The organism is Lysinibacillus sp. NPDC056232, from assembly GCF_042267565.1.
Classification (GTDB): Bacteria; Bacillota; Bacilli; order Bacillales_A; family Planococcaceae; genus Lysinibacillus.
The window spans coordinates 48,474-106,144 of sequence record NZ_JBHJTF010000008.1 but is presented as its reverse complement, the minus strand read 5'-3'; the positions used below and the strand labels follow the sequence as shown (position 1 = coordinate 106,144).

53 protein-coding genes, 1 other RNA gene and 2 pseudogenes (1 of these 56 only partly in view) are annotated in these 57,671 nt (G+C 38.2%); 40 read left to right on the top strand and 16 right to left on the bottom strand.

The features are described from left to right. The 6 genes from ACFCYJ_RS08820 to ACFCYJ_RS08795 form a co-directional block, all read left to right on the top strand. On the top strand, positions 1–296 hold the 3' portion of the coding sequence (locus tag ACFCYJ_RS08820) for a histidine phosphatase family protein (protein WP_376073411.1). 259 nt of this gene lie to the left of the window's left edge; 296 of the gene's 555 nt are visible here — the last part of the coding sequence; its start codon lies off the left edge, out of view; its stop codon occupies positions 294–296. 20 nt (positions 297–316) lie between these two features. Continuing rightward, a complete protein-coding gene (locus ACFCYJ_RS08815) occupies positions 317–1,180 on the top strand; it encodes a GNAT family N-acetyltransferase (RefSeq protein WP_376073409.1) in 864 nt (287 codons plus the stop codon). Positions 1,181–1,424: 244 nt separating this feature from the next. Further along, positions 1,425–1,661 (top strand): hypothetical protein, encoded by a 237-nt coding sequence (locus ACFCYJ_RS08810; RefSeq protein WP_376073408.1) that lies wholly within the window; start codon positions 1,425–1,427, stop codon positions 1,659–1,661. Positions 1,662–1,727: 66 nt separating this feature from the next. Then, positions 1,728–1,949 carry a DUF2829 domain-containing protein gene (locus ACFCYJ_RS08805; RefSeq protein ID WP_376073407.1) on the top strand — a complete coding sequence of 74 codons (222 nt, stop codon included), beginning with the start codon at positions 1,728–1,730 and terminating at the stop codon, positions 1,947–1,949. 55 nt (positions 1,950–2,004) lie between these two features. Then, positions 2,005–2,760 (top strand): 3-oxoacyl-ACP reductase, encoded by a 756-nt coding sequence (locus ACFCYJ_RS08800; protein WP_376073405.1) that lies wholly within the window; start codon positions 2,005–2,007, stop codon positions 2,758–2,760. 152 nt (positions 2,761–2,912) lie between these two features. Beyond that, positions 2,913–3,422: a QueT transporter family protein gene (locus ACFCYJ_RS08795; RefSeq protein WP_376073403.1), complete on the top strand. Its 510-nt coding sequence runs from the start codon at positions 2,913–2,915 to the stop codon at positions 3,420–3,422. A 114-nt stretch (positions 3,423–3,536) separates the two neighbouring features. On the opposite strand, the gene ACFCYJ_RS08790 is transcribed toward ACFCYJ_RS08795, so the two are convergent. The 4 genes from ACFCYJ_RS08790 to ACFCYJ_RS08775 all read right to left on the bottom strand — a co-directional run bounded on the left by ACFCYJ_RS08790 (position 3,537) and on the right by ACFCYJ_RS08775 (position 10,229). Further along, a complete protein-coding gene (locus ACFCYJ_RS08790; protein WP_376073401.1) occupies positions 3,537–3,707 on the bottom strand; it encodes a hypothetical protein in 171 nt (56 codons plus the stop codon). Positions 3,708–3,934: 227 nt separating this feature from the next. After that, positions 3,935–7,069 (bottom strand): stalk domain-containing protein, encoded by a 3,135-nt coding sequence (locus ACFCYJ_RS08785; protein WP_376073399.1) that lies wholly within the window; start codon positions 7,067–7,069, stop codon positions 3,935–3,937. A gap of 424 nt (positions 7,070–7,493) precedes the next feature. Further along, a complete protein-coding gene (locus ACFCYJ_RS08780; protein WP_376073397.1) occupies positions 7,494–8,837 on the bottom strand; it encodes a TldD/PmbA family protein in 1,344 nt (447 codons plus the stop codon). Between the two features lie 3 nt (positions 8,838–8,840). Further along, the gene (locus tag ACFCYJ_RS08775; protein ID WP_376073396.1) at positions 8,841–10,229 is read right to left on the bottom strand and encodes a TldD/PmbA family protein; all 1,389 of its coding nucleotides are present in this window, start codon (positions 10,227–10,229) and stop codon (positions 8,841–8,843) included. A 273-nt stretch (positions 10,230–10,502) separates the two neighbouring features. Here ACFCYJ_RS08775 and ACFCYJ_RS08770 point away from each other — a divergent pair, with 273 nt between their 5' ends. The 3 genes from ACFCYJ_RS08770 to ACFCYJ_RS08760 all read left to right on the top strand — a co-directional run bounded on the left by ACFCYJ_RS08770 (position 10,503) and on the right by ACFCYJ_RS08760 (position 13,324). Continuing rightward, complete coding sequence (locus tag ACFCYJ_RS08770; protein ID WP_376073394.1) at positions 10,503–10,730, top strand: transcriptional regulator SplA domain-containing protein; 228 nt, start codon at positions 10,503–10,505, stop codon at positions 10,728–10,730. A 283-nt stretch (positions 10,731–11,013) separates the two neighbouring features. Beyond that, positions 11,014–11,943, top strand: a complete 930-nt coding sequence (locus tag ACFCYJ_RS08765) for an arginine deiminase family protein (protein ID WP_376073392.1) — start codon at positions 11,014–11,016, stop codon at positions 11,941–11,943. Between the two features lie 25 nt (positions 11,944–11,968). Further along, positions 11,969–13,324, top strand: a complete 1,356-nt coding sequence (locus tag ACFCYJ_RS08760; protein WP_376073390.1) for an amino acid permease — start codon at positions 11,969–11,971, stop codon at positions 13,322–13,324. A gap of 132 nt (positions 13,325–13,456) precedes the next feature. Here ACFCYJ_RS08760 and ACFCYJ_RS08755 read toward each other — a convergent pair whose 3' ends face one another. The 3 genes from ACFCYJ_RS08755 to ACFCYJ_RS08745 form a co-directional block, all read right to left on the bottom strand. Next, complete coding sequence (locus ACFCYJ_RS08755; protein ID WP_376073388.1) at positions 13,457–14,230, bottom strand: YqcI/YcgG family protein; 774 nt, start codon at positions 14,228–14,230, stop codon at positions 13,457–13,459. 118 nt (positions 14,231–14,348) lie between these two features. Beyond that, complete coding sequence (locus ACFCYJ_RS08750; RefSeq protein WP_376073386.1) at positions 14,349–14,576, bottom strand: hypothetical protein; 228 nt, start codon at positions 14,574–14,576, stop codon at positions 14,349–14,351. A 131-nt stretch (positions 14,577–14,707) separates the two neighbouring features. Next, positions 14,708–15,145 (bottom strand): MarR family winged helix-turn-helix transcriptional regulator, encoded by a 438-nt coding sequence (locus ACFCYJ_RS08745; RefSeq protein WP_376073385.1) that lies wholly within the window; start codon positions 15,143–15,145, stop codon positions 14,708–14,710. Between the two features lie 121 nt (positions 15,146–15,266). Here ACFCYJ_RS08745 and ACFCYJ_RS08740 point away from each other — a divergent pair, with 121 nt between their 5' ends. After that, positions 15,267–15,854, top strand: a complete 588-nt coding sequence (locus tag ACFCYJ_RS08740) for an NAD(P)H-dependent oxidoreductase (protein ID WP_376073384.1) — start codon at positions 15,267–15,269, stop codon at positions 15,852–15,854. A gap of 264 nt (positions 15,855–16,118) precedes the next feature. Here ACFCYJ_RS08740 and ACFCYJ_RS08735 read toward each other — a convergent pair whose 3' ends face one another. Genes ACFCYJ_RS08735 through ACFCYJ_RS08725 form a run of 3 tightly spaced genes read right to left on the bottom strand, consistent with a single transcriptional unit; the run spans position 16,119 to position 19,632 of the window. Next, the gene (locus ACFCYJ_RS08735; protein WP_376073383.1) at positions 16,119–17,186 is read right to left on the bottom strand and encodes a HAMP domain-containing sensor histidine kinase; all 1,068 of its coding nucleotides are present in this window, start codon (positions 17,184–17,186) and stop codon (positions 16,119–16,121) included. Beyond that, entirely contained in the window at positions 17,183–17,860 is a 678-nt protein-coding gene (locus ACFCYJ_RS08730; RefSeq protein WP_376073382.1) for a response regulator transcription factor, read from the bottom strand. The genes ACFCYJ_RS08735 and ACFCYJ_RS08730 overlap by 4 nt, the downstream gene beginning before the upstream one ends. A 17-nt stretch (positions 17,861–17,877) precedes the next feature. Next, entirely contained in the window at positions 17,878–19,632 is a 1,755-nt protein-coding gene (locus ACFCYJ_RS08725; RefSeq protein ID WP_376073380.1) for an ABC transporter ATP-binding protein, read from the bottom strand. A 344-nt stretch (positions 19,633–19,976) separates the two neighbouring features. On the opposite strand from ACFCYJ_RS08725, the pseudogene ACFCYJ_RS08720 reads away from it, so the two are divergent. Continuing rightward, a pseudogene (locus tag ACFCYJ_RS08720) lies at positions 19,977–20,323 on the top strand (MarR family winged helix-turn-helix transcriptional regulator); the annotation flags it as partial. A gap of 241 nt (positions 20,324–20,564) precedes the next feature. Beyond that, positions 20,565–21,828 (top strand): annotated as a pseudogene (locus tag ACFCYJ_RS08715) (MFS transporter). Between the two features lie 179 nt (positions 21,829–22,007). Here ACFCYJ_RS08715 and ACFCYJ_RS08710 read toward each other — a convergent pair. Continuing rightward, complete coding sequence (locus ACFCYJ_RS08710; protein WP_376073379.1) at positions 22,008–24,209, bottom strand: multicopper oxidase family protein; 2,202 nt, start codon at positions 24,207–24,209, stop codon at positions 22,008–22,010. A 574-nt stretch (positions 24,210–24,783) separates the two neighbouring features. On the opposite strand from ACFCYJ_RS08710, the gene ACFCYJ_RS08705 reads away from it, so the two are divergent. The 6 genes from ACFCYJ_RS08705 to ACFCYJ_RS08680 all read left to right on the top strand — a co-directional run bounded on the left by ACFCYJ_RS08705 (position 24,784) and on the right by ACFCYJ_RS08680 (position 29,611). After that, a complete protein-coding gene (locus tag ACFCYJ_RS08705; RefSeq protein WP_376073377.1) occupies positions 24,784–25,266 on the top strand; it encodes a cell wall elongation regulator TseB-like domain-containing protein in 483 nt (160 codons plus the stop codon). Positions 25,267–25,282: 16 nt separating this feature from the next. Beyond that, entirely contained in the window at positions 25,283–26,476 is a 1,194-nt protein-coding gene (locus ACFCYJ_RS08700; protein ID WP_376073375.1) for a pyridoxal phosphate-dependent aminotransferase, read from the top strand. Between the two features lie 28 nt (positions 26,477–26,504). After that, on the top strand, positions 26,505–27,800 hold the full coding sequence (gene asnS, locus ACFCYJ_RS08695) for an asparagine--tRNA ligase (RefSeq protein WP_376073374.1): 1,296 nt from the start codon (positions 26,505–26,507) through the stop codon (positions 27,798–27,800). Positions 27,801–27,896: 96 nt separating this feature from the next. Beyond that, entirely contained in the window at positions 27,897–28,625 is a 729-nt protein-coding gene (locus ACFCYJ_RS08690) for a DnaD domain-containing protein (RefSeq protein WP_376073372.1), read from the top strand. 12 nt (positions 28,626–28,637) lie between these two features. Next, positions 28,638–29,300, top strand: a complete 663-nt coding sequence (gene nth / locus ACFCYJ_RS08685; protein ID WP_376073370.1) for an endonuclease III — start codon at positions 28,638–28,640, stop codon at positions 29,298–29,300. Continuing rightward, a complete protein-coding gene (locus tag ACFCYJ_RS08680; protein ID WP_376073368.1) occupies positions 29,297–29,611 on the top strand; it encodes a YpoC family protein in 315 nt (104 codons plus the stop codon). The genes nth and ACFCYJ_RS08680 overlap by 4 nt, the downstream gene beginning before the upstream one ends. A 372-nt stretch (positions 29,612–29,983) precedes the next feature. On the opposite strand, the gene ACFCYJ_RS08675 is transcribed toward ACFCYJ_RS08680, so the two are convergent. Together ACFCYJ_RS08675 and recU are read right to left on the bottom strand one after the other, a co-directional pair. Further along, positions 29,984–32,707, bottom strand: coding sequence for a PBP1A family penicillin-binding protein (locus ACFCYJ_RS08675; RefSeq protein ID WP_376073366.1), 2,724 nt, complete (start codon positions 32,705–32,707; stop codon positions 29,984–29,986). Next, positions 32,704–33,354: a Holliday junction resolvase RecU gene (gene recU, locus ACFCYJ_RS08670; protein WP_376073364.1), complete on the bottom strand. Its 651-nt coding sequence runs from the start codon at positions 33,352–33,354 to the stop codon at positions 32,704–32,706. Before recU ends, ACFCYJ_RS08675 begins: the two co-directional genes overlap by 4 nt. 426 nt (positions 33,355–33,780) lie before the next feature. Here recU and ACFCYJ_RS08665 point away from each other — a divergent pair, with 426 nt between their 5' ends. The 3 genes from ACFCYJ_RS08665 to ACFCYJ_RS08655 all read left to right on the top strand — a co-directional run bounded on the left by ACFCYJ_RS08665 (position 33,781) and on the right by ACFCYJ_RS08655 (position 37,252). Continuing rightward, a complete protein-coding gene (locus tag ACFCYJ_RS08665) occupies positions 33,781–33,975 on the top strand; it encodes an endonuclease (RefSeq protein ID WP_376073362.1) in 195 nt (64 codons plus the stop codon). Positions 33,976–34,629: 654 nt separating this feature from the next. After that, positions 34,630–35,016, top strand: a complete 387-nt coding sequence (locus tag ACFCYJ_RS08660) for a YppE family protein (protein WP_376073360.1) — start codon at positions 34,630–34,632, stop codon at positions 35,014–35,016. Next, positions 34,988–37,252 (top strand): DEAD/DEAH box helicase, encoded by a 2,265-nt coding sequence (locus tag ACFCYJ_RS08655; protein WP_376073358.1) that lies wholly within the window; start codon positions 34,988–34,990, stop codon positions 37,250–37,252. Before ACFCYJ_RS08660 ends, ACFCYJ_RS08655 begins: the two co-directional genes overlap by 29 nt. 174 nt (positions 37,253–37,426) lie before the next feature. On the opposite strand, the gene ACFCYJ_RS08650 is transcribed toward ACFCYJ_RS08655, so the two are convergent. The 3 genes from ACFCYJ_RS08650 to ACFCYJ_RS08640 all read right to left on the bottom strand — a co-directional run bounded on the left by ACFCYJ_RS08650 (position 37,427) and on the right by ACFCYJ_RS08640 (position 38,779). After that, a complete protein-coding gene (locus ACFCYJ_RS08650) occupies positions 37,427–38,017 on the bottom strand; it encodes a copper amine oxidase N-terminal domain-containing protein (protein ID WP_376073357.1) in 591 nt (196 codons plus the stop codon). A gap of 303 nt (positions 38,018–38,320) precedes the next feature. Then, positions 38,321–38,485 carry a hypothetical protein gene (locus ACFCYJ_RS08645; RefSeq protein ID WP_376073355.1) on the bottom strand — a complete coding sequence of 55 codons (165 nt, stop codon included), beginning with the start codon at positions 38,483–38,485 and terminating at the stop codon, positions 38,321–38,323. 87 nt (positions 38,486–38,572) lie between these two features. Further along, complete coding sequence (locus tag ACFCYJ_RS08640; RefSeq protein ID WP_376073353.1) at positions 38,573–38,779, bottom strand: hypothetical protein; 207 nt, start codon at positions 38,777–38,779, stop codon at positions 38,573–38,575. A 403-nt stretch (positions 38,780–39,182) separates the two neighbouring features. Here ACFCYJ_RS08640 and ACFCYJ_RS08635 point away from each other — a divergent pair, with 403 nt between their 5' ends. The 19 genes from ACFCYJ_RS08635 (at position 39,183) to ACFCYJ_RS08545 (ending at position 57,669) form a co-directional block, all read left to right on the top strand. After that, on the top strand, positions 39,183–40,439 hold the full coding sequence (locus ACFCYJ_RS08635; RefSeq protein WP_376073351.1) for a ribonuclease H-like domain-containing protein: 1,257 nt from the start codon (positions 39,183–39,185) through the stop codon (positions 40,437–40,439). Positions 40,440–40,556: 117 nt separating this feature from the next. Continuing rightward, positions 40,557–40,850, top strand: coding sequence for a cell division regulator GpsB (gpsB, locus tag ACFCYJ_RS08630; protein WP_376073349.1), 294 nt, complete (start codon positions 40,557–40,559; stop codon positions 40,848–40,850). Positions 40,851–40,910: 60 nt separating this feature from the next. Next, an RNA gene (gene rnpB, locus ACFCYJ_RS08625) (RNase P RNA component class B) lies at positions 40,911–41,291 on the top strand. Between the two features lie 291 nt (positions 41,292–41,582). Next, on the top strand, positions 41,583–43,322 hold the full coding sequence (locus ACFCYJ_RS08620) for an EAL domain-containing protein (RefSeq protein ID WP_376073347.1): 1,740 nt from the start codon (positions 41,583–41,585) through the stop codon (positions 43,320–43,322). A 3-nt stretch (positions 43,323–43,325) separates the two neighbouring features. Continuing rightward, entirely contained in the window at positions 43,326–44,462 is a 1,137-nt protein-coding gene (locus ACFCYJ_RS08615) for a THUMP domain-containing class I SAM-dependent RNA methyltransferase (RefSeq protein WP_376073345.1), read from the top strand. An 85-nt stretch (positions 44,463–44,547) separates the two neighbouring features. After that, the gene (locus ACFCYJ_RS08610; RefSeq protein ID WP_376073344.1) at positions 44,548–46,455 is read left to right on the top strand and encodes an ATP-dependent DNA helicase; all 1,908 of its coding nucleotides are present in this window, start codon (positions 44,548–44,550) and stop codon (positions 46,453–46,455) included. A gap of 261 nt (positions 46,456–46,716) precedes the next feature. Next, positions 46,717–48,147: a sensor histidine kinase gene (locus ACFCYJ_RS08605; RefSeq protein ID WP_376073342.1), complete on the top strand. Its 1,431-nt coding sequence runs from the start codon at positions 46,717–46,719 to the stop codon at positions 48,145–48,147. Then, positions 48,140–48,718, top strand: a complete 579-nt coding sequence (locus ACFCYJ_RS08600; protein ID WP_376073341.1) for an ANTAR domain-containing response regulator — start codon at positions 48,140–48,142, stop codon at positions 48,716–48,718. The genes ACFCYJ_RS08605 and ACFCYJ_RS08600 overlap by 8 nt, the downstream gene beginning before the upstream one ends. A 77-nt stretch (positions 48,719–48,795) precedes the next feature. Then, the gene (gene eutH, locus ACFCYJ_RS08595) at positions 48,796–50,040 is read left to right on the top strand and encodes an ethanolamine utilization protein EutH (protein ID WP_376073339.1); all 1,245 of its coding nucleotides are present in this window, start codon (positions 48,796–48,798) and stop codon (positions 50,038–50,040) included. A gap of 36 nt (positions 50,041–50,076) precedes the next feature. Continuing rightward, positions 50,077–50,418, top strand: coding sequence for an ethanolamine utilization microcompartment protein EutS (gene eutS / locus ACFCYJ_RS08590; protein ID WP_283871719.1), 342 nt, complete (start codon positions 50,077–50,079; stop codon positions 50,416–50,418). A gap of 10 nt (positions 50,419–50,428) precedes the next feature. Continuing rightward, complete coding sequence (locus tag ACFCYJ_RS08585) at positions 50,429–50,926, top strand: EutP/PduV family microcompartment system protein (RefSeq protein WP_376073336.1); 498 nt, start codon at positions 50,429–50,431, stop codon at positions 50,924–50,926. Positions 50,927–50,948: 22 nt separating this feature from the next. Then, positions 50,949–52,373, top strand: coding sequence for an ethanolamine ammonia-lyase reactivating factor EutA (locus ACFCYJ_RS08580; RefSeq protein ID WP_376073334.1), 1,425 nt, complete (start codon positions 50,949–50,951; stop codon positions 52,371–52,373). Between the two features lie 5 nt (positions 52,374–52,378). Beyond that, a complete protein-coding gene (locus ACFCYJ_RS08575) occupies positions 52,379–53,749 on the top strand; it encodes an ethanolamine ammonia-lyase subunit EutB (RefSeq protein WP_376073333.1) in 1,371 nt (456 codons plus the stop codon). Between the two features lie 9 nt (positions 53,750–53,758). Next, on the top strand, positions 53,759–54,790 hold the full coding sequence (gene eutC / locus ACFCYJ_RS08570) for an ethanolamine ammonia-lyase subunit EutC (protein WP_376073331.1): 1,032 nt from the start codon (positions 53,759–53,761) through the stop codon (positions 54,788–54,790). Positions 54,791–54,801: 11 nt separating this feature from the next. Beyond that, positions 54,802–55,452 carry an ethanolamine utilization microcompartment protein EutL gene (gene eutL / locus ACFCYJ_RS08565; RefSeq protein WP_376073491.1) on the top strand — a complete coding sequence of 217 codons (651 nt, stop codon included), beginning with the start codon at positions 54,802–54,804 and terminating at the stop codon, positions 55,450–55,452. 15 nt (positions 55,453–55,467) lie between these two features. Further along, a complete protein-coding gene (locus ACFCYJ_RS08560) occupies positions 55,468–56,958 on the top strand; it encodes an aldehyde dehydrogenase family protein (protein WP_376073329.1) in 1,491 nt (496 codons plus the stop codon). 16 nt (positions 56,959–56,974) lie between these two features. Continuing rightward, positions 56,975–57,253: a BMC domain-containing protein gene (locus ACFCYJ_RS08555; RefSeq protein WP_053482447.1), complete on the top strand. Its 279-nt coding sequence runs from the start codon at positions 56,975–56,977 to the stop codon at positions 57,251–57,253. 44 nt (positions 57,254–57,297) lie between these two features. Further along, positions 57,298–57,423, top strand: a complete 126-nt coding sequence (locus ACFCYJ_RS08550; protein WP_376073327.1) for a hypothetical protein — start codon at positions 57,298–57,300, stop codon at positions 57,421–57,423. A 3-nt stretch (positions 57,424–57,426) separates the two neighbouring features. Beyond that, a complete protein-coding gene (locus tag ACFCYJ_RS08545; protein WP_376073325.1) occupies positions 57,427–57,669 on the top strand; it encodes a hypothetical protein in 243 nt (80 codons plus the stop codon). Positions 57,670–57,671: the final 2 nt, after the last annotated feature.

Below are 57,671 nucleotides of genomic sequence, written 5' to 3'. Positions count from 1 at the left end.
ATTCTTATATCCAAATTGACTCAATTGGATATGAAATTTATAAATTGGGTGGAAATATTCCTTTAGTTGAAAAAACAAATATATTATCAAATCTGCAATCGATGTTAGAAAGAAAGCCACCACAGGGTACAAACCAAGTGATCGTTGCCCATAGCTTTCCCGAAGGTGTTGGATTAGGGAATATTTCTAATATGGGAATGGTTATTGTGAAACCAAATGGTCCTGGAAATGGGTATGAAATAATAAAAAAACTAACTTTAGAAGATCTACCACTTTTAGGTAGTATCTCTAATTAAGCTAGGGATGGGAGAAAAGCATGGAAATAAAAACAGTCTCACAGTGCACTTTAGCGGAAATTTTAAAAGCTTGGAATAAAGGCTTTGAGGGGTATTTTGTACAAATAGAAATGAATGAAGAGGTGTTTTTAAACCGACTTGTTGGTGAAGGTCTATCACCAGAGCTATCAATCGTCGCATTTGAACATAATAATCCTGTTGGTATTGTATTAAATGGATTTAGATTAATGGATGGTAAGAAAACATCTTGGAATGGAGGAACAGGTATCTCTCCAGACTATCGCGGTAAAGGTGTTTCTCGTATTTTAATGGAAGAAACCATCGCCATCTATGAAAGAGAGAATGTGGAAGTTGCAACGCTTGAAGCGATAAAAGAGAATAAAGTAGCAATTGCGTTATACGAGAAGTATGGCTATACCATTACAAATCAATTGTTATTTTTAAGTGGTGAATATGAAGCAAAAGTAGAGAAGCCAATCGAAATTCATGTGGAAACTATTCGGCCAGAGCAGCTATCGCGTTTATCTTTTTATCAGGACAATGTTCCGTGGCAATGTAGCTGGCACAGTAATAAACAAGGAGAAGCTAAAGTTTTTTATAACGAGAATAATGAAGCGATTGGTTATATGTTATATAGAACTGTATGGGATCAGGAGGGAGCCATCGACAGCATAGTTCTTTATCAATTAGAGCTATTGGGGGATGGCAATGTTGAACATATTCCACATTTTATCGCAAGCATTACAAGACACAAAGTAAAACTGAAAACAGTTAATTTTTTAGCAAGTAATCCAGCCACGAGCTATTTGACGGAGAATGGGCTTGAAGTGAAGACGGAGCAAGTGCAAATGAAAAAGAAAATTAATAGTTTGCGTGGTGAGTAGAGAAAATTACGGAAGGTTTGAAATGTCAACGTAAGAGAATGGCGATGTTGATGAAATTGAATTAAGCTCTAGTTGTTCCAAGTAGTTTTAAAAAGAAGGTGTTTGTTAAGTTATGAGGAAAATACTCATATGTAATTTACTACTATTAGTATTGGTAGGGTGTACACCGGCTATAATTACTAATCCCACTGCGAAATCTATTCTTACAGAACATTATCAAGCGGATATTCTTCAGTATAATAATTTGATTTATATTAACGCTACAAGCTTGGGATCGATGAAACAATTAGAATATACGAAGTGTGAGAAGATAGGGGAAATTATTAAAACTACAAATTCCTCTAAAAATTTCAAAGATTTTTATGCTACTAAACTGGTAAGTGGAACAAAGATTTTCTCTACAAATGATGATAATACTGATACAATCATTGCGGAATTAAATGGGCAACATATACTTTATACGGTTTTACTTGAGGGCTAGGTTGTAAACAATTGTGAAATCCAGTATACTAATCCGATAAAGAATGTAAATAAAGGATGAATTTAAATGACGTTTGAAGAGATTTTACCACGCTTAAAGGCGGGAGAAAAAGTAATTCGTAAAGGTTGGGGCGGTGCTGAATTATATGTGAAGCTTGTTGGACAAAGCGAACATGATGGCGAGGCTTTGAATCCTTACTTTTTAATTAATGTACGTGGTGAGGGCTATACAATGTTTACACCGACAGTCTGTGATATATTAGCGGAAGATTGGATAATTGTTAATTAATCGGAAGAGCCATCTCAAATGAGGTGGTTTCTTTGTTTTTAGAGGAGAGAGATCAATGACGTTTGAAGAATATAAGGGTAAAACGGTATTTGTGACGGGGGCTGCTTCAGGTATTGGTCAAGCCCAAGCTATTGCATTTTTAGAAAATGGAGCAAACGTATTCGGGTTTGATCTAGATGAGCTAGGGTTAGGAGATCTATATCACCAATACCCTGAACAATTTGCCTATAAAGTAGGTAGTGTATGTAATAAGGACGATGTAGAGCAAGCATTTGAAGCTGCAATTTCAAAATTTAAGCAGGTAGATATTTTATTAAATACCGCAGGCGTTTTAGATGGTTTTGCAAAAACACTCGATACAGATGAGGCGCTTTGGGATAAAATTATGAATACCAATGTTAAGGGTACTTATTTTGTGACGAATACGGTATTACCCCATATGGTAAAACGAAAATCAGGCGTCATTGTTAATATGGCATCTATTGCAGGGCTTGTTGCTGGCGGTGGTGGTGCAGCGTATACAGCATCTAAACATGCGATTGTCGGCTATACGAAACAGTTAGACTTAGATTATTGTCGTGAAGGAATTCGCGCCAATGCCATTGCACCTGGGGCCATTCAAACACCGATGAATAAGGCAGATTTTGAAGGTGATGGGGAAATGGCCAAATGGGTCGCTAATGAAACGCCTGCTGGACGCTGGGCACAACCACATGAAGTAGCGAATTTAACACTTTACTTAGCAAGTTCGGCTGCTGATTATATTCATGGAGCTATTATGCCAATCGATGGTGGCTGGCTAACGAAATAAGATTGTTCAATCGTAAATTCTTCTGATATAATACGCAGGTAAGCAAAAATCTGCTTGCACTACGGCACTTCAGATAGGGCGAAAAGCTCTCTTCCTTTGGCCGTAGTTATTACTAAAATAGCGGATGTGCTATTTTACAAAGGAGAATAAAATTGAATACATCTATAGTAAAAGATTCAAGCCGTACTTCTGTAACCGAGCTTACAAAGACGGCACTCGTTGCAGCTTTATATGTGGCTGTAACTGTTTTATTGTCAGTCATCAGTTTTGGGGCAGTCCAACTACGTTTATCGGAGATGTTTAACTACCTGGCCCTCTACAACAAACGCTACGTATTAGCCGTGACTCTAGGAGTAGTACTCGCTAATTTCATGTCACCAACGTGGATATTAGATGTACCCATTGGTGGAATTGCGACATTCCTCGTTTTAGTTCTTTGCCGAAGAGTAACGAAAAATATAACAAATGATCTTGTGAAAATGGTTATAACTGCATTGATTTTTGCTATATCAATGTTCACCGTTGCAGGACAATTAACAATTCTCTATGATCTTCCGTTTTGGGCAACATGGTTTACGGTTGGAATCGGAGAGCTATTGTCAATGACTGTTGGTGGTATGACTATTTATTTATTAAATAAAAAAATTGATTTATCGAAATAGTTTTATGCATAAAAAAGCGAGTCTCTTTTATGAAGTAAGGGTGCTCAGTTTTGACCACAATCTTACCTAGTACACCTTGGGCCAAGTTCATCAGCTCAAATACTTCAGCCTGAATCAGACAATATAAACCTCATCGCCCGGATTCTTACTGGTATATTCCAGCATAAGATCCGGGCGATGATTCTTTTCGAAGAGGATCAAGACTCCCAGTTCTTTAGCAATATTCCGCAGCCGTTCGGTAAACACTTTTGGACCCTGCGCCTCAACAAATTGTATTTTACTCATCACTAAACCACCTTTTTCATAAATCTATGTCCACATTTCCCTAGATTTTGGTACTAAAGTTGTTCTTATTATTGTCCATCAACTGATTATCTATGTCAGTATAGACCAGACATTCATAGAAACAGTCGGAGGGCAAATGAGCTGTGCACAACAAGAAGGGACTCCTCTGATGGTCCATGAAGCACCACCTGAGGAGTCCCTTTTTGTGAAAAAGTATTGCTTATCTCTTAAGATTGAGTGTCAGATGGGGCAGGCTTTACCTCTTCTGGCGGAGTATTGTCTTTTTTAGCCTGAAGTTTGAACTGAGGAGACGGTTCAGATAATATATTATAACTATCTCCCATTTTGGCTAAGGTCATTACTACGGCATGATAATAAGTAGACGTATTGATTTCTTTACCGTATACATCATTCATTAAATCTAATGAATATTCACTGATTGTATTTATGTCCAACGAGATTGAAGTGTAATTCTCTAAAGAGACTTTATTCGCAAAAGAAACCTTGAAGTCTTCTACTTTATCTGTAGGAACCAAGAATACTCGATATCCTGTTACGTTATTTTCATTGCTTCCTTTATTAAAGCTAATCCGGATATCTTTATATGTGCCAGTATTCCCCACGTTAGAGAGACTTACTTTAGTTACTGCTTCTACTGCGGCGGAATTGGTTAACGTAATTTCATTCGAAGCATCAGACAATTTAAATGTGTAGGTTGAACTGCCTTTTCCAACTGATAATACGTAGACGTTATACGGCGTACCATTAGTGATAGATTTCCCGTCTATATCCGTTGCCTTAACGTTAAGAACCTGGCTAGTACTGCTACCAGAAGTACTTACGGCTGTATAATTTGGAGTCTGAATGTTGCTTGCTATTGAAGCATTGAATGGTTTATTTTTAGGTACAACCATAATTCGATATTCACTTATATTCGATGCATCATATGCATGATTGAACGATACCCGTAAATCACGGCCATCACCAAAATCACTTACATCACTTGCATTTACATTACTGACCGCTTGAACGGCTTTGTTCTTAGTAAGCGTAATCACCGACGAATCAGAAGATAAAGCATTGACGCTTGAAGAATTTCCATTCGCTACAGTCAATACATAAACACGGTAGCTTGTGTCCTCCGTAATGTAATTACCGCGAACATCCCGAGCCCCATCTAACGTTCTAGTTACCGATTTATTTCCGCCTTTGCTTTCTGTGATGTAATTAGAGTTACTATTAGCTTGTGATAGGTTGAAACTGCTGTAATAAGCTGTCGGTACGACAAAAATCCGATAATGATTGACATTTGTTTCATCGGAAGGCTTCGTGAACGTTACCTCTATATCACGGCCATTTCCATAATCACTTACATCAGCAACATTTAGATTGGTTACAGCTTGCACATTGATGTTCTTACCGAGCGTAATCGTAGACGTTGGCGAGGACAGCACATTGCTGCCGGAATAATTGCCATAGCCTACCGAGAGAACATAGACACGGTAGCTAGTGTCGTTCTTGATAGAATTGCCGCGCACATCTCGAGCATTTCCCGAGAGCGCCAGCCCGTAATTGTTATTTCCTGACTTATTCACAGTCGAATAATTACTGCTGGATACATTATTAGCATCCGACAGACTGAAGTTACTGTAATAGGATGTTGGTACAACCATAATGCGATAATGACTAATATTAGACTCATCCGCCGCTTTAGTGAAAGAGACATAGAGATCACGACCGTCACCATAATCATTCACATCGCTGGCAAGGAGATTTGATACTGCACCTACATAGTTGCTATATAACGTGATCGCGTTAGAGGCAGACGATAACCCGTTATTCCCTGAGTTTTTAGCTACGGCCATAACGAATACACGATAGCTGACCCCATTCTGAATGGCATAACCGTCTGTATCTCGAGTCCCTGAAGAGAGAACCTGAGTAATATTGTAGCCCGTCTTGTTCACTTGCGTGTAATAAGAGCTGGACAGACTGTTCGCCTTCGTCAATGTGAAGTTCGAATAGTTGCTAGCTCTTACAACAAAGATCCGGTAAGCGCTAATGTTGGACTCATCGGACACTTTGTTGAAGCTAACCCGCAGATCGCGTCCATCTCCATAGTCATTGACATCATCAACTTGAGTAATAACAGGAGTAGCCACTGTATTTGGACTAAGTGTTACTGACGAAGAAGCAGCTGACAGCTTATTAACAGCTGAATTTGTGTTGCTTACAGACAGAACAAACGCTGTATAAGGTACGCCGTTCTTAATATATTCACCGGAAGAGTCGCGCGAAGAAGAAGTCAGAGTTCCTGACAACGTACCGCCATTGCTTCCTGATTTACTGACTGTCGTATAGTAACTGCTAGATAAATTATTCGCACTAGTAAGGCTGAAATTGTTAGCATCCTTGGTCTTTACGATAAACACACGGTAATTCGAGATATTGTTGTCATTCTGCGGACGAGTGAAGCTAACCGAGATATCGCGTCCATCGCCGAAATCGCTAATATCGCTAATTTTCACATTTGTTACCTCTGTAACCGAAGACATGTTCGTTAGGGTAATCTTCTGAGAAGATTTAGATAATACGCTGGAATAAGAACCTTTTCCAACTGCAAGTACATACGCTACATAAGGCTGGTCATTTCTAATATAGTCTCCGTCCACATCCCGCGAACTTTGAGTTAATATTATAGAACGATCCGAGCCGGCAGGTGATACTTTCGTATAATTTGAAGCGGAGACCTTCAGGGCCGACGCCTGATTAAAGCTTTTTGAAGCCTTCACAACGAGAACCCGGTAATGATCCACAAGTGATTCAGTAGACGATTTGGAGTAGGTAACTTCCAGGTCACGCCCATCTCCTTGATTACCAATATCTCTAACCGACACATAGGTCGCTGGAGAAATACTGATATTGCTCGGAGTGTCAGAGTTAATAGATACTATTTGATTATACGAGTTCCAGTCAACATCCTGACCAAGCGCTTCACTAACAAAGCGTACTGGCACCATTGTTCTGCCATTTATTATCTGTGCTGGCACATCAAGCGTAACTCTCTCGCCATTAATAGTAGCTACCTTCGATTTAATCTTGAGAACTACCGTTGTGCCTCCTTTAATCCCAGTAACGGTTTGATTCTTTCGATCCCAATCTACGTATGCATCCAATGCCTCAAAGATTGCTCTAAGCGGCAGCATGACGCGCCCTTGAACCTTCACTGGCGGCTGGTCGGTCTTTAATTGAACACCGTCCACATAAATCGTGATGGCCTTTGCCGCTTGAGCGGTCGTTGGCTGCAGCAATATCGGTACAATAAGTATCGCTGCAAGAAACAAAGTCCAAATTTTCTTCATAAATTTCACCCCTCCTATATTAGTCTGGCATGATAGATATCATTGCATAATTAGTACGTACCAATAGGCAAAAAAGTTTCATATATTTACCTCTATAAGAAAATTTAACCGAGAAGGTGATGCCATCAGCTTTATTGGGCGATTTCCTATATGAAATAATAAATGTAACCTCGCTTAAGTGACGTATTATTCATAGTACGAATGAAGAGGTTTACATTTCAAAGATTATAAAACGAATCGTAATGTAGGGACGATGATTTTCTTCATTAGAACAGCTGGATCAGAAGTTGGCCGATGGACATATCTCCATCAAAGCCGATCAAATGCAATCAAAAAGCTTGTCGCAATGATTAGCGAAAAGCTTTGCCGAGAAGTACCATATATTCTAGCTTAATCTGTAATATGTGACTCATCTTTTTCCGTTTTATTCCACCGTCACTGATAGCTCCTTCACAAGGAGGGAAGGGGAGCCGTACCCATCTGGTAGGAAGTAAAGCTCTGAGCTAATTTCTTCGATATTATTTAAGAACTCAAAGAAGTTTCCGGCTATTGTCATTTGCTTCACAGGTGATGCAATTTTGCCATCTTGAATATGGAAGCCTTTCGCTGCGACTGAAAAATCACCAGAAACCGTATTCGTACCGGAATGAAGCCCTGATAAATCTGTAAGAAGTACTCCGTCGGTAACCGAGTTAATTAACTCGTCTTGTGATTTCTTACCAGTCGAAATATATAAATTTTGGGGCGCAATAGATAAAGTACCTTTGTAGGAGTCTTTATGTGCATGCCCAGTTGTCTTACAGCCGTCCTTTTTCGCCGTTTTTCTATTATGCAATAATGTTTGAAGCTTGCCATTTAAAATAATTGCCTGCTCTTTTGTTGCAACGCCCTCTCCATCAAAACTTGCTCCAGACAAAGTGGCGGGATGGAATGGAGCATTCAGCAATGTAATAGCCGCTGACGCCACTTTTTGTCCAACCTTTCCTTTTAATAAGGATTGGTCTTTTTGAGCATTTTCAGCTGACAGTATCGGCATAAAGGTACTTAATAATGATGCTGCCGCGTCTGCGCGTAGGATGATTGGATATTTTCCAGATGGAATTGACTTTTCACCAAGATTCGCAAGTGCTTCCTCGGCTGCTTCTTTAGCAATTTCATCAGCATTGAGAGAATGAAAATCACGAGTCATTTTCAAATAGCCACCCGTTTTTAGTTCCTCACCATCTTTAACTACTGTGGAAAGGAAGATGACTAGGCCGTTCTCCTTATGTGATAGGGAAAGGTTTTTACTATTCGTTAAAGAACGTTCAGTAGTATATTCTTCAAGAATACAGTAATCAAGCGTTACAATGCGCGAATCGTAGGCACGAATTTTTTGCTCAATTAAACGTAGCAGCTCAATTTTTTCAGGAATTTCGATCGTCTCTAATTCTTCATTGTAAAATTCATGCGGCATGTATTCATTACTTCCTTCAAAAATATCTATGCCCTCATTTTCATCTAGAACGTCTGCATTTGCCTTTACACTGTCGATTAAAAAGGACATCGAATCATCGTCTAATTTTTCTGTATAGGCGTAACCCATTTTTCCGTTATGCAGCCCACGTAGACTTAGACCTCCATCCTCAGACGTTTCATAGCTATCAATCTGTCCTTCGTAAAGCATACATTGAAAAGAGCTTTTTCGTTCAAAATAAACTTCAGCTTCTTTAAAACCGGCTTCTATCGCTTGATCTAGTAGTTTTTCTTGATATTCAGCAATGTTCATCAATTATTCCCCCTTTGTTCCACCAACTGTCATTTCGCTAACACGGATCATTGGCTGGCCAACATTGACAGGAAGACTACCACTAATTGATCCACACATGCCAGCACCGTGCGCAAGGTTATTACCTACATGATCAACTAGCTGCAATGTTTTTGCTCCGTTGCCTATAAGTGTTGCACCACGTACAGGACGATCGATTTTTCCGCCCTTTACGATATAAGCCTCCATAACCGCGAAGTTATAATCACCAGTTGATGGATTTACTTGCCCGCCACCCATATATTTTGCATAAATACCATATTCGGTAGATGCAATAATTTCTTCAGGTGTAGAAGTGCCTGGAGCGATATATGTGTTCGTCATTCGGGATGTTGGATTGAAGCGATAAGATTGGCGACGTGAAGATCCAGTTGGTTCAGCATTCATACGGCGCGCATTAAATTTATCAATCATGTAGCCTTTTAAAATTCCATTTTCAATTAAGATGTTTTTTCGCGTTTTTTCCCCTTCATCATCAATGTTAAGGGAACCCCATTCGTTTGGAAGTGTGCCATCATCAATATATGTAACAATATCAGGGGCAACTTTTTCACCAAGACGATTTGCAAAAACGGAATTGTTTTTCGCGACGGCAGTAGCCTCAAGTCCATGACCACAAGCTTCGTGAAATATAACACCGCCAAATTCATTATCAATGATGACAGGGAATTTTCCGCTAGGACATTCATCGGCATGAAGCATAGTGACCGCAATACGTGCTGCTTCACCAGCAAAGTGCTCTAAATCTAGATTTTCGATAAATTCAAAGCCTGCATGTGCGCCAGGACCATAGAAGCCAGTTTGCATTTCTTTGCCCTCGGAGGCAGTTGCCTGGATGGCAAGTCGACTATGAATACGCGTATCTTCTACAAATTTTCCTTCTGAGTTGGCGATTAAAACATGCTGCTCTTCGTCAAGATACCGAACTTTAACTTGACTAATACGTTCATCATAATTTCTAGCAATGTCATTAGCCTGCCGCATGATTGTTGCTTTTCTAGCATGTTCCACACTGTTTGGTAGAATGATAACGTTATGAATAGGCGTAATAATGTCTTTTATTAGTGGTTGAATTGTTCCGGTAGCACCACCTTTAATAGCAAGTGCTGCTCGTTTTGCTGCTGCCAGTAAGCCTTCCTCTGAAAAATCGTTTGTGTAAGTGTAGATGCTCTGAAGACCAGAAAAAATACGTATACCAATGCCAAAGTCACGTCCAGAAATACTTTGTTCAATTTTTCCACTTTGTAATGTACATTCATTGACAAACTTATCCTCGATGAAAACTTCGGAAAAATCGCCACCTGTTGAAAGGGCAGCTTCAAGTACATTTTCAATAACCGATTGTTTAATCATATTTTTCCCTCCTTTTCTTAAGTATACCAAATAATCGGAATGTTCAGTATTGTCTTATTTGGATCAAATCTAGTGAAATTTATCACATAAATTAATATATATTCTAATTGAGACGTTTTATGATACGAGCGTTGGTAGGTGGGGAATATTTCTAATGCCATCATGGATTATTAACTTCTTTCAGCGGATTAAATATCTACACGAAAATCAAAAATTAATTATAATTTACTTCTTCTAACACCAAACTAATGAAAATCAGAGGAAGGTGATGGAATGAAACAGCAGCAATATAGTGCAGGGGATATTGTTTATATTTTTTATCGTCATCCATATGTTCAGGAAGTAGTGAACATACAGGAAGCGGCAGTAGTGAACAATCCGGATTATCCAAAGGAGCTAGCGCTATTTCTATTTGAGACGTATTATCCGTTAACAAACGATATGTTAATATTTACAAGCGAAATGGATGCTGAGCAAGCTTATCATCAGTATTTTCATTGATAAAAGTTATGAAATGGAATTATTTTGTCGCGAGAGAAGACTAGTTATGATTAATAAGTTTTCTCTCTAAATCTTAATACGTCTCTTTTTTCAGTATTTACTGCGCTTTTTCCTAATTCCATCAAAGTCCTCCTCAACTTCCATCGTATCTCTTTTGCAACAATACCTCATTCTTATCATTTGAAATGGATACCATTAGTTCTGCTACCTATTTTGTCTGTATAATCCCAGTTTTGATGGTAACGCTAAGCTGAGATAGTCATGAAGAAGGGGAGATTACATTATGGACTCATTCCAAGCAAGTTGTTGGTCAGAGCATGAAGAGCTTAAGGTTGTTATGCTTTGTGCACCTACAATATTAGATGTAACAGATTCAACAATAGCTGAAAATGTAGGGTGGAGTGCTACTGTCAATCACGTAAAAGCAATGGAGAATTTCATGGAATTAAAGACAACGCTAGAAAATGCGGGTGTCAAGGTTATTGACTATTCGAAAGAGCTAACAAATGATGAGAAAACAGTAAGTGAACAGCTTATAAATAGGTACTTTGTACGCGATCTAGCCTGTGTTTTAGGAAATAGTATGTTCCTTGGAGAAGCGGGCAGCTCGCTAAGGCGTCCGGAGTATCCACATGCGCACTCATTATTAGAAAAGTGGTTTCCAGAAAAATTAAATAAGCAACCTTCTACTGCTTTAGAATGTGGAGATGTGATGATCCTAAATAAGGATGCTGTGCTTATTAATATTGGCATGAGAACAACATTAGAGGCTGTGGAAAGTATCAAGGGTCGTATTTTCCAAGAAGGATTTTCGGAAATTGCGATTATTGATTTGCCGAGACGCTCCGATACACTTCATTTAGATATGAATTGTAATGTGGCGAACGCTAATCTAGTAATAGCTAAAAACTTTATGCGTTATTTTCCTGTACACGTGTTCACAGCTCAAACAAATCGTTTTGCAATGACCGAGCAATTTTTAAATCGCCATGGCTTTGACGTTTATTGGCTTGAAAAATATAATACAATCCCTGATATCAATTTTATTAATCTTAATCCCGAAACACTGTTAATTAGTAAGCAAGCCTCGAAGGAACAATGGACGAAGCATCCGCTATTGCAAAAAAAGAATTTGATAGAAATTGAAGTCTCAGAGCTTGAAAAAGGCGGTGGTGGCATTCGTTGCATGACATTGCCGTTGTTAAGAAAGTAGCAAAAAGGCAGGAGGGTTGATCAAAATGACATCTAAAACAAGTAAAGGGAGGTTGTCTTGGTGGCAGCTTTCGCTTCTAGGTATAGGTTGTACACTAGGAACAGGATTTTTTCTTGGGACAAGTATGGCTATTCATAAAAGTGGTCCTGCTGTTTTAATTCCTTTTTTGTTAGCTGCGATTGCTACGTATATTGTCTATGATGCTCTTGTTAAGATGTCAGTTGACAATCCAGATAAGGGTTCATTCCGTACTTATGCAAAGCAAGCTTTTGGAAATTGGGCAGGATTTAGTAATGGCTGGATTTATTTGATTTCTGAGATGCTCATTATGGGCAGCCAATTGACGGCGCTTGGTATTTTTACAAAGCTTTGGTTTCCTACACTTCCATTATGGGTTGCTGCATCTATTTATGCTGCACTTGGATTAGCCGTTATTCTTATGGGTATGAAGGGCTTTGAAAACTTTCAAAATATTTTTGGTGCGTTAAAGGCAGCAGCGGTTGTCATGTTTATTATAGTAGCGGTTGTATTAATAATAAAAGGATTCAATACGGAAACAACTACACTCGATGCACTGCACGCAAACTATGAAGAATTTTTCTCACAAGGTGTGAAAGGAATTTGGCTTGGACTGTTATATGCCTTTTATGCATTTGGTGGAATTGAGGTTATGGGTTTAATGGTCATTGATTTAAAAAATCCTCAAGAAGCACCGAAAGCCGGAAAAGTGATGCTTATTGCTATAACTGTCATTTTTCTAATGGCTATTATGCTTGCCTTGGCACTTGTTTCTTGGAAGGATTTTACTATTGAGGAAAGCCCATTTATAACAGCGCTTAACGGTTATCACATACCTTTTTTTGCAGACATTTTTAATGGCGTTTTAATTATTGCAGACATTTTTAATGGCGTTTTAATTATTGCAGGCTTTTCAACAATGGTAGCCTCCTTATATGCGGTCATAACGATTCTCATTACATTGGCAGAGGATCATGATGCTCCAACGGCTTTAGCTAAAAAAGGGAAGATGAAGGTCCCATTTCCTGCATTTCTCTTTTTAGCTAGTGGTTTAATCATCACTATTGTTATAGGCTTCCTCATGCCAGAAAAGATTTTTGAATATTTGGTTACAGCTGCAGGCTTAATGCTGATATATAACTGGCTCTTTATATTAGTGACCTATATGAAGCTAATGAAGTTGTCAAAGTGGGAGTATGTGAAGAATGGAATAGGGATGTTGCTCATTGTGGTGACGGTGTCTGGAACGTTAGGGGAAAAAACAAGCAGACTCGGTTTTTTCGTGAGCCTGCTTTTTATCATCATTATTGGAATAGCGACTTGGATTGTAATGAAAAGGCAAAAACACAGTAAACATGTTTAACTTCTTTCAGCGGGTGTCCAAACATCCGCTGAAAGAAGTTAAAGCCTCCGGCGGATGTCACGGAATCGGAAAGGAGTGCTTTGTGCTAGCACAAAGCCGATTCTGGACGCAATTATGCCGAGGCATAATTGATTATTGTTCTTTGTTCTGTGGAAAGTGCAGAGAATGTTGCATACGTAAAAAAGGACATTTCGATGGACTACTATTATCATCACTTAAAAAATATTGCTTCCATTCATAACTACCTTCTTGCCCGTACCATTTTAAATCAGGATGAGCAGAAATAGCATCATATTCGTTAATGCGTTGACGAATAAGTTTCTTTAATTTTCGACCAAAGACAGTTGAGTCGTTCATTTCTTCAAATATCCAACGTGGCTGAAATGCCATTAATAAAGTAGAAAAATTACGACTCTTACGCAATTCATGTGCGGGTGTTGCACAAGATACAAAATAAGGCTCACCGTTAAAACAAAATTCCCATTCATTGTGCGATGGATCGGTTGGAATTTCCTTTGGCCAATCGATATCATCAAATTTAGTTAAATTGTTTAAAACGAACCAAAATAAATTTCTATAATCTTCAACATCGAAATTTTTATGCATATCATTAGGGGTTTTGAAGAAAATGGTATGTGTTGTATATTTACCAAACGTTTTAGCGCACTTATCGTATTCCTTTAAGCAGAGTGCTAACGTCTTTATCGATTGCTCCTCTCGTGGATCTCCGATAAAACTATAGCGAAGCTCGTTCGATAAAAAACCTTTTCTAGCTGGAATACAGGGAAACGTATTTGCTTCATCTGCAACCATGGCAGCGAAGTCGGTATATGCTGACTGTTGCCATAATGGAAGTGTTTCAAAATGTTCTTCTATCCACTTCTTGTCTAACACGGCTACTTCCACTTATGTCTCCTCCTTCTATACATCTTTATACTATTAAAAAAAGTGTAAATGAGTGACGATGTATGGCATTAACGTTTTTTGAATTACGAAAATAAGGTAGTTACACTAAATAGGCTCATTACCATAAAGTGTGGTTGATTGCCGTTCCGACTGGGCGCTTTGTTGTTGCTGTCGCTACGCTTTCGCACAGATAAAACAATTGCTGACGCTTCGCTTTCGCACAGAGCAAAGCTTCCTGGGGGCATCCGATGAGCCGCTTCGCATTGTTGCAGGGTCTCGTGCCAACAGATGTTTTTTGTACGAAAGCGTAGTGATAAAGTAGCGACAGCGACACGATGTTGGTCACGAAGGCGTTATCATTTTCATAGCTAGTCTAGGAGAGAAATACCCAGGTGTGGAACACTTTCTATGTCAATTTGATAAATAATGAAAGAACCTGCAATGCTTGTCTTATCGTGAAAAGCATGCAGGTTCTTTTTATAATTTTGGATTAAAGACCTTTTCGTCAAGAATGTTTAATGCATGATGAATGTCCTCTAAATCTTCTTTAGATGCATGTTGGATAAGTTGTTGAAAGCGCTCTTCTATACAGGCGAATGCTTCTCCCATTATTTTTTCTCCATCCTCTGTAAGGCAAACATAGTGCTTTCTTCGATCTTCGGTATCACTAATTTTTTCAATAAACTTGCTTTCCTGTAGTTTTCGTAATTCTCGGCTTGTATTAGGTAAGGACATATGCTGGCAATCACTAATTTCAGTAGGTGTAACTGGCTGACTTACTTTTATATATTCTAGAATTTTATATTGTACTGGTGTAATATTATCGATTTTTACGTTTTGAGTTAGTTCGTGCGTTACTTGATGTACCGTTGTTGTAAAAGCTACGAACTGATTAAATAATTCTTTTTTGTCCAAATGGGTTCACCTCTTACTGACAAGATAACAAAAAACTTATCTTAAAACAATTATCATTTGACAACTAAAATAAGGTGATTTATTATTTTGTTATCAAATGATAAGTAATGGAGGATGCAAGATGAACACATTAATTATTTATACATATCCCAATCATAAAAGTTTGAATTATGCTTTTTTACAGGAGGCTATTAAGGGCTGTCATGACAATCCGCTCATAAATGAGATTCAAGTAGTAGATTTATACGAGGAACAATTTAACCCAATTTTAGTATTTCATGAACATAAACGCCGTCGTGATATGTTTCGTGATCCAAAGCTTGAGAAATATCGTGAACAAATTAAGTGGGCTGATAAAATCGTTTTTGTTTATCCGATATGGTGGGGAAGACCACCAGCAATGCTTCTAGGGTATATTGATCAATTGTTTGCGGCCAATTTTGCTTATAAAGATAAAAAGGGACTATTTCCTGAGGGGCTACTAAAAGGAAAATCAGTAGTGTGTATTTCGACAATGAAGGGGCCAACAAAATATCCACTATTATGGCTAAATAATGCTCATAAAATATTAATGAAAAGAGCGTTATTTAATTTTGTTGGCATTAAACAAGTGAAGTTTTTTGAATTTGGCAATATGGAAAGTAAAAAGGGGAGACAAAGTAGAAAACTTGAAAAAGTTTATCAATATTTTAGAAAAGTAGCTTACTAGTCCATCTGCCTAATAGACTCGTGCAGACGAAAAAAGAATCTGTTATTCGTTTGCACGAGTCTGATTTATCTTCATTCAGTAGAAGACTTCCACCTCTGAAGGCTGTGATGTATATGGTTTCTTTTCAAGAGTGTCCAAACAACTACTGAATGAAGATAAAGCCTCCGGCGGATGTCACGGATTTTGAAAGGAATGAATTGTGCAGGCACAATTCAAAATCCGGACGCATTGTTTATCTGTGCGAAAGCGCAGCGACAGCAACAATTACGCCGAGGCGTAATTGATTTCTAGAGGCAGTGTTACAAAAAACGTTGTAAATTCAGCAGGCTTGCTTTCAACAGTAATGGTTCCGTTATGCATATCGATGATTTTCTTTACGATAGATAGTCCTAAACCACTTCCACCATTCTCAGCCGTCCTTGACTGGTCAGCCTTATAAAATCGTTCGAATACATGCTTTTGTTGTTCCGCCGTTAAACCAATACCATTATCATGAATGGCAATTGTGATTGTGTCCATTTGCTTCGTCATAGATATTGTTATAATGCCAGCAGCTGGCGAAAATTTAATGCTGTTGCTTAGTAAATTCATCCATACTTGATTCATTAAGTCCTCATCAGCCATTACCGAAATGTTTTCTAATTGCATATCCATGTCGATATTTTTAGCTAGCCAATTTGGTTCAAGCGTTAGTACGACATTGCGCAATTGCCTATCAAGTCGGTAATGATCTGGCTCGAAGGGGTGATGTTGTGATTCTAACGAAGTAAGCTTTAGTAAATTGTCACTAATTTTTGATAGTCGATTACTTTCCATCTCAATGATGGCTAAATAATGCTGTCGCTTATCCTCAGGGAGGTCCATGTTTTTTAATGCTTTAGCAAAGCCATTAATAGATGTTAGAGGTGACTGTATTTCATGAGACACATTCGAGATAAATTCTTGGCGCATTCTTTCTATTTCGCCTAATTCGACCGCCATATGGTTAATGCCATGTATTAATTGACCAAATTGATCTTCGTCATCTGCTTTAAGATCTAATTTGACAGTAAAATCACCTTTAGCAATCCGGCTTAATGCATCTACAATCGTATTCCAATAGTTCCGTTGTCTTTTTAGCCCAATTAAAAAGGTGATGATGACTGAGCAAGCAAAGAGAACAAAAACACCAACTACGGTCCATAATTGAAGCCAGAAACCTTGTGGATGTTTGCCTAACCAATCATAAAGCCAGGACGTTATGTGGTAGGAAATAAAAGCAAATACGATGCTAATGATAAGAAGAAGCATTAAAGTTAAAAAAAGCTTTAAAAAATTTTTAAGTCTTCTCATGAAACAAGTTCCAATCGATAGCCTAGGCCGCGAATTGTACGAATAGAAAATCCACTTGTTTCTTGAGGAAAACGTTGACGAAGTCTTTTAATGTGAACATCGACTGTACGTTCATCCCCTTCATAGTCGTATCCCCAAATTTCTTCGATTAGCTGTTCACGTGAAAAAGTTTTTCCAGCATAGCTTGCTAACGTAAATAATAGTTCAAATTCCTTTAAACGAAGTGTTAAAGATTCACCGTTATACAAGACTTCATGTGTATTACGATTTAACTTAATATTGCCGGCTTCCACAAGTTGAGATAGGGAAATATGGTATCTTTTAAGTATTGATTTTACACGGACGATCAGCTCTGCAGGCTCAAATGGTTTAACAAGATAATCATCTGTTCCAAGATGAAAGCCCTTTACCTTTTGTGAAGTTTCTCCCTTTGCGGTTAGCATTAAGATTGGTAGATTATCATTAAATGAACGTATTTCTTCGCATAATTTCCAGCCGTCCATATTTGGCATCATAATGTCCATGATAATCATATCCACCTTATCAGCATCCAATTTGGACAGTGCATCCACACCGTCCGTAGCTTCAATTATCTCTAAACCTTCATTTTGTAAAAATACCTTAACTAATTCTCGAATATGCGCATCATCATCTACAACTAATAGTTTTGTCACGCTAACAAATCCCTTCGTTATTCCTCTTTAATACGTAATTGTTGCTTGGCAAACTCTCGATACATATCATGAGTCTCAAATAGAGAATCATGTGTGCCGCTGCCCGTAATATGTCCTTTCTCCACAAAAAGTATTTGATCGGCATCTACTACTGTAGAAAGGCGGTGTGCAATGACAAGCGTTGTTCTACCTTGCATTAAATTATCTAATGCTTTTTGAACATAGATTTCTGATTTACTATCTAGACTAGATGTTGCTTCATCTAGCATTAATATTTGAGGGTCGCGTAAAAGTGCTCTGGCGATAGAGATTCGTTGTCGTTGACCGCCAGAAAGCTTAATGCCTCGTTCTCCTACCTCTGTATCAAATTGGTCTGGTAGTTCATTGATAAATTGATCGGCATAGGCCATTTTGGCAACTCGCTCAAGCTCTTCATCCTGCACTTCTCTATTAATACCATAGCAAATATTTTCACGAATCGTACCAGACAGCAGTGCACTTTCCTGAGCAACATAGCCGATTTGGCTTCTCCAAGAGTGTAAGGAGTACGTGTTGATAGGGGTTTCACCAAGTGTAATACTTCCGTTAGTAGGCTGATAATATCTTTCTAACAGAGAAAATGTTGTTGTTTTCCCTCCGCCACTAGGTCCGACGATGGCCGTAACTTTACCTGGTTCAATGGTAAAATTAATATTCGATAAAATTAGGTCCTCTCCATATGCAAAGTCAACACTTTTTACATAAATAGGTTGATCCACTTTTTCTATTGTTTTTCCTTCAAAAATATCTTCTTCTTCATGCTCAAGTAATGCACTAATTCGCTCTGTAGCACCCATTGCTTTTTGAAGCTGTGTAAAGAACATTGTTAATTGGGTCATCGGCATGATGATCTGGATTAAATATAAAATAAATGCTACCATGTCTCCAGCTGTAAGCTCTCCTGAAGAAACTCGTACACCGCCATACCCAATAATGGCCACAAGGACTGACATTAAGACAAACGAAATGAGTGGCGAAATAAGAGCATGGATTTTAGCTTCTTTTAAGCCAAACGTAAAGAGGTTTGTAATGCCTTTCTTACCACGCTCATATTCTATACTTTCGGCATTTGACGCTTTTACTAATCGTGTTTCTGGTAAAACTTGATTTAACACGGATGTGAATTTTGCTGTCTCATCTTGCATTCCTTTTGAAATAACAAACATACGTCTTCCTAACACCATTAAAATAATCATAGCAAGCGGAACAGCAATCAGCATGACTAAGGTCATTTTCCAGTCTAAAATTAATAGAATAATGATTGACCCAATAATAGAAATAACACCTGATAAACAGTTGGCAAGGTGTTCCGTAATGAGCTCCTTGACAACAGCTGTGTCATTCGTAACACGACTTAATGTTTCACCTGTATCGTTCTCATCATAATAAGGAATTGGTAAATGAAGTAGCTTTCTCCATAGCTGATCTCGTAATGTCGCGACAACATGATGTCCGACACGATTTAAATAATAAATAGAAAGGCCACTTGCAATTGCCTGTGCGATAAAAGCAATGCCTAACAAAATAATTTGCCAATAATCAAGTGATGCTAATGAAAAACCATCGACTAATTTTTTTGTAAATAACGGTACGATAAAGCCTACACCTGTAGTTGCTAAACTCATGATTAATGCAATAATTAAAAGCGATACTGGTGGCTCAGCTTGTTTCACTAGGCGAACAAAACGTCGCCAATCCGTAAGTTTTGTCGTATCTTTTGATGTCTCCTGCAAAGTAAATCCTCCTTCAATTTCATCAACAATAAAATATGAATCTTTTATGTTACTAACTATAGCATGTCTTTATGAACTGAATATGAAATGGGTAAGAGATGATGATTGTGATTGAGATAAATTCGATCTATTCTAAATTTTTTAGTGTAAGTTCAAAACAAGTTCCTTTTTTTGGAGAAATATCATACAATATTATAAACCGACAGTCGGTCTATTGAAGAAGGGTGTTTTAGATTATACAGTGAAATTAATGTAAACTCCTCAGATGATAAAATGTTGAGCGAGTCGCCTTCTTTAAACTGTATGCTGGATCTTTTTTAATCAGCTTGTCTACTCATACTAATGGTACAACTAAGCAAACTGCGAATAAGTTAATAACGAGTCTTGTGAAAAAAGGATATGTCCAAACGATACCAAGTAAATTAGATAAAAGATCGATCAATGTCGAGATTACTTTAGAGGAAAAAAAGCGTTAATTGCTTGTTCGGAGAAGTCTACTTACTTTTTAGCAGATATCTTTAAAGACTTTTCAACAGAGGAAATTGAAACATTGTGGAAGCTATTGCAAAAACTCTATCGTTTTGACGGTGAAGAACTAGATGGGTATGAAGAAACGGTAAATATGAAGATGAAGAACGTCATGATTAAAGGAGATACATCATTTTTTTATCAACAAAAAGCAAGAGACTGAACAGAAGTTAAAAGAAAAAGTTTATCTTATGAATCGTAAAATAAAGAAATCTACGTATGACGTTAAGGAAAAATTTCATCGGAAATCAAAAATTAGTCGCACTGGTTATGAGTATTTTTAGTAATGTCCTTCTTCTTGCGATACAAAAAAAATTATTTTCTTAGACATTGCAAATCGACATTTTCAAGAGTGTCGTGAATGTTAGTTACTTTAATAGTTCTAAAAGGAAGGGGGCAGATGAATGGAATCACAGATTAAAAGAAAAGGCTTTTCAAAAGACTTTAACCTGATGGTGATTGGGCAAATTATTTCTATTTTAGGATCTGCGCTTTTAAGGTTTGCCTTATCACTTTATGTACTAGATATTACAGGACGGGCAGATCTTTTTGCAGTACTATTTGCGATATCGAGTGTCCCGATTTTACTAGCGCCGTTTGGAGGAGCAATTGCTGACAGATTTAATCGACGCAATTTAATGGTGATTTTTGATTTTATGAGTAGCATAATTGTTTTTATTTTCTTTGCAATGCTAGCGATTGGTAATAGTTCCGTTTGGCTTATAGGTGTTGTGATGGTACTGCTTTCCTTTGTTAGTGCTATGTATGCGCCTGCAGTGATGGCTAGTATTCCAGTTCTTGTAGAAGAGGAAAAGCTTGAGCAAGCCAATGGAATTGTTAATGGTATTCAAGCATTGTCTAATGTAGCTGCTCCTGTATTAGGAGGAATACTATACGGTATGATTGGCTTAAAAGTGCTTGTTGTGGTGAGTGGTGTGTTCTTTTTTCTTTCTGCCATATTAGAAATGTTTATTCATATACCATTTATTCAACGAGAGAAGAGCGGACATATTATTCCGACGCTTGTCAATGATTTGAAAGAGGGTTTTAGCTATGTAGTGAAGCAATCTTTTATATTCAAATGTATGATTTTAGCGGCATTATTAAATTTATTATTAACACCGCTGTTTGTCGTAGGGGTTCCGATTATTCTCCGTGTTACAATGCAAAGTAGTGATACATTGTATGGAGTCGGGATGGGGTTAATTGATTTTGCTACAATTTTAGGAGCTTTATCTATGGGGTACTTTGCGAAAAAAAATGGGTATCAATAATTTGTATATTTGGATTTTCATCACTGCTTTATTGATTGTCCCAATGGCTCTATCGGTCACACCACTGCTGCTTAATATTGGCTATTACCCATCCTATACTTTATTTGTAGTTAGCGCACTTTTAATCGCTATGATTATGACGATCATCTCTATTTACGTTATTACAGTTGTTCAAAAAGAAACACCTAATGAAAACTTAGGGAAGGTCATGGCGATTATCATTGCTGTTTCACAAAGTATGGCACCAATTGGGCAAATATTGTATGGCGTATTATTTGAAGCATTTAGTGTTAAAGTCTATGTTCCTATTTTAATCATTAGTATTGCTATGGTAGTGATGGCAATTGCAACTAAGAGAATTTTACGCTTTGAAAAGAGCGAGGCAGCTAAATGATTCACTTTTATTGTTAGTTATACAAAACAAATAGATAATGACCACTATTTCCGTTATCGGCGGACGATCTACTTCTACTTATCGTACCTATAATTTATAAAGCGCGAGAAATCAACGTTCTAAAATTGATTTCTCGCGCTTATTAAGATTTTGACTAGTTTTGTCCCAGCCTCTTAACATTAGTACCATCTTCTCCGACGCCTAGTAGCTATTCTTTGTCGTGGAGGTTGAAACTCAGTAGACGGGAAGATTGGCTGAGGAATACTTTCAATATCAGTTACTTTATGCTCTAAGCGCTCTACATTAGAAAAAGTGATAGGCTGAGTAGTGTTCAAGAGCGGTGCAGATAGCTGATTATATTCCACATTGTCTTCTAAATAAGCTGTATCAGGAGAGCGAGTAATGTTTTGGGTACTAGTTAAGAGAGGAATAGTTTGCGGATTATAGTCTATTTCGTCTTCTAAATAAGCTGTATCAGGCGAGCGAGTAATGTTTTGGGTACTAGTTAAGAGAGGAATAGTTTGCGGATTATAGTCTATTTCGTCTTCTAAATAAGTTGTTTCAGTAGAGTGAGTAATGTTTTGAGTACTAGTTAAGAGGGGAATAGTTTGCGGAATGTAGTCTATTTCTTCTTCTAATTTAGCTGTTTGTAAGGGAGAAGCATGAGAATATTCTATTTTTTCTTCTGTTGGAGTGATGTATTGAGTATTGTTCAAGAGTGGTACGGTGTGCTCATTATTACCTGTAACAATAGGAGAGTCGCCATGATGCTGTTCTGGCGAATGCTCTATTTCCTGGTGCTGGATTTCAGCATGTGGCTCTTGCACGGGGTGAACGTCCTTCATAACGAGTATTGGTCGCATCATGTCATGATCTTCATGTTCTAGGAAATGACAATGCCACATATAATGGCCGACATGATCTTTCCAATGCATAATAATTTTCGTCACTTTCCCGGCTTCCGCTTTTACAGTATCTTTCCAACCTTGCTCATAGTTATGTGGTTTTTCAGGGGGACCTGTAAATTCCAGTCTACCTTCATTTTGATATAGCTCCATATCGAAAGGGCGTCGTTCTAGTATTTTAAATTGAATTAAATGTAGATGAATAGGGTGATCAAACTGTGTGGCATTCATAAAATTCCATATTTCTATACTATCAAGTGCAGGCTTTTCAGTAGCAGGGTCATGATACATACGATTATTTAATAATAACATTGGCCGACCAAAATCATCTGTCGTAGCCGTTAATGGTAAGTGTCTCTCGATATGTGCATCGTGTGAGTGTAAATCCATTGATACTGCGAGTCTTTCTGGTATTTCACTAGTATCCTCACACTTTAGAGGAAGACATACGTTAAACTGCATGATTACTCTTGTATGTTCATCGATGATATCTTCATCAGAATTGATTAACGTTATTTCCTGACCTTCCCATGATGAAAAATCGACAATAACATCTGTTCGTTCTGCCGGCAATAACTCTACAGATTGAATTTCTTGAGGAGCTGTTAAAAAGCCTCCGTCTGTTCCGATTTGTATCATAGGCTCATCGTTTGAAAGGCTAATGACATAACCTCTTCTATTGGAGCCATTGAGAAAACGAAATCTATATTTACGAGGCTCGACATTTAAATAAGGCCAGACCTTCCCGTTTACAACGATGGTATTACCAACAAAGCCAGGTGTAATAGATGGATGAACGGGAACTGGGAATGGTGGTTCATCAGGATAGAAAAGTGAGCCGTCTTCATTAAACGATTTATCTTGAATTAAGATAGGGTACTCATAGTCACCACAAGGTAGGTTAGAACGCTCCTCAAGTGAATCCCGAAGTAAATAAAAACCGGCTAATCCCGCATACACATTTAAACGAGTTAGTGCCATTGCATGATCATGGTACCATAGTGTTGTGCCGGGTTGATGATTAGTATATTCGTGTATTTCATTATTGAACTTTGGGCCTGTTTGCGCATAATCTCTTGTATACCATGCTTCGGGATGACCGTCACTCTCCCAATCGACATTTGCGCCATGTAAATGTGTAACAGTTCTTACTTCCTGCGAATCGTTAGCCGCATGAAGTGTAAAATCGACTGGTAAAAAGTGCTTTGAGGGCAATTGGTTTTTATATCGAACATAAATGCTTTTGTCTTTTTTAGCTTCAATAGTTGGTCCGGGATAAAGCCCGTTATAGCCCCATATAATTGATTTTGGGAAATCTTTATGGAAACAATGCTCTGCTTGGATCATTTTAAGCTCATAATAATCTTTTCTTTGTTGGCCCTTATAGTATTTTGGTTTAACGGTAACCGGTTTTGGCAGCTCATCCACAAATTTTGGTATTGTTGCTGGATCTGTAGGATTAACTTCTTTAGTCAAAACATCACGTCCCTTTTTCAATTCTTAAAAATTGCTAATTACCTCATCATATGGGTAAAAACACTGGGCAACAAGGACAATAATGGAGAAAATTGTGCGAATAAAAAATATCGACATTTAATCATCTGCAGGAGTTCGATATTCACAGCAAAACAGGGGTGTTTGAGCAATTACAAATTGAGCAAGTAGATTGTTGGTGGTACCGGGCAAACCAGGACAGTCGTACGAACTGTGTTATATGTGAATTATCGTTAGTTTTTAGCGGAAATTTTACTTCCTATTCGCAATTGTGAATAGGGATTTTTACATTGAAAGGGTTAACATTTTTAAGGGCTAAACCAAAAAGAAAAAAATTACTACTCGAATCATTTGAAAACGTTATTCTATCAACGTACAATATATGAAATTAAGAGACACGACAGCACAAAATTGTTGTATAATGTTGTGGTATGAGGAAAGAAAGCAGGTTGACAAAAATGGAAAGCAAAATGAATGTATACGCAGTTATAAACATACAAAAGCATCAGGCATTTGGGTTAAAGAATATGCTAGATGTGAAACATAAGGTGAATATATGAAAAACTGGTTGATTTTCATTTCTGTCTTTATGGTTTCGTTGTCACTTGTCATTAGTATTTTAGTACTCTGGAAAGCCGAGGCTCCATTCCATTCAATTGAAGATCAGGCTGAACAGTTGGCACTTGATGCCAAAGCCCTCGCAATTGTCTCGGAGTCCTACACATATAATGGCAAACATTCGTATGTCACTGTGTTCGGGGTAGATGAATATGGTGATAAAAAAGCTGTCTTCGTTCCGACGAATCTAAAAGCTGATTCAATTAAGGAAGTATTGTTAAAAGATGGTATTACGGAGAAGGAAGCATTATCGGTTTTAAAAAAGGAAGGAAATGTACAAAAAGTCCTCAATGTGAAATTAGGTTATGAGGAGCCAGGGGCTGTTTGGGAAATAGCATACCTAAACGATCACGATAAGCTCAACTATGTCTATATTATGTTTAAGGACGGCGACTGGTGGAAGCGCATTACGAATTTATAAGAGGAGTAGATCCCGTATGAAAAATTTATTAGCAAACCGTGTAAAAACTTTAACACCATCTTCAACTTTAGCCATTACTGCGAAAGCGAAGGAGTTAAAAGAGCAAGGTATTGATGTTATTGGCCTTGGCGCTGGTGAACCTGATTTCAACACGCCACAAAATATTTTAAATGCTGCCATTGATTCGATGGAAAAAGGGTTAACAAAATATACACCTGCTGGCGGTCTTCCGGTACTTAAGCAAGCCATTATCGATAAACTTCAACGCGACAACAATCTTACATACAAGCCGAATGAAGTAATTGTAGGTGTTGGAGCAAAACATATTCTTTACACTTTATTCCAAGTTATTTTAAACGAGGGTGATGAAGTTATTATTCCAATTCCTTATTGGGTATCTTATCCGGAGCAAGTAAAATTAGCGGGCGGTGTTCCAGTTTATGTGGAAGGCACACGTGAGCAAGGCTATAAAATTACTGCAGATCAATTAAGAGCTGCTGTGACAGATAAAACAAAAGCAGTTATCATTAACTCTCCTAGCAACCCATCAGGTATGATTTATTCTCGCGATGAGATTGCTGAAATTGCTGCTGTTGCAGAAGAAAAAGATATTTTAATCGTGTCAGATGAAATTTATGAGAAGCTTGTATACAATGGTATTGAGCATTTTTCAATTGCACAGCTATCTGATGCAGTGAAAGCACGTACAATCGTTGTAAATGGTGTTGCAAAATCTCACTCTATGACAGGTTGGCGTATCGGGTATGCTGCAGGGGATGCGGACATTATTAAACCAATGACTGACCTTGCATCACACTCTACATCGAACGCAACAACAACTGCACAATATGCAACAGTGGAAGCCTATAATGGCCCACAAGACACGGTTGAAGAAATGCGTCAAGCATTCGAATCTCGTCTTGAAAAAATCTATCCACAGTTAAGTGCAATTCCTGGCTTCAATGTATTAAAACCACAGGGTGCATTCTACTTATTACCAGATGTCGCAGAAGCTATGGCTCATACTGGCTATGATTCTGTAGATGCATTCGCTGCGGATATTTTAACAGAAGCAAACGTAGCAGTGATCCCAGGTTCTGGCTTTGGAGCACCAACTACAATGCGATTATCTTATGCTACATCTTTAGACTTATTAGAAGAGGCAGTCCGTCGAATTGATACATTTGTAAAATCAAAATGGCAAGACTAATCCTTTTAACCAACTTTGGAGGATTTATATGAAAAAAATTATGATTCAAGATATGCCAAAGCATATCGGCGAAACAATCAAGCTAGGTGCTTGGTTATCTAACAAACGATCAAGTGGTAAAATTGCCTTTTTACAACTACGTGATGGTTCTGGCTTTGTACAGGGCGTTGTTGTAAAAGAAGAAGTAGGCGAAGAAATTTTTGCAATTGCAAAAGGTATGTCCCAAGAAACTTCTATGTACATTACAGGAGAGGTTAAAGCAGATGAGCGTTCAAGCTTTGGTTGTGAGCTTGTTGTAACTGGTATTGAAGTGCTTCACGCTGCAACTGATTTTCCGATTACGCCAAAAGAACACGGTCCTGAGTTTTTAATGGATAACCGTCACTTATGGCTACGTTCTCGTAAGCAACATGCGATCATGAAAATCCGTAACGAAATTATTCGTGCAACTTATGAGTTTCTTAACAACACTAGCTTTACAAAAATGGACCCGCCAATTTTAACTGGATCATCTCCTGAAGGTACTTCTGAGTTATTCCATACAAAATATTTTGATGAAGATGCATTCCTTTCTCAATCTGGTCAGCTTTATTTGGAAGCGGCTGCGATGGCTTTAGGTAAAGTGTTCTCATTCGGCCCAACATTCCGTGCTGAAAAATCTAAAACACGTCGTCACTTAATCGAGTTTTGGATGATTGAGCTGGAAATGGCGTTTGTTGAATTTGAAGAAAACTTAGAAATGCAAGAACAATACGTGGAGCATATCGTGCAATCAGTTCTGGCAAATTGCAAATTAGATTTAGAGCGTCTTGGCCGCGATACATCTAAACTTGAAAATATTAAAGCACCATTCCCTCGTATTTCTTATGACGATGCCATTAAATTATTACATGAACAAGGATTTGACGATATTGAATGGGGCGATGATTTCGGTGCACCACATGAAACAGCAATTGCTAATTCATATGACAAACCTGTGTTCATCACATGCTACCCAGTAGGCATTAAGCCGTTCTACATGCAACCACATCCTGACCGCGATGATGTAGTATTATGTGCAGATTTAATTGCACCAGAAGGTTATGGTGAAATAATTGGTGGTTCTGAGCGTATCCATGACTTTGATTTATTAAAATCTCGTCTTGAAGAACATCATTTATCTTTAGATGCTTATGCATGGTATTTAGAGTTACGTAAACAAGGCTCTGTGCCACATTCAGGCTTCGGTCTTGGATTAGAACGTACAGTAGCATGGATTTCTGGCACGGAGCATATTCGTGAAACAATTCCATTCCCACGTTTATTAAACCGCTTATACCCTTAAGCAATTTAGGTTTTGAAAGTGTAAAATTAAAAAAGTCGCGTAGTGATATGTCTACGCGGCTTTTCTACTTACGATGGAAAAGGAGTCAAGTATAATATGAGCGCAAATAATAATCGACTCCGTACATGGACTGAGCAGAGAATGATTCAAATTCCTCAGCTTTTTTTTCAGTTTTATAAGGAGTTAAATATTGAGGATGATGAGGCACTTATTGTTATGCATTTACTTGCATTCAATATAGAGGGGAATGATTTTCCAACGCCTAATGATCTAATGAATCGTCTAACAATGCCTAGCAATGACATTACTTCACGTCTACAGCGATTAATGCAAAAAGGTTTCCTAGAAATAACAAGCGACGTCGATGCAAGTGGCAAACTATATGAAAAATACTCGGTATACCCACTGTGGGAGCGTATTATGCAGATAATTGAAATGAAGGAACATCAAAAATCCGCAACATCACTTCGACAAGAAGAGGGGGAGGTTTTCCGATTATTTGAAGAAGAAATGGGGCGTCTTTTATCTCCTTTAGAGCTAGAAAAAATCGGATTTTGGTTAGATGAGGATAAGCACAGTCCGGCGCTTATTAAGGAGGCGCTTAAGGAGGCTGTGTTTGCTGGCAAGCTAAGTATTCGTTATATTGATCGAATATTACTGGAGTGGAAAAAGAAAAATATTACGACACCTCAGGCTGCACAAAAGCAAAGTGAGCAGTTCCGAGAAAAGCAAACCTTTAACAGACCGTCAAATCGTACAATGCAGCAAGAATCACAGTCGACAAATAAAGTACCATTTTATAATTGGTTAGAAGAAAGAGAATAGGGGGCTTCCGACATGTTAACAAAAAAACAATGGGAGCATTGTCTAGCGGAAATGGACCGTATGTTCCCTGATGCACATTGTGAACTAGTGCATGACAATCCGTTTGAACTGACTATTGCCACGCTATTATCAGCACAATGTACGGATGTACTTGTAAACAAAGTAACGAAAACATTGTTTCAAAAATATAAAAAGCCTGAAGATTATTTAGCTGTATCCTTAGAGGAGCTACAACAGGATATTCGCTCCATCGGCTTGTATCGAAATAAGGCGAAGAACATTCAAGCATTATGTCAACGACTATTAGAGGAATACGGGGGCGAAATACCAGCAAGTCGTGAAGCACTAGTTACGTTGCCCGGTGTTGGTCGCAAGACGGCTAATGTCGTGTTGTCTGTAGCTTTTGATATTCCTGCACTTGCAGTGGATACACATGTAGAGCGCGTGTCTAAACGATTAGGGCTTTGTCGCTGGAAGGATTCAGTATTAGAAGTCGAGGAAACAATTATGAAAAAAACACCGATGGACAAGTGGTCGAAAACACATCATCAGCTAATTTTCTTCGGTCGTTATCATTGTAAAGCTCAAAACCCTAACTGTCTCACATGCCCTTTACTTGATGATTGTAGAGAAGGACAAAAGCGTTTGAAAAAAGGGCTGGTGAAGGAATCATGAATGTAGAGGCAATCGCAAAGGAAAAAGTGGATGCTTGGTTTGTAGAATGGACGGAACTAGAGGCCAAAATTCATGCAGCTCATGATGCAAGGAACGGTGAAGCAAAAGGATTGATGGAAGAGGCTATTTTATTGTTTGAGCGTTTAGTGCAAGAAGCAGGCGATGAAGTATTGCCCATTAACGGTGTAGAACGATTAATCTTTATAAAAGCAAAGCCTGGCCAATATGCTTGTTATCGTCAGCTCGATGAATTATTTAAGGAAACAAAAAAACGAGCAGCACGACTACGCTTGCAAGCTGCAAAAAAGTAATACAGACGGATAGATTTAGCAAATTGAAAGAGATAAAAAAGCAGAGTAGCGTTGAAAAATAGAATGGGCAATGAAATCTGATAACGCGCTCCTAAATTTTTGGGGCCGTAAAATCTCTAGACGACTCTCTCCATTGTGATTGAGTCGTCTTTTTTTGATAGAAATTGAAATTGTTCCGATAAAACGAGATAATATTCCGATAAAAGTTAAAATTGTTCCGATAAATCTTCAAAGTATTCCGATAAAAATGAACATCGGAACAGAAATCACCCCCTTGTTTTGCAGAAGATTTAATATGACACTTTAATTTTATTGACATATAGTTCTTCAATAACAAAAAAGCAGAGTAGCGTTAAGCTACTCTGCTTTATTTTATTCAGTACTACCGGTACCATCATCCGGTACGGTTGGTTCAGTTGGTGTTGTTGGTGGCTGGCTACCATTATTGTTGCCATTGTTTCCTGGAGGGGTACCGTTATTTCCAGTATTGCCACTGTTGCCATTCCCACTGCCATTGCCATCGCCATTGCCATTACCATTACCGTTCCCGTTCCCATTGTTGCCGGTATTGCCATTGCCATTGTTATCATTTCCGTTACCATTGTGGTTATCGTTGTCCTCGGTAGAGCCATTTTGGTCCGGTTCCGTTGGTTCCTCAATATCAGGTTCCTCAGGAGTATCTGGCTCTTTATCTTCTTCAGCCGTACCTGTTACTTGGAAGGTAGTTGTACCTGGTTTACTGCGTGTACCATCTACAACTGCTACGACTGAAATCGTGTAGTTGCCATCTTCCAGCATGTTGCTAACTGTTAAACCTTTGCTTTCCGTTTTACCAAGAGAAATAGTCTCTCCACCTTCTTTTTTAGCGGATACTTCGAAAGTTGTTGGTAGCGGTTCATTTGAATCCGGATTAAGCATTGCATCATGCTCCCAAGAAATATTGATAGATTGACCTTCTAAATCTAGGCTTGCACTTACATTGTAAGGTGTAGAAAGCTCTGGTACAGCGTATTCATTTGAAACTTCATTAGGCTCAGAACCACGTACAAAAAGCTCTGTTCGACGTTTCTCACTTGGAGTAAAACTACTTGCTAATTTAAGTGGCTTTGATCCTACTTCAATTGTAGCTTCCACAACTGAGTTTGGCTTTTTGAAACGTGGTGTTTCAACGTTCTGCGAAATATCTTGCATAATTTGTTTAAATAAATGTTGTGGTAAACGACGCTCATCCCAAGTTGTAATTGGATCAAAGTGTTCTTCATAACCACTCCAAATAGCGATTGAATAGTTTGAAGTATACCCAGCAAACCATGAGTCCGGTACACTTGTATCCGGTAAATTATGTTTGCTAAAATCAGCAGCTGCGTAGTTTGTTGTACCTGTTTTACCTGCGATATCTAATCCAGGTACATTGGCAGCAGTACCTGATGCATCCGGCTTATTGCCGACAACGTCACGTAACATATCTGTCACCATGTAAGCTGTATAATCGCTCATTGCTACATTAGACTCTGGTGTGTAGTCTTTTGTTGTTTTACCGTCACGGTAAACGATTTTAGTAATTGCATAAGGATCAGTGTAAACACCATTATTCCCAAATGCTGCATAGGAAGCAGCCATTTGCGTAGGAGACATCGTAATATCTCCACCACCGATTGCATCAGATTCATAAACATTTTTAGAATTAATACCTAAACGACCAACAAATTCTTTAGCTTTATCAATACCAACTTCTTGTAATGCTTTAACAGCTGGAACGTTACGTGAAGCATATAAAGCTTTACGTGCTGTCATTGCACCCATATATTTATTATCCCAGTTTGTAATGTTTTGTTTCGAATTAGTGTAGGTCATAGGTTCGTCCACAATTGTTTGACCTGTTGACCATTTTAGATTTTCAATTGCTGGTCCATAATCTAGTAATGGTTTTATTGTTGAACCTGGTTGATGTTTTAAATCATAGGCATAGTTCCAACCGCGTTCAGCCCCGTAATTGCGTCCGCCACCGATTGCTTGAATTTGACCAGTTTTCGTATCAATGACAGACACACCCGATTGAATCTTTTCGGACGGGAAGTTACTGTCATCATTCATAATGTTTTCAACAATTTGCTGAGCATTCGGATCAAGTGTTGTGTAAACTTTAATTCCTTCCGCCATTGCAGAACCATCGCCGTTACTCTCTAGCTCATTAATAACGACATCAAGGAAGGCGTCGTATTTAGAGCCAGCAAATTTTTGACGTGTCGCATCGTCAGCTAGACCAGCTTGAACGTTTACTTTCTTTGCTTCCTCCATCTCGGCTTTTGTAATTTTTTTATGTTGATACATTAAACCTAGAACGGTATTACGGCGTTTTTCTGCAAGTTCAGGATTTTTTAATGGATTGTAAGCATTTGGGCGCTGTACTAAACCTGCAAGTAATGCTTCTTCATCTAAACTTAAATCTTTTAGTTCTTTCCCGTAGAAATATTGGGCTGCTGTTCCGAAGCCATAAACACGACCTGACATCAGCATTTTGTTAAAGTACATTTCAAAAATTTCTTCTTTTGAATATTTACGTTCTAATTGGTAGGCAAGCCAAGCTTCCTGTGCTTTACGTTTTAATTTTTTCTCATTTTGTAAAAATGAGTTTTTAACAACTTGCTGTGTTAATGTAGAGGCCCCTTGTGCTCCGAAGCCATCACGGAAGTTAGCGAGTATTGCCCCACCAAGGCGATAAAAATCCATACCACCGTGCTCGAAAAAGCGTGCATCTTCCGTTGCAAGGATTGCGTTAACCATATCCTTAGGTATATCTTCATATTTTACATATTTGCGGTTTTCTGCACCAATTGTGGCAAATAAATCACCGTTTTTATCATAAAACTCAGAAGAAACGGGGTCCTTCAGTAATCTTTCATCTAATTCAGGTGCGGTACTCGCGTAATAGGCGAATAACCCAGCACCACCAATAAAACATGCAGCCATAATTGCTGCAAGTGTTAGCGTAATGCGCTTAAACCATTTTTTCTTCGATGGTTTCGGAGCGCTTTTTTTATTTTTTTGAGCGAGAGCTTTTTGATGCTCACCGCGTGTTGGACGACGTTCAGTCATTCTACTATCTCCTCACTTTCAGAACCATGACTTTGTGCTTCAATGAGCTGTTGGATAATCGGTAAATAATCGATACGTGGATAATAGCTTGTAGGAATTTCAAAAGCTTCCTTTTCTATAGTTGAAAAGGGGATCGATTTACGTTCACCGTTTTCCATCGCTAGCCAGGCCTTTTGTAAAACATCGTATGGCACGATAAAATATCGTTCAAAAGCCGAGAAACGAACGATAATAAATGCCACGCCATTGTGTTCCGTCACTTGCTGCATATGTGTCATTTGATGTAAGTGAATATTCTTTAGCGGAAAACTGGTCTTTGAAGCTGTTTCCTTTGCATCAAAATCAATATAATGCCCGTTCCAAACACCGTTGTAATCTGTTGTTGATGGTGTTCGAAAATAAGCCTCACGAATAACTGCAGCACTTCGTGATGGGTACTCTACTTTGACGATTTGCACGGGAACAGGTTTCTTATGAATGATAGCAAGTCGCCTTTTTACATAATAATCGTTTGCTTCATTAATTTCATCTTCTAGTGTTTTACCTCGATTACTAAAAGAAAAATCTTTTTCTTTCCCCTTTTTTACCGTTTTTTGAACAGCAGGATTAGGGGAATACAATTTCCCATTCGGATAACGAATTGTCATTTAGTTCACCCTCTATAATACTGCTATTATACAATAGTTTACCATGATTAAGTAGCAGTTCTCTACTTCCATTAATAGTATGATTGACGCTAGATTATTTATGGTTAAATTTACCGACGAATGACCGATCGTTGGGCAATTTTCGCCTCCTAAAGTCGAAAAATATCAAGTGATTTAACTCGTTCTTTCACGCGAATCGTCAAAATAACTGATGAAATTTCCAAGCGGATTTATAGAAAAAACGGTACTCCACGTTAGCGTCTCTACTTGATTGCTATTTTGAAGACTAGAAAATTTAATAGACGAGTTCAATTAAATTTTATCGAAATACTTCTTCTTTCAGCTAACTTACGCTTATTTTGTCACGCATGAAGGTAATTTTATACATGCGAGGAATACATAAATTAAAGCAAAGGAGGCGTAATTTTGAACAAGTTAAAACAATTAGTTGCGCAGTTGGATCTGGTCAATCAATTACTGTTAACAAGAGTGTCTTTGGAAAACAATGCACAGAGCATGCATTTTTTTAAGCAGCTCAAATCTGTTAGCCAGAAAGTAAGCTTAGCAGAAAAGAACTGGCAAGTAAAGAATGCTTGTTCGCCTATTAGTAGTGAAAAATGATAGACTTTGGTACACTTATCTCATATGCAATTTAAATAACTCAATATGAGCATTTTTCATACATTATTTGCCACCGAGAGTGATATACCTTGAATAAACCTCATCGCCAAAAGTTTGGGATGTCATTTTCTTGAAAGATATGCCGTTTAACTAAGCTGATTGGAGAGGTGAGTGGGCGTCTCCTTGGTCACAGATGAGACCTTGAAGAGAACCAGTAAAGGAATGAAGGCAAAAAGTATCATGTCCTGTGATAATGTCTTTATGACCAATATCATGCGCTGTCGTTACGTTTTCATATAGTCGGAACGGAAATTAAATCCCACGTTATGGTGATGAGCCATAAATAAAGGCTGTTTTACATCATTGGAGTAAAATTACTCATATAGCATAAATAATTTTCGATTTTAAAATAGCAGGTTCGGAAAATTAGCTTAAAATGATACTATGCGTTTACGTTAATGTAGATGATTCTTCATTTAAAGGATGGATCCAACCTAAATACAAAAATATTTAAAGGCCCATCACCAAAGTTGGGAAGTTCATTGGGGATCAGGTTATGGATGAACCTTGGAGCGAGGGAGAGTGGAATGAATGCCAACGTAGCCAATCCCACGTTATGGTGATGAGCCTTCATTAATGAAATGAGGTGCGAAATTGTTGTTAATACAGCAAACTTCCAAATTAATAGATGAATGTGAAAAATGTGTTGCACGCTTCTGGCAAATGCGTGAGGAGAATCGTACTCCCGACTTTTTTGAGGAGGTTAAGCCACACGCAGATATCATTCACCAACTTTTAAAGGAATGGCAACAAGAGGCGAATGTGTGGATTCAAAAAAATCGACCAAAATATATGCATACACAACAAATTGCTTCAGCGGTCGAATCGATGGAGCAATTTGTTGTGCAATCCTTTTATAAAGAAACAAGTAAAAAGCGTTTTTTAGATGCGATTCATTCAACCTCGTATACGTTGGAAATTTTCGAACGGGTAGTGAAGGAGACACAAACAGATGTTATCGAAAAAAAGGACCATCAGTGAACTGTTAAACGAGTGGAGATATGATGAAGAACTGAAGGAACGTATTTTACACTGGCAAACGCTTGAAGGGCGTGAAGCTAAATATGCTCCATTTCCAGGGAATTTACATCCTTCACTTGTAAAGGCTCTCCAAACAAGAGGGATAGAACAACTGTATACCCATCAACGTCAGGCATTTGATTACGCTATGGAGGGGGTTTCCTTTACTGCCGTTACACCAACAGCGTCTGGAAAATCATATTGCTACCATTTACCGGTACTTCAAAAAATACTAGAGGATAAAAACTCACGCGCTATTTATTTATTTCCAACGAAAGCTTTAGCGCAAGATCAAAAAAATGATTTAAATGAATTAATCGAACAAAGCGGTGAAGAAATTTTAAGCTATACGTATGATGGGGATACTGCGCCAGGCATTCGCCAAAAGGTACGTAAGGCAGGGCATATTGTGATGACAAATCCGGATATGCTTCATTCGGGGATTTTGCCACATCATACGAAATGGGTTTCACTATTTGAAAATTTGCAGTATATCGTCATTGATGAGTTGCATACATATAAAGGTGTGTTTGGCTCACATGTTGCGCATGTTATTCGAAGGTTGAAGCGTATTTGTGAGTTTTATGGGAGTAAGCCGATTTTCATTTGTACATCAGCAACCATTAAAAATCCGAAAGAGCTAGCAGAAACTTTAACAAATGAAAGTCATGCCTTAATTAGTGATTCAGGGGCGCCTGTTGGGAAAAAGACATTTCTTTTTTATAACCCACCCATTGTTCATAAAACATTTGGCGTGCGTCGTAGTGCTGTTTTGGAGGTGAGTGACCTCGCTAAAAGATTATATACAGCAGGTATTCAAACCATTATTTTTGCTAAAAGTCGTGTACGAGTAGAAATGATTGTGACGTATTTAAAGGAACTAACACGCAATAAGCTTTTAGATGAGTCGGTGCGAGGTTATCGTGGTGGTTATTTACCCTCTGAGCGACGTGTTATTGAACGAGGGCTTCGTGATGGTACTATTCAAACAGTAGTTAGTACAAATGCACTGGAATTAGGCGTCGATATTGGCCAATTACAAGCATGTATCATGACAGGGTATCCGGGAAATATCGCGAGTGCTTGGCAGCAAGCAGGTCGTGCTGGTCGTCGTCAGGACGAGGCGCTAATTATTTATGTAGCGCAATCAGCAGCACTTGACCAATATGTAGTGAACCATCCACTCTTTTTACTAGGTAGTGCACCTGAGGAAGCGCGTATTTATCCTGAAAATATGTTAATTTTAATGGATCATTTGAAATGTGCAGCGTTTGAGCTACCATTTTCCACGCATGATACGTATGGTGAATATGATATTCAGGAGTTACTTGAATATTTAGCGGAGGAAGGCGTTGTGTTTAAAACGAGTGAGAAGTGGCATTGGATGAGTGACCGTTTTCCTGCACATGATATTAGTCTTCGTTCTGCTTCGCAAGAAAATGTTGTAATAATTGATATGACTATCTCTGCACAAACAAAGGTTATTGGTGAAATGGATCGTCATAGTGCGATGACATTGCTACATGAAGAGGCTATTTATTTGCATCAGGGCATTCAATTTCAAGTCGAAAAGCTAGATTGGGACGAAAAGAAAGCCTTTGTACGAGAAGTAGATGTCGATTACTATACTGACGCTAATTTAGCGGTCGAGATGAAGGTGCTAGAGGAAGATCGGAGCCGCGATTATAAAGGTGGTATTATTGGCTTCGGTGATGTTGGCTTGGTCGCACAGGCAACGATATTTAAAAAAATACGCTTCGGTACACACGATAATATCGGTTCTGGACCTATTCATTTACCACCAGATGAAATGCATACAAGTTCGTCTTGGTTATCATTCTCTGCGCTAGAAAAATGGTCAGAGGCCGAGCTTACGGACGCCATGACTGGAGCTGCTTATGCGATGAACGCATTCATTCCAATATTCATTCAATGTGACAGTAGCGATGTCGCAGTTGTCCCACAGGTAAAGGCAACTCATAATGAACAACCGACATTTTTTGTTTATGATAAGTACCCTGGTGGCATCGGCTTAAGTGAAAAGGTATATGATTTATGGGAAGATTTATTAACTAAGACATTGGAGCATGTAGCAGGCTGTGCTTGTGAATCAGGTTGTCCATCATGTATAGGGGCTCAGGATAGCTTAGAACAAGCGAAGAAAAAAGTAATAGAGTTACTTCAAATTTTAAATTAGAGATAAAAAGAGGGCATGAGAGGAAAAAGTCTAGCACTATTCCATCATGCCCTCTTCTAGTTTACGAAATTGGAAAGATGCTTTAACGCAACTGTTGAATATCGCTCACAGGAAAGGTTAATAAAAAAGCAGCACCAAATAAAAAATGATGCTGCCCCATGCAATTCATACTAATTATTTTGTTGTAATAAATACAGCGTCATCAAAAGTAATATCCGCACCTAGTGCTTCGCTTACAAAACGTAAAGGCACCATAGTTGTTCCTTTATAAATTTCAGCTGCATGATTTAAATTAATTGTAGTTGTAACGCCGTTTGAATCAACGTAAGCTTTTTTATTTCCAACGCCAATGACAATTTTTTTATTACCTTTGTAGGCAGTCACTTTTTTTGTTGCATTGTCATAAGTAACAGTTGCACCAAGTGATACAAAAATAGCTTTCATAGGAACTAAAGTTGTTCCGTTTTTAATATAAGCACTTGGGTTGTAATATTGCTTAACATTATTGATATATACATCTACAGTTGTTAGTACTGGTTGTGGTGTACTTTGAGATGTTGGTTTTTTGGAATTTGTATTGGTAGAAGGTGCTACCTCGTTGGCTTTATTATGATAATGATACCCTGAGCAAAGACCTTTTTCTTTAGACTTTGTAGAACAGTTATGACCACCATTACTATCAAGACGACCTGGGTGTGCATCAGCCGTTAATGATGTCGCCATAAACAAAGACAACATTGTAATAAATAAAACTAATTTCTTCATGAATATCCTCCTATTAATAAAATATGGAATTATTATACTACCAAATGGATTATATTAACATGATTTAATTGCAAAAATTAGTTTTCGTGTGGAATGGATCTTATAAGCAATGATTTATTCAAAGTGTCGTTCTCATATTTGTTCAAAGAAAATAGACAACAATAATAGTTATCTATTAATCTTCAAAGCCTAGGTACTCAATTTATTTTTAAGTCTGGGCTTTTTTTATATTATAGGGGTATTTATTCATAAATTTTTGAGATTTAGTGCTTTTACGGTTTTCTTAGAAGGTGTACTGTTAATTTATTTAGTCGTTAGAATATTTTTGGAGAACATCATTTTTAAACTTCTTAGCCTCGGAAGATTTTTTTCTCCAATATCTAAAGCATTTTTATTATCTAAGTTAAATTTACCTAAATTATTATTAATTAATGCATACTGTCCCATTGAGTTTTGTTTTAAAAACAAAATGTAAGAACTTTTTTCCTTGAGCTCTTATAATGGTTGGTGACTAACTTTCTCTTCCTTGTACTTCGCCCTACAATTCCAACGGGTTCAATAATACTCTTTAGTTGGAGATGCGATAATAATGAGATCTGCCGCAGCATCCAGTTCTTCAGAAGTTTTAAATGTAATTTCATTTGCGTCTACTTGAACCCCTGGAATCGGTTTTATTATATTCATTATTAATAATAAAGATAAAAAGATTATGAGTGTAACAACTATTAGTGTGATAACGCGTTTCGAAGTAGTGTTCAGCATACTACCCCCAAAAAATTTATCCACTTCCTAATTAATTCTTTCTAGCTGATTCCGGACGCAATTTATGCCGAGGCATAATTGATCAAGAAGTGTCCAATTTCGTGAGCAGCATTAGAGACAATTCCACTATATTCCAATTTATAATTATTCATTGTATTATAATACATCCTAACTGTACCGTATAACCAATCATCGTCCACGGAGGCTTCATAAGTATAGCCATTTAAATTTACCCGCTAAAAGCTGTTCTGAAGCGAAAGGGAAGTGACAAGAACACTCGACTAGCTTTACTACTTTTACCTTCTCTTTGTGCAGAAGCTAAAAGATGCGTTATGATTACAGTATGTGAAGAAATAATACTAAAAGTTTTAGCAATTTAATATGCAGAAAATGAGTGAAGATAATGTCTTACGAAAATAAAATTTTACAAATGAAAAAAATGCTCGGTAAAAAAACGACAACAACTTTAAAAAAAGAGATTAAACCTGCTTATCAAAAACCTGTTGCTCCAAGCTATACTGAACGGTGGGAAAAAGCGGGACTGACAGTTGTAGAAAATGAATTTGGTATTGTTTTTAAACGACAGGTGCGTTATCCATTTAGTTATCAGCATGGTGATTATAAATTGCAGTCATTTTTTGATGCATTAGTAAAATGGCAAGAGGCAAAGTTCGAACATCCATATGCGTTAGAAATGAATGAAAAAGTATTGTTTTTTGATACGGAAACGACTGGCTTAAAAGGAGTAGGCACACAAATTTTTCTTTTAGGCTTTTTAGCAGTATCAGAGGAAGATGAAAGCTTTATTTTAACTCAATATGTTTTAGCGGATCCAGCTCATGAGGCAGCGTTACTTTTTGAATCAAAGCTTTGGCAAAAAACAGCGACAGTTATTACTTACAATGGAAAAAGCTTTGACTGGCCGCAACTTGAAACACGTTGGACGCTCCACCAAAAAGAATTACCTAAGCTACGTACACAGCGGCAAATCGATTTGTTGCATAGTTCAAAGCGTTTATGGAAAAATGATATGGAAAGAATGAAATTAAAGTCTGTGGAAGAAGAGAAGCTTGGCTTTTCCCGCATTGGAGATATACCTGGATATCTTGCACCAATTATTTATTTAGATGCCGTCAAAAGCGGTGCTCCAGATGCACTGATGAAAGTCCTTCTTCATAATGAATGGGATTTACTTTCACTTATTACGCTTTATGTTCATTCTACAAATTTGCTATTTGAAGAGACGAGTGAAGAATCGGCGAAAACATTTACAAATATTGGTAAATGGTACGCCGATTTAAAAGAGAGTTCGCAGAGCGTAAAGGTTTTAGAAAAGGTTACGACCCAATTTGATGCACTTGAAGCAGGAAATGCACAATATTATTTGGCGATACAGCATAAAAGAAATAAAAAGTTTAGTGAAGCGATCGATGCATTTGTGGCTTCTCTACATTTCGTTGATCAACGAAAAAAGTTGCATGTATTAGAACAGCTAGCTATGATATATGAGCATCAAATGAAAGAATATGACCAGGCCCTTTATTATACGCAAGAGGGTATAAAACTAATTAAGAAGAATGAGCAATGGAGAGTAGAACAGAAGCAAAAATGGGGAATTTCTTGGGAAAAGAGGTTACTCCGGTTAGGCAATAAGAAATAATTTCCCGGGTAAGCGCAAAAAACGACAAGTTTTGCCTTACAATTGATATTTTCAGACGATATAATGTGATGAAGTATGCTATAATGAAACGACGTAGTGTGAGGAAGGGCGATGTGAATGGATATTAAATTAACGTCAAAAATGATCCTTGAAAAGGAATTTAAGAAAAACTTTAAAGGCTACAATGTAGAAGAAGTCGATTCATTTCTTGATGAGATAATACAAGACTATGAAGCGTTCGAAAAAGTGGTGGCCCAACTTCGTGAAGAAAATAAACAGTTAAAAGAAGAAATTGATAATACGCCTAAGAGACAACCTGTCGCATCGACATCTGGTACGACAAACTTTGATATTTTAAAACGTCTTTCTAATTTAGAGAAACACGTCTTTGGTAGTAAGTTGTACGAATAAATTTTGTCAATTATGTTGTGTTTATCATAAAACTCTAGTATAATCTTTTTTATCATCATGAAATTCTGGTAATCGCTGCGGCGCTAGACGTCGTAGAGGAAAGTCCATGCTCGCACGGTTCTGAGATGACCGTAGTGTTCGTGCTTACTGAAAAAATAAGGTAAGGCAGCTGTAAAAGCTGACGGCGGAAGGAAAACCTAAGTCTTAAGGATATGGTTGAAACTTCCTGAAAGTGCCACAGTGACGTAGCTTGCTTGGAAACATGCAAGGTGGAACGAGGTAAACCCCACGAGTGAGAAACCCAAATTATGGTAGGGGCACTCTCTAAAAGGAATTGAACGGATAGAGGGACAGAGTTCGCTCTGTAGATAGATGATTACTACCCGGTCGTACGAGGCGATAGCTGTTTGAGTACTCGGGAACAAAACATGGCTTATGGAATTTTTTGATGCTTATTTATGAAATGACAAGCGCTCTCCAATTTGGTGGAGAGCTTTTCTTTTGACTATAGTAAGAAAAAGTTACTTGTTAATCATGTCTAGACATGCGCGATATACGTTTGAGAATAAGGCTGTACACTGTTGGTCATGCCTCTGTCGCTACGATTCGAAACAAAAACATCTAATTAAAACGATTATCGCAACGATGTACATATTGTCTACATAAGAGTAGACTGGCGCAAAAGCGCTTTTCTAAAAAAAGTAGTAAAGAGAGATAGGATGGAGCGGAATCATGAGCGGAGTGAACGATAGTCTGGAGAAGCTAAATTCGATTTCCAAGTATCCTATTGCCTTAATGACAAAGATCTTCGAAAATGTATCTGAAGGCATCATGATCACGGATAAGTATAAAAGAATAGAATTGGTCAATCCTGCATTTGAATTTGTAACTGGCTATAAGCGTGATGAAGTGATTGGAAAAACGCCAGCCGTTCTACAGTCAGGTGTACATGAATTGCAATTTTATTTAGATATGTGGCAAAAGATACGACAAGAAGGCATTTGGCAGGGGGAAATATGGAATCGTCGTAAAACCGGAGACGTATATCCAGAATGGTTAACAATTGTTGGTGTAGCCAACGATGAGGGAGAGATGACAAATTACTGTGGCATTTTCTCAGATTTGTCTGAAAGAAAGATCGTAGAAAATGAACTAGAAAAGCGTTTGTTAACTGACTCATTAACGGAAGTATCCAATCGATTTGCTTATATTGAAAGAATGGATAATCTATTAGAATCAACTTCTGCAATTTCTCATTCAGTACAGCATGCAGTCTATTTTTTAGATTTAGATCGATTTAAGCAAATTAATGATACGTTAGGTCATGCTGTTGGAGATACCATTCTAGTAGAAGTAGCAAAGCGCTTAAAAACATTGTTAAAAAATAAAGATATCATTGCTAGATACGGCGGTGATGAGTTTATTATTACGTTGACAAACGTAAAAAATGCCAAAGAAGCTGCAAATTTTGCTGAACAAATTATTGGGATTATTGAACAGCCTTTGGATATTAATGGTCAAGATATTTTTATTTCTACAAGTATTGGTATCAGTATGTATCCAATAGATGGTGAAACAACAGAGCAATTGATTCATTGTGCCGACAAGGCAATGACTTATTCGAAAAAGAATGGTCTTAACGACTATGCTTTTTATTTTGATGAATTGAAGACTGACTCTCAGCGTGTTTTATTATTAGATTCAGAACTACGGAGAGCTATTGAAAACCGAGAATTTGAGCTGCATTTCCAACCTAAAATATCTGTGGAAAATGAAGAGATTCAAGGGTTAGAGGCTCTTGTACGTTGGAATAGTGAAAGATTGGGATTTGTCTCGCCAGCAGAATTTATTCCTTATGCAGAGGAAACGGGATTAATCATTCCTTTAAGCGAAGTAATTATAGAAAAAGCTTGTGAAGCAGTGATAGAGATGCGTCAATCTGGCTATAAGACTCCAGTTGCCATCAATATTTCCAGCATTCACTTTAAGCAACAAAACTTTTTAGACTCTGTTCAAGCAATATTAGAGCGTTATAATACACCTGCTAACAATTTTGAAATCGAAGTTACAGAACGAACAGTGATGAACAGTGCAAATGAAACGGTTAGCAAGCTTGTGCGACTCAAGAAAATGGGCTTTAAAATTTCGATAGACGATTTTGGGACAGGCTATTCGTCTCTTAGTTATTTAGTTCGTTTCCCCCTTGATTATTTAAAAATCGATCGAAGCTTTATTCAGCATATTGGCTCACTCGATGAAAAACAGGCAGTAGTAGATGCGATTATTCAAATGTCGCATCGCTTAAAAATGAAAGTTGTTGCTGAAGGTGTAGAACAAGCACAACAAGTGGATATACTACGTAAAATGAACTGTGATATAATCCAAGGCTATTATTACAGTAAACCTTTACCGCTTCACGAACTTATGGAGTTTCTAGAGTATTGGGAAATTGAACATCAAGGAAGGAATTAGCGTATGGCAAACTATAAATTAGTAGCAACTGCTGCAATGGGATTAGAGTCGATTGTAGCACAAGAGGTACAGGCATTAGGCTATGAAACAACAGTCGAAAACGGCAAAGTGTATTTTGAAGGTGACGAAACGGCCATTGCACGAACAAACTTATGGTTACGTGTAGCAGACCGAGTAAAGATTGTTGTAGGACAGTTTCCGGCTAAATCTTTTGAACAATTGTTTGAAAGTGTAAAAGCTTTACCTTGGGAAAAATATTTACCCGTTGATGCAGCTTTCCCAGTATCGGGGAAGTCTGTTAAATCCAAATTATTTAGTGTACCAGATTGTCAGGCTATTACTAAAAAAGCAATTGTTGAGCGTATGAAACAGCATTATAAGCGTTTAGGCTTTTTAGATGAATCTGGTGCAACTTATAAAATTGAAGTTTCAATCTTAAAAGATGTGGCTACACTTACTATTGATACATCGGGTGTGGGCTTGCATAAGCGTGGTTATCGTCAAGCGCAGGGCGAAGCACCATTAAAAGAAACATTAGCAGCGGCACTCGTACAAATTTCAAAGTGGAATCCAAATCGACCGTTTGTTGATCCATTTTGTGGTTCGGGCACAATTGCTTTAGAAGCAGCAATGCTTGGACAAAATATTGCACCCGGTTATAATCGTGAATTTATTTCAGAGGAATGGCCATGGATGAAGGCAAAAATTTGGGATGCAGTGCGAGATGAAGCAGATAGCATAGCGAACTATGATCAACCATTAGAAATTTTCGGGTCTGATATCGATCATCGCATGGTGAGTATTGCACAAGAAAATGCACTAGAAGCGGGCTTTGGTGATATGATTACGTTCAAGCAAATGCAAGCACGTGATTTTACAACACAGCTAACAGATGGTGTTATGATTGGTAATCCACCATACGGGGAACGTATTGGGGACATTGAGATCGTGGAGCAGGTCATTTGTGATTTAGGAAAAGTCATGAAAAACTATCCGACTTGGTCTGTGTACATGCTATCCTCAATGAAAAACTTTGAGGAACTGTACGGTCGTCAATCGACAAAGAAACGTAAATTATTCAATGGCTTTATTGAAACGAATTATTACCAGTTCTGGGGACAAAAGTCTAAAAGAGATTAACGAATGATAACGGAAGATAAGATTTTTTCTTATCTTCCGTTTCGTCGCGTATAATAGGACCAGATAGTTAGAGGGGGAACGTCAATTGCGTAAATCTTTACCATTTGTATTAACGAAGGACCGCTCATTTTTTGAGTCATTAGGTGACTGGATGGGGGACGTCCTTTACGATGAATTACCTGAAAAGGGCTTTGAATGCCGTGATGAGCAAATTTTTATGGCTTATCAAATCGAGCAGGCCCTAAAAGAGAAAAACGTGCTTTTTGCAGAGGCTGGGGTAGGGACTGGTAAAACAATTGCCTATTTACTACCAGCTGTATCTTATGCACGCTATACTGGTAAACCAGCCCTGATCGCATGTGCTGATGAAACCTTAATTGACCAGCTAGTAAAAGAGGGCGGCGATATTTATAAGCTACAAAAAACGTTAGGTCTTGAAATTGATGTACGCTTAGCAAAGTCACGAGACCAATATTTATGCTTAAAGCGTTTTGAGGAAGCCGAAAAAGTAGAAACCGATGAATGGATCGATGATATTTCGTTTTCTATTCCTGATGGAGTATATGCACAGGGCTCGATGATTGCAATACAACCTTATGGTGAGCGCAGCGATTATCAAACAGTTAGTGATGAAGATTGGCAAAAAGTAAATTACAACTCGATTATGCAGTGTTCAGTATGTGACCTGCGAAATCGATGTGGTCAAACATTACATCGAGCACATTATCGTAAATCAGCGGATCTCATTATTTGTTCACAAGATTTTTTGATGGAACATTTAGCTACAAAGGAGTCACGTGAACGTGAAGGGCAATTAGCTTTATTGCCGGAAGTATCAATGATGGTGCTAGACGAAGGTCATTTATTAGAGTATGCTGCACAAAAAGCAATGACGTATAAAGTACAGGCGACAACAATTGTTCAATTGTTAGAGCGTTTAATGGTAGATGGTGTGCGAGAACGTACATTATATGCAATGGAAAAATTACAAGATGACCATGAGCTATTTTTTGACCAGCTACGAGATGATTTAGTCGCTTCAGAAGAAGACCGTAAACGTATTAATAAATCGCCAAATCTGTTGAAATACGGGAAACAACTTATTCATGATGTCGAAACATTACTTGAGGAATTTGTCTTTGAATCTGAAATGTACATGATTCCGGAGTATGAATTAAATATGGCAGAGGAGTATTTAGAACAATACGAGGCTTCTTTACGTATTTTTGTAGCACAGGGAGATGCAGTTGACTGGTTAGAGGAAACGGATGGGGAAGAAACACTTGTCATTATGCCGCGTCTCATCACAGAAGTGTTAGAAGAGAAATTATTCTCTAAAAAACTTCCAATCATATTTTCTTCAGCAACTTTATCAGTCAATAAAGATTTTTCATATATTGCCTATAGTTTAGGGATTCGTAATTATCAATCGTTTTCTGTTCCCTCTCCATTCGATTATGAAGAAGTTATGCATATTTATTTACATGAGCTATCTCAAAAGCAGAAAACGGCACGGGTTCAACAGCTATTACGTGATGGTGAAAAAACATTAATTTTATTTAAATCAAAACAAGCAATGTTAGATTTCAAAGCGGAACTACCTCTTATGGAACGAATGTATGTAGCGTTCGAGGGGGACCGTGAACTATCAGGAATTGTTCGTGATTTCCAAGAAGGCACGATCAAAACATTATGCTCCTATCATTTATGGGAAGGTCTAGATTTGCCGGAGGAGGCATTAACTCGGGTTATTATTTATGATTTACCTTTCCCTCCACATGATCCATTATTTGATGCGAAACGTACATTTGCAGAAAATCCATATGAAGAAGTGGAATTACCATTTATGCAACTTCGTTTACAGCAAGGAATGGGGCGTTTAATTCGTACTTCAAACGACCACGGAGATATCCATATTTTGCTGAATGAAGAAGAGGCAAAGCAGCGTGAAACATTTGGGAATATTTTAGCTGTTACACCAGAAATAATGTAGAAAAAAGCGAGATTGCACCTATTGCATTCTCGCTTTTTTTATATATTAAAATAACGTTCTTATCGTGAGATAGCGATGGGTTTGAAAAAAAGTGTTGAATATTTCTCTTTTAGGCTATATAGTTCTATGTAATGCAACGAAAACTATTAAAATAAATTATTTTTTTTATTGAAAATAATTTTGCAAAAGGTTTATAATTAATGATGACAAGAAATTTTAGAATAATCAAAATTGAAATTTGGTTATTCTGTGATAGGGGGTTTGAGCCTGTCGAACATTCAATCATTGTGTCGAAAATATACGAGCTTATCTGCAACAGATATAGAAAAGTTAAAAGAAATAGAAGCAACATTATCGTACTATGCTGAGTTGACAGATTGTTATATGTTCATAGATTGTATGATGGAAAACTTACCGTATGCAATTGTTGTGGCAGAGGCATTCCCAAAAACAGAAAGAGGCTTATACGAAAAATCTGTAATTGGCAAATTTGTCTTTGAAAGCTTTGAGCCAGCAGTATTTGCTGCTTTTAAAAATAAGGAAAAATCGTCAATGACTAGAGCGATCACACAGGAAGGTATAACGGTTGAACAAAACGTTGTCCCTCTCTTTAATGACCAACAACAAGTTATGGCAGTGTTAATCCAGGAAAAAAAGGTGGATATGCAAACAACACCTAAAGATGATTTTCAACAGATGCCTTTTGCGTTAATTGAGCATATTGTAGAGCCAAATTCTCAACCGATTCCAGTAGTTTCTGATTTGCTAGTGGAATCAGTTATTCTCACAAATCATGAAAATAAAGTCATCTATAGCAATCCTGCAGGCTACCGATTTATATCAGAGCTATCCGGGCTGAAACATTTTGATAACGTTGCATTGGATAAGATTTTACCTTTTTTACAGGAGGTCTATGATAAAGGCGATGATGTCTTTTTCTTAGAAATTACAATTGATCGTAAATCCTTTATTGTGAAGAAAATTCCTATTCGTAATCAAAACGATAAAGTGACACTCCTCATAATTCATGATCTTACAGAGCTTAAGCTGAAAGAAAATGAATTAATGATGAAAACATTTGCTATAAGGGAAATTCACCACCGAGTGAAAAATAATTTACAAACAGTTACAAGTCTCTTGCGCTTACAAATGAGAACTGACTTGTCAGCTTCAAATGCAAGTGCTTTTCAGGAGGCATTAAATCGAATATATAGTATTTCATCTGTTTATGAACTTATTTTAGAAAATGAGGATAATGCTGAAGAGAAAGTAGACATTATCGCATTGTCTAAAAAGATTGGACATAAAATGGTTGGGACATCCAACACATCATCTATTCAATTAACCTTCCATCACGATAATATACAGTTATTTTGTCATTCTAAAAAAGCTGTTTCGCTCGCTTTGATCATCTGTGAGCTACTGCAAAATGCAATGAAATATGCTTTTATAGGTCGTGAAGAGGGAACAATCGATATCCGATTTCAACAGGATGCTTCCACTATTTCACTTCATATTTCTGACAACGGCGTTGGAATGCAAGAGGTGAAGTCATCATTTGGAATGGAGATTATTACAAGGCTTGTTGAATATGATTTAGTTGGCACATTTTCAATTATCCCTAGTGAACAAGGTACACATACTCAAATCCAGTTCCCTGTAAGTGAGGAGGTATTTATCCTAAATGACTAGGAAAGTTATGATTGTCGAAGATGAGTCGCTTATTGCAATTGATTTGAAGTTTATGCTAGAGGATCATGGCTACGAAGTAGTAGCGCAAGCGAATAATGGGGAATCAGCAATTGAGTTGGCTTATACATATAAGCCACAGTTAATCTTAATGGACATTAAAATGCCAGAGCTAGATGGTTTAAAGGCAAGCAAAATTATTGAACAGCAGCTAGGTATACCGGTGCTATTTATATCCGCATATAGTGAAAAAGAATTGTTAATGTACATGAAGCAGGACAATGTTTTAGGCTATGTTATGAAACCGTTTTCTGAGAAGAATGTCCTTCCAGCGTTGGAAGTGGCATTTCACCAGATTGATAAGTTCAATCGTCTAAACGGGGAATTGCTGCATAAGCAAACTGAATTAGAAAAGCGAAAAATAATCGAACGAGCAAAAGGTTTGCTCATGCAGTCAGAGAACCTTAGTGAGGATGACGCTTATAAAAAAATTCGCAGTGAGAGTATGCAGACTCAACAGGAAATGGTGCTTATTGCAAGGCGCATTATCAATACCTTACAAGTAAATAGTTAAGCAAAGACGCTTTAAAGAGATTTCCTCTTTAAATGCGTCTTTTTTTTATAAATTAATTAAAGGGGGGAATGAGAAGGATGGCAATGGTAGGAACGGTTATCGTTTATATTATTATGATTTGTGCAGTTTTAGGAGCAATTGGAGCAATTCGAGATGCTGAATATGGAATCGGTAAAGAGTTTATGAATGGTATTCATACGGTTGGACATATTTTTGTACCTGCTGCAGGGATCATGGCAGCTATACCTTACTTAACGTGGTTTATAAGTCATTTTATTAGTCCGATTTTTGAATGGATTGGTGCTGATCCAGCGATTGCAGCAACGACAATTTTAGCGTCGGACATGGGAGGATATCAATTAGCAAATGCGTTAAAAGAGTCCTATGAAGGATGGGTCATGGCTCTAGTTGTCGGATTTATGTCAGGTGCAACAATTGTGTTCTCTATTCCAATGGGTCTTGCCATGTTAGATAAGCGGGATCATAAATATATGGCTTTAGGTATTATGGCGGGTGTTTTAACAATTCCGATTGGCGCATTTATTTCTTCTATTTTGATTGTGATGTTTAATACAGATGTTCGAGAAGTAATTAGTACAACAGCGGCACCAACATATGTTTTTGCCATATCTGTTTTACAAATATTAATTAATTTATTGCCTTTATTTATTTTCGTCGTATTAATTGCGTTAGGTCTAAAACTAATTCCAAATGGCATGATCAAAGGTTTCATGATTTTTGGACGTGTGATGGATGCTGCTATCAAGCTTGTGCTAGTGTTCTCGATTGTAGAAATTTTCACAGGTATTTTTACAAAGGTTTTTGGTGCATGGGGCTTTGATCCGATCATGGCAGATAAAGTCGATCAATTCCGAGCACTAGAAACAGCTGGATACATCGGTATTATGCTAGCGGGTGCATTCCCAATGGTGTACTTAATAAGAAAATATGCATCGAAACCTCTAGAAGCAGCAGGTGAAAAATTAGGCCTATCGTCAGTAGGGAGCGCAGGTATTTTAGCGACAATTGCTAATATTTTAGCCATGTTTACACTTGTTCGACATATGCCACCGAAAGATAAGGTCATTAACATTGCCTTTGGAGTTTGTTCAGCATTCCTTCTAGGAGATCATTTATCATTTACGGCTAACTTCCAACCGACCATTATTTTACCTGTTATTGCTGGCAAGTTTTTAGCGGGTGTTATCGCAATTATATTAGCCTATAAGCTATCTGTTCCAACCGCTCTAAGGCTAGAACAAGAGGATCGCAAGGCAGGCATTATTAAAGAAGGTGAATATCTAACAGATCAAAAGTCTTGACTAAATGAACAATGAACTAGAAAGAGGTGATGACGTGTGAGTGAAGAAAAGAAACGGTTTATTCAGGAGTTTGTGCCAGGAAAGCAACTAACATTAAGTCATCTAATTGCAAATCCTGACCCTGATATGTTTCAAAAGTTAGGTATTCAAGAAGCAGGTGCACTAGGCATCATGACATGTACACCGAGTGAGACAGTTATTATCGCAGGAGATTTAGCAACAAAGTCCGCCAATGTAAAACTAGGCTTTTTAGATCGCTTTACTGGCAGTCTCGTTATTGTTGGCAGTGTCTCCGAGGTTGAAATGGCAATGTTAGAGATTAATCGTTTTCTATCAGAGAAGCTAGGCTATACACCATCAAAAATAACGAAGTCATAGGATGTGCCGTATGAAAAATCGAGTAATGATCATAGGTGGTGTGCAAGCAGGTAAGTCGACACTGATGAATGCGTTATTGGGGAAAGATGGACAAGCCAATAAAACACAGGCGCTCGTTTATGATGATTGGATTGTTGATACACCAGGAGAATATATAGAAAATCCGATGTATTACAGAAACATTATGGCAACATCGCTTGAAGTGACACATGTGATTTATTTGCAGGATGCCACGTCATCAAGGAGTGTTTTTCCTCCGCAATTTAGCTTAGGAATTCCGAAAATACAAATTGGTGTCATTACAAAAATTGATGCACCACATGCAGATGTAGAAAGAGCAACAGCTTTATTACAAAATGTCATGACGCATGGTCCAATTGTGAAAACCTCTTCGTGGCAAAAGCTTGGTATTGGGTTTATTGCGCCACTTATTCAGCTCAATTCTGACGAAGAAATTCGCCAATTTGTGAAGGATCGTGATAGTCCTTATCTCATGTATTGCCCTTAAGTGGCGAGAGGGGGAGAGTAAGTTGAAGGCAGAGAAAATTTATAGTGCAGGCATTGATATTGGTACAAGTACAACAAAGATGGTTGTCAGTAGTTTTCTGTTGAAAAACGTTGCAGGTGTAACGCATGTGCCACGCATAGAAATTATTGAAAAAATAGTTCTACATCAAAGTCCTATTATTAAAACACCGTTTATCAATAAAGAAATTATCGATATGGAAAAAATCGAGCAATTTATTTTTCAGCAATATCAATTGGCCCAAATTTCACCAGCAGATATTGCAACAGGTGCCATTATCATTACAGGCGAATCTGCAACAAAGGAAAATGCCAGCGAGGTTGTTCATGCGATTGCAGATTCAGCTGGACACTTTTTAGTTGCTACAGCTGGCCCCGATTTGGAAGGTATCATTGCAGCAAAAGGCGCAGGTACCTTACAGCAATCTAAAAATACGGCCAAAGTTATCGCAAACATCGATATCGGTGGTGGTACAGCAAATATTGCGGCAATGCAGTTCGGAGAAGTAATTGGTACGTGTACATTGCATGTCGGAGGGAGACTCATAGAATTTCAGAATGGCATTGTCCAATCGATATCACCACCCATTATGAAATTGATGGAGAAATGGTCAAATCCATTAAAAGTGGGTGATGCAGTAGAGGATGTACGTGTCTCACAACTAATCCAAGAAATGGTGGATATAGTAGCGGCAACGCTAAGCGGACAATTAACAGATGAACAGCATCCATTATTGCTAGGACATTTGCCAACTTGGGATAAACCGGTTGAAGCAGTCGTTTTTTCCGGTGGCGTAGCGGCCTGTATTTATGAAAATGAATGTACAAACCGTCAGTATGATGATATAGGCGAAAAATTGGCGACAAATCTTTTACAGCATGAACAGTTACAATCCTTTTTATGGCTTAAACCAGAGGAAACAGCGCGGGCAACGGTGACTGGTGCAGGTACCCAAACAACTGAGATTAGTGGTGCAACGATACAGGTAGATGCGGAAGTATTGCCTTTAAAAAATGTGCCTGTTTTCGATTGTCATATGGATACGAACAGCAAAGAATTCGACTATGCGGTAAAAACAGCTGTTGAACGAGCTGATGTTCTATTTTCTATACAAGAGAATCGCTCTCCATTTGCACTCTATTTTAGTCATTTACCATACTTAAGCTTCCAGGATGTCCATGCATTATGTGAGGCTATTTTGAAGCACTTAGCGATGAGAAGCTCCAAGGAAATACCAATTATCATAGTCATTCAATCAGATTATGCAAAAGTTATTGGGCAAACGATACGAGCAATCAATCAAACAGTTCCCATCATTTGCATTGATCAAATCAAAGTCGAAACAGGTGATTATATTGACATTGGGGAAGTACTACCAGCTGGTGTTGTCCCAGTCGTAGTGAAAACACTTGCTTTCCACTCAAAGTAAGGAGGATGAATGTGAATCTATCGGTGATATTTGGTGGAGAAAAATATAATTTTAAATCATTAAAAGATGTAATGGCCAAGGCCAATGAAGAAAAATCAGGAGATCAGTTAGCTGGAATTGCGGCTGAATCTGTCCAGCAACGAATTGCGGCGAAAGCCGTTTTAAGTGAGCTGTTAGTGAAGGATATAAGAGAAAATCCATTAGTGCCTTCTGAAAATGATGAAGTGTCACGCATTATTGAAGGTGATATGAATGAGCAAATTTATGGAGAAATTAAAAACTGGAGTATCGAGCAACTAAGAGAATACATTTTATCCAATGAAACAGGAGATCGGGAATTAAAACGATTAAGCAAAGGTATGAATTCAGAAATTATTGCGGCCGTTACAAAGCTGATGTCCAACTTAGATCTCGTCCATGCTGCCAATAAAGTAGAGATACTGTCAACTTGTAATATTACGATCGGACAAAAGGGCACACTTTCCTCAAGATTACAGCCGAATCATCCAACAGACAATATTGACGGGATTATTGCCTCATTAAAAGAGGGCTTGTCCTATGGTATTGGCGATGCGGTCATAGGGATTAACCCAGTAGATGATTCCGTTGAAAGTGTGAAAAAAGTATTGCAAGCGACAAAGGAGTTTATCACTGATTGGTCGATTCCTACACAAAACTGTGTATTGGCACATATTACAACACAGATGAAGGCTATTAAACAAGGTGCACCAGCCGATATGATTTTCCAAAGTATTGCTGGAACAGAAATTGCTAATCGCTCGTTCGGCATTTCTGCTGACCTAATAAGAGAAGCAGAAGAGCTTGTGAAAAAGCAAGGAACAGGAACTGGCCCGAACTTATTCTATTTTGAAACTGGACAAGGTTCGGAGCTATCTGCTGAGGCACATATGGGTATTGACCAAGTAACACTTGAATCGCGCAATTACGGCTTTGCTAGACATTTTAATCCGTATATTGTGAATACGGTTGTGGGCTTTATTGGACCTGAGTATTTATACAATAACAAACAGGTTATACGTGCAGGACTAGAAGATCACTTTATGGGCAAAATGCACGGTATCCCAATGGGCGTTGATATTTGTTACACAAACCATATTAAGGCAGACCAAAATGATGTTGAAGATTTAAGTGTTTTACTAACAGCAGCTGGTGTCAACTTTATTATCGCTGCACCAATGGGCGACGATGTCATGCTGAACTATCAGTCAATGAGCTTCCATGATGTCGCTACATTACTTCAAACGTTTGGTAAAAAACCAGCACCTGCATTTCTAGCGTGGTTAGAAAAAATGGGCATTTATGAAAATGGTCGTCTATCTGCAAGAGCTGGCGATTTATCTATATTTGAAAGGTAGGTGAGTCCATTGAATGAACAACTAGTAGCAATGATTACACAACTCGTTATGGAAAAGATGGGCAATCATGAGGCAGACGAATCTTCTCATGACACGGCTGTACCAATAGAAGAACAAAAGGAAATACTTATTAAGCTTCAAGATACTGTAGCTAATGCTAATTATGCTGATGAAGTAGCAAGTCCGAGCACAACAGAACGATCAAATGAATCATTAATTAAACTTTATCATTCTGAATCACATACCCAAGAACAATTGTATTACAGCGCAAGTAATGACGAACCTACTGACACTTCGGCACCTATCACAGCCTTTAAATTTGAAGAGGATGAAGTGTCTGAAAGTGTTCAAGCTGCTAAAAAGCATACACCTGCAAGAATAGGTGTTGGGAGAGCTGGGACAAGACCAAAAACAAAAACTTGGCTAAAGTTCCGACTCGATCATGCAGCGGCAGTAGATGCAGTTTATGGAGAAGTGACAGAAGGGCTACTACAAAAGCTCGATGTCTTTCAAGTAACATCAAGAGTGACAGATAAGGAAGAATACATTACTAGACCAGATTTAGGTCGTCGTTTATCAGATGAAGCAAAGACACTTATTCAATCGAAGTGTAAAAAAAATCCAAAGGTACAAATCATTATGTCTAACGGATTAAGTGCAAGTGCGATTGAAGAAAATGTGCAAGATGTTTTCTTAGCGTTACAGCAAAGCCTTCGTAATTTGAATATTGAAATAGGAACGACTTTCTATATTGATAAAGGGCGTGTTGCTCTTATGGATGAAATTGGCGAACTTTTACAAGCAGAAGTGATCGTTTATCTAATCGGTGAACGTCCTGGCCTGGTATCTGCTGAGTCAATGAGTGCCTATATATGCTATCAACCTAGAATGGGCACAGTAGAAGCTGATCGAATGGTCGTTTCGAATATTCATAAAGGTGGTATCCCACCATTAGAGGCGGGTGCTTATTTAGGAACAGTCGTGCAAAAAATATTGCATTACAAGGCTAGTGGAGTAGGTCTTGTGGCAAAAGAAGGTTAGGGGGACAAATGATGAATCCTCAAAAAATTATGGCAGAAATTTTGGCAATGCAAATCATTCCAAGAGTGAATAGTGAACTAGCGGAGCAATTAGATTTAAAGCCATATCACAAGAGCATTGGACTCGTCACTCTAACAATAGACGATGTTGGCTATGTAGCGTTGGACGAGGCTACGAAAAAAGCAGATGTTGATGTTGTGTATGCGAAAAGCTTTTATGCTGGAGCGGCACATGCATCTGGCCCATTGTCTGGTGAAGTAATTGGCATCATTGCCGGTAGCACGCCTGATGAAATACGCAGTGGTTTCGATGCGATTCAGCAGAAAATTCAGTTTGATACGTATTTTGAAGCCATCCTTCAAAATGAAAACCACGCTCTTTTTGCACATACTGTAGCAAGTTGTGGTACGTATTTGGCTGAGCTAGCAAACGTTAAGGTTGGAACAGCTCTTGCTTATTTAATAGCACCTCCACTTGAAGCTATCGTAGGTTTAGATGCTGCATTAAAGGCGGCAGATGTAGAGCTAAAGGTTTTCTTTGGTCCACCATCTGAAACCAATTTCGGTGGCGGTTTAGTAAGTGGTAGCCAATCTTCCTGCCAAGCTGCTGCCAATGCTTTTAGAGAAGCTATTGAAAATTTAGCGAGAAACCCAGTTGTTTAGAAAGGAGGGGCTTTAGTGGCCACACTAGATAAAGATTTATTAGCAATTCAAGAAATGAGAGACGCCGTGAGACTTGCCAATATTGCACAGTCTGCTTACATGCAGTATTCACAACAGCAAGTAGATCATATCGTCAAGGCTGTTGCGGATGCCGCATTTAAAGAGGCAGAACGTTTGGCAAGTATGGCCGTTCAGGAAACAGGGATGGGTATACCTAATCATAAAAAGATGAAAAATGAGGTTGCCTCTAGAGATGTCTATGAAGATATTAAAGATTTAAAGACTGTTGGTGTCGTTGGTTTCGATCGAATAAAGAAAGTGACAGAGATTGCTAGTCCGTTTGGCGTAATCGCGGGCATTGTACCAACGACAAATCCAACATCAACAGCAATCTTTAAAACACTTATCTCATTGAAAACTAGAAATGGTCTTGTCCTAAGCCCACACCCATATGCAGTTGATTGTACAAAGGAAGCTTTAGAGATTTGTAGAGTAGCTGCAGAAAAAGCAGGAGCACCAGAAGGATTGCTACACTGTTTAACAATGTCTTCTATGGAAGCTACACAGCAATTAATGAAGCACCCAGATATTCACTTAATTTTAGCGACTGGTGGCGGTGCGCTAGTAAAAGCAGCCTATAGCTCAGGCAAACCTGCTTATGGTGTAGGACCAGGAAATGTTCCAGCTTACATTGAAAAATCAGCGAACATCTCCAAATCTGTTCGCCAGCTTGTACAAAGTAAGTCTTTTGATAACGGCACAATTTGTGCGACAGAGCAATCAATTATTGTAGATAAAGTCATTGCTGAGCAAGTTTTAACAGAGTTAAAGAAAAACAATGCGTATATTTTGAGTGATGAAGAGAAAGTGAAGATGGAGAAGTTAATCTCTCCTGTTCCTGGGAAAGTAAATCCTCAAATTGTAGGGAAGTCAGCAGCTTGCTTAGCAGATTCTATCGGTATTACCGTGCCGGAAGACACAAAAGTACTTGTCGGTATGGAAACGATGATTGGCAAAAACATTCCATTTTCACTGGAAAAACTATCACCGATATTTGCGTTATATACAGTCGAGGACAGTACAGAGGCCAAACAGGTGATGATTGATTTACTTAACATTGGTGGACGCGGGCATACATGCTCGATTCATACAGAAAATACAGCTTTAGCTGAGCAGTTTTCAGTCGAATTACCGGTGTCTAGAATTGTTGTTAATACATTATCATCCATCGGCGCTGTTGGTGGAACTACAGGCTTAGCACCATCCTTCACATTAGGGTGTGGCACGTTTGGTGGCAATATTACGTCCGATAACATTACAGCGAGACATTTATTGAATATTAAACGTATGGCTTATGGCATTAAAGATGTAGAAGTGCCAAAACCAGAATTTTTAGCAAAACCAGTAGTAGAAAATAGTAAGGCACAAGATCCATCTTTGGATACAGCGGTGGTTCAACAAATTGTTGATCAAGTATTAAAACAAATCACATTACAAAATAAATAATTTGGAGGAATGACAAATGAGTACAGCATTAGGAATGGTAGAAACAAAAGGATTAGTAGGAGCAATTGAAGCAGCGGATGCAATGGTGAAGGCTGCTAGCGTTAACTTAGTAGGAAAAGTACATGTTGGTGGCGGTATTGTCACTGTATTAGTTCGTGGTGATGTAGGAGCCGTAAAAGCAGCTACAGATGCAGGTGCAGCAGCGGCCCAACGTGTTGGAGAACTTCTATCTGTTCATGTAATCCCACGCCCACACCATGAATTAGAATTAATTTTACCAAAAGCAGAGGCTTAATTTTATTTACAGTCCGGACAAAGGCGACGGAAAGAATAGTCGAAGTGACAGATAGAGAAGTCGAAGCGGCGGATAGAAGAGCTGAAGTACGGATGGAAGTCAAAGCGACGGAAAGAGGTCCGAAACGACGGAAAGAAGAGCCGAAACGACGGAAAGAATCCCCGGAGTGACGGATGGAAGTCAAAGCGACGGAAAGAGGGTCCGAGGCGACGGAAGGAATCACTGGAGCGACGGAAGGAATCTCCGAAGTGACGGATAGAAGTCAAAGCGACGGAAAGAGGGTCCGAACCGACGGAAAGAAGAGCCGAAGTGACGGAAAGAATCACTGGAGCGACAGAAGGAATCTCCGAAGTGAAGGATGGAAGTCAAAGCGACGGAAAGAGGGTCCGAACCGACGGAAAGAAGAGCCGAAGTGACG

Bases quoted from the DNA above. Each gene is read 5' to 3' on its own strand.
- ACFCYJ_RS08815 (WP_376073409.1), top strand. From the start codon at position 317: ATGGAAATAAAAACAGTCTCACAGTGCACTTTAGCGGAAATTTTAAAA.
- ACFCYJ_RS08805 (WP_376073407.1), top strand. From the start codon at position 1,728: ATGACGTTTGAAGAGATTTTACCACGCTTAAAGGCGGGAGAAAAAGTA.
- ACFCYJ_RS08800 (WP_376073405.1), top strand. From the start codon at position 2,005: ATGACGTTTGAAGAATATAAGGGTAAAACGGTATTTGTGACGGGGGCT.
- ACFCYJ_RS08790 (WP_376073401.1), bottom strand. From the start codon at position 3,707: ATGAGTAAAATACAATTTGTTGAGGCGCAGGGTCCAAAAGTGTTTACC.
- ACFCYJ_RS08785 (WP_376073399.1), bottom strand. From the start codon at position 7,069: ATGAAGAAAATTTGGACTTTGTTTCTTGCAGCGATACTTATTGTACCG.
- ACFCYJ_RS08780 (WP_376073397.1), bottom strand. From the start codon at position 8,837: ATGAACATTGCTGAATATCAAGAAAAACTACTAGATCAAGCGATAGAA.
- ACFCYJ_RS08775 (WP_376073396.1), bottom strand. From the start codon at position 10,229: ATGATTAAACAATCGGTTATTGAAAATGTACTTGAAGCTGCCCTTTCA.
- ACFCYJ_RS08770 (WP_376073394.1), top strand. From the start codon at position 10,503: ATGAAACAGCAGCAATATAGTGCAGGGGATATTGTTTATATTTTTTAT.
- ACFCYJ_RS08765 (WP_376073392.1), top strand. From the start codon at position 11,014: ATGGACTCATTCCAAGCAAGTTGTTGGTCAGAGCATGAAGAGCTTAAG.
- ACFCYJ_RS08760 (WP_376073390.1), top strand. From the start codon at position 11,969: ATGACATCTAAAACAAGTAAAGGGAGGTTGTCTTGGTGGCAGCTTTCG.
- ACFCYJ_RS08740 (WP_376073384.1), top strand. From the start codon at position 15,267: ATGAACACATTAATTATTTATACATATCCCAATCATAAAAGTTTGAAT.
- ACFCYJ_RS08735 (WP_376073383.1), bottom strand. From the start codon at position 17,186: ATGAGAAGACTTAAAAATTTTTTAAAGCTTTTTTTAACTTTAATGCTT.
- ACFCYJ_RS08705 (WP_376073377.1), top strand. From the start codon at position 24,784: ATGAAAAACTGGTTGATTTTCATTTCTGTCTTTATGGTTTCGTTGTCA.
- ACFCYJ_RS08700 (WP_376073375.1), top strand. From the start codon at position 25,283: ATGAAAAATTTATTAGCAAACCGTGTAAAAACTTTAACACCATCTTCA.
- asnS (WP_376073374.1), top strand. From the start codon at position 26,505: ATGAAAAAAATTATGATTCAAGATATGCCAAAGCATATCGGCGAAACA.
- ACFCYJ_RS08690 (WP_376073372.1), top strand. From the start codon at position 27,897: ATGAGCGCAAATAATAATCGACTCCGTACATGGACTGAGCAGAGAATG.
- nth (WP_376073370.1), top strand. From the start codon at position 28,638: ATGTTAACAAAAAAACAATGGGAGCATTGTCTAGCGGAAATGGACCGT.
- ACFCYJ_RS08680 (WP_376073368.1), top strand. From the start codon at position 29,297: ATGAATGTAGAGGCAATCGCAAAGGAAAAAGTGGATGCTTGGTTTGTA.
- ACFCYJ_RS08675 (WP_376073366.1), bottom strand. From the start codon at position 32,707: ATGACTGAACGTCGTCCAACACGCGGTGAGCATCAAAAAGCTCTCGCT.
- recU (WP_376073364.1), bottom strand. From the start codon at position 33,354: ATGACAATTCGTTATCCGAATGGGAAATTGTATTCCCCTAATCCTGCT.
- ACFCYJ_RS08655 (WP_376073358.1), top strand. From the start codon at position 34,988: ATGTTATCGAAAAAAAGGACCATCAGTGAACTGTTAAACGAGTGGAGA.
- ACFCYJ_RS08650 (WP_376073357.1), bottom strand. From the start codon at position 38,017: ATGAAGAAATTAGTTTTATTTATTACAATGTTGTCTTTGTTTATGGCG.
- ACFCYJ_RS08640 (WP_376073353.1), bottom strand. From the start codon at position 38,779: ATGCTGAACACTACTTCGAAACGCGTTATCACACTAATAGTTGTTACA.
- ACFCYJ_RS08635 (WP_376073351.1), top strand. From the start codon at position 39,183: ATGTCTTACGAAAATAAAATTTTACAAATGAAAAAAATGCTCGGTAAA.
- gpsB (WP_376073349.1), top strand. From the start codon at position 40,557: ATGGATATTAAATTAACGTCAAAAATGATCCTTGAAAAGGAATTTAAG.
- ACFCYJ_RS08620 (WP_376073347.1), top strand. From the start codon at position 41,583: ATGAGCGGAGTGAACGATAGTCTGGAGAAGCTAAATTCGATTTCCAAG.
- ACFCYJ_RS08615 (WP_376073345.1), top strand. From the start codon at position 43,326: ATGGCAAACTATAAATTAGTAGCAACTGCTGCAATGGGATTAGAGTCG.
- ACFCYJ_RS08600 (WP_376073341.1), top strand. From the start codon at position 48,140: ATGACTAGGAAAGTTATGATTGTCGAAGATGAGTCGCTTATTGCAATT.
- eutH (WP_376073339.1), top strand. From the start codon at position 48,796: ATGGCAATGGTAGGAACGGTTATCGTTTATATTATTATGATTTGTGCA.
- ACFCYJ_RS08585 (WP_376073336.1), top strand. From the start codon at position 50,429: ATGAAAAATCGAGTAATGATCATAGGTGGTGTGCAAGCAGGTAAGTCG.
- ACFCYJ_RS08575 (WP_376073333.1), top strand. From the start codon at position 52,379: ATGAATGTGAATCTATCGGTGATATTTGGTGGAGAAAAATATAATTTT.
- eutL (WP_376073491.1), top strand. From the start codon at position 54,802: ATGAATCCTCAAAAAATTATGGCAGAAATTTTGGCAATGCAAATCATT.
- ACFCYJ_RS08555 (WP_053482447.1), top strand. From the start codon at position 56,975: ATGAGTACAGCATTAGGAATGGTAGAAACAAAAGGATTAGTAGGAGCA.
- ACFCYJ_RS08545 (WP_376073325.1), top strand. From the start codon at position 57,427: ATGGAAGTCAAAGCGACGGAAAGAGGGTCCGAGGCGACGGAAGGAATC.